This is a genomic window from Nesterenkonia halotolerans (assembly GCF_014874065.1).
Taxonomy (GTDB): Bacteria; Actinomycetota; Actinomycetes; order Actinomycetales; family Micrococcaceae; genus Nesterenkonia; species Nesterenkonia halotolerans.
In genome coordinates this window covers 511,426-568,700 of sequence record NZ_JADBEE010000001.1, presented here as the reverse complement: position 1 = coordinate 568,700, position 57,275 = coordinate 511,426, and the positions used below count along the sequence as shown (strand labels likewise).

The window sequence follows — 57,275 nt, the reverse complement described above, 5'->3', positions numbered from 1 at the left end:
GATACCCGAGAGCGACATCCGCCAGGCCGCCAGCGACCCCACTGCCTACGGGCTGCCCGAAGAGGCGACCTCGCTCGAGGGCTACCTCGCCTCGGGGCTGTACAACCCCGAGGTGGGTGCGGATCCCGAAGACATCCTGCAGCAGATGGTGGACGGCACCTTCGAGCGGCTCGAAGAGGCCGGTGTCACCGAGGAGGACGAGCAGTGGGAGACGATCATCATCGCCTCGCTGCTCACCGCGGAGGGCCTGCCCGGCGATTACGAGATGATCGCCGGAATCATCGAGAACCGTCTCGACCCCAGCAATGACGAGACCGGTGGCCTGCTGCAGATCGACGCCGCGGTGATCTACGGCCTCGGCACACAGAGCGTGCAGTTCACCGACGAAGAGCGTCAGGACGCCTCGAACCCGTACAACACCTACCAGAACGAGGGCCTTCCACCGGGGCCGATCGCCGCTCCCAGCGAAGAGACGATCGAGGCCGCCGGCAACCCCGAGCCGAGCGACAACTACTACTGGATCACGACGAACCTCGAGACCGGTGAGACGAAGTTCGCCGAGACCTACGAGCAGCACCGGGAGTACGTCCAGGAGTTCAACGCTTATTGCGAGGAGAACCCGGAGATCTGTGAGGGCGAGCCGGCCCAGGACAACCAGGGACCGTGATGCGGCAGGCTGCTGTGCTGGGCCACCCGATCTCTCACTCTCAGTCTCCGGCGCTCCATGCAGCCGCCTATGACCACCTCGGGCTGGACATCGAGTACCGCCGGATCGACGTGCCGCTGGATGCGGTGGACCGGTTCCTGCATACGGAGGGCGCCGCTCCTGGGTGGCTGGGCTGGTCGGTCACCATGCCGCTGAAGGGCGCCATGGCCGCCGCAGTGGAGGAGCGCTCCTCCCGGGTGCAGACCCTCGGTGTGCTCAACACTGTGGTCCACCGGCCAGGCGATGGGCACTCTCCGATGCTCTACGGAGAGAACACCGATGTCGACGGCATCCTGCATGCCCTCATCGAGGCCGGGCTGCAGCCCGGCCTCAGTCCAGACGCGCGGATCTTCGGCATCATCGGTGCAGGGGCCACCGCCACGGCAGCCCTTGCCGCCGCCGCTGAGCTCGGCTACACCGAAGTCCGCTGCTACGCCCGGTCGATTCCGCGTGCCGCGGAGCTGCATCCCGTGGCGGACGCTTTGGGACTCACGCTGAGCGTGGCGCCGCTCGAGACGCTCAACAAGGATCTCCAGCACGGCGGATCGCTGGACGCCCTGGTCAGCACGCTGCCGCCCCGAGCCGCCGATGAGATCGCGCAGACGCTTCCGGCGCTGACGCATCCGGTGCCGCTGCTCGACGTCGCCTATGACCCTTGGCCCTCCGCGCTGGCGGACGCCTGGGAGTCTGCAGGAGGCCGAGTGGTGAGCGGGCTGGTGATGCTTCTGCACCAGGCCGTCAGGCAGGTGGAACTCTTCACCGCAGCCACCGAGAACCCCGCCGCAGAGCTCTCCGAAGATTCCCATGACCAGCTCGTGGCGAAGATGAGACGCTCCATCGGTTTATGATGGACCCCATGTTGCGCTGGCTCACCTCTGGAGAATCTCACGGCAAATCCCTCGTCGGAATCCTTGAAGGACTTCCCGCCGGAGTGTCTCTGAGCACGGCAGCCGTGCAGGAGAAGCTGGCCCGCCGCCGTCTCGGATACGGCCGCGGCGCGCGGATGAAGTTCGAGCAGGATCAGGTCGCGCTGCTTGCAGGCGTACGCCACGGCGTCACCATAGGCGGTCCGCTGACCATCGAGGTCGGCAACACCGAATGGCCGAAGTGGGAGAAGGTCATGTCCGCGGACCCGGTGCCTGCGCAAGACCTCGAAGGTCTTGCCCGCAACGCCCCCCTCACGCGCCCCCGCCCCGGCCACGCAGATTACACCGGCATGCAGAAGTACGGCTTCGCCGAGGCTCGCCCGGTCCTGGAGCGTGCCTCCGCCCGCGAGACCGCCACCCGAGTGGCCCTGGGCGCCGCCGCACAGTCCTTCCTGAGTGAACTGGGCATCACCACGATCTCGCACACCACCGCGATCGGCCCCGTAGAGGTCCCCGCTGACGCTCCGCTGCCCCAGGCCGCTGACGCAGGCGCCCTCGACGCCGACCCGCTGCGCTGCTTCCACGCCGAGACCTCCGAACGCATGGTCGCCGAGGTCGACGACGCCCACCGTGCTGGAGAGACCCTTGGCGGCGTCGTCGAAGTCATCGTCGAAGGACTGCCTCCGGGGCTCGGCAGCTACGTCCACTGGGACCGCCGCCTCGATTCGCGCCTCGCCGGCGCGCTCATGGGCATCCAGGCGATCAAGGGCGTGGAGGTCGGCGACGGATTCGAGACCACACGACGTCGCGGCTCGGCGGCGCATGATGAGATCGCCCTGGACGAGTCGGGACAGATCGCACGCACCTCCAACCGCGCCGGCGGGATCGAGGGCGGAATGAGCATCGGCGGTCCGCTGCGCGTGCGCGCCGGGATGAAGCCCATCGCCACCGTTCCGCGCGCCCTGCGCACCGTGGACACCGCCACCGGAGAGGCCACCACGGCACACCATCAGCGCTCCGACGTCTGCGCCGTTCCCGCCGCTGGAGTGGTGGCAGAGGCGATGGTCGCCCTGGTCATCGCCGAGGCCGTGCTGGAGAAGTTCGGCGGCGACTCCGTGCTGGAGGTCCGCCGCAACCTCGAGGGCTACCTCGCGCACCTGCCCGAGCTCGGGGGAGACCCCACGGGTGCAGGTGCCGATGGGGACCCGCTGCAGGCCCCGGCGGCGATGCAGGACTGATGCGTTCCCCCGCAGCCGCCGAGAACCGAGGCGACGGCCGCAACATCGTGCTGATCGGCCCCATGGGGTCCGGAAAATCGACGGTCGGCGCCGCCCTGGCCCGCAGACTGCACCGCCCTCACGTGGACACCGATCAGTTCTTCGTCGCCAGGCACGGACCGATTCCGCCCTACTTCTCGCTGCATGGCGAGGAGAGCTTCCGGGCCGAGGAGGAGAAGATCGTCGCCGAGCTGCTGGATTCTCCGCGACCCTCGGTGATCAGCCTCGGCGGCGGCTCGGTGCTGAGTCCCAGCACCCGTGAGCTGCTGGCCGAACAGGTGGTCGTGCTGCTCGACCTCACTGTGGCCCAGGCCGCCCAGCGCCTCGGGGACGGCTCCACCCGCCCCATCCTCGGGGAGCATCCGGTGCAGAGCTGGATGCGCATCTACGCGGAGCGGGAGCAGATCTATCGGGACTGCGCTGATATCGTCATGAGTCCGGATGATGAGCACATCGATGTGCGAGTCGAGACCATCGTGCGGGCTTTGCACACCACTTTCAGGAGAGACCACAGCGCATGAGCCACCAGGCTGAGACCGAGGCTTCCGCCCAGCACCCTGAGCCCACCGTCATCACCGTGGGGGAGGGAAGAGGCGCCGGCGGGCAGGAGCTCGGCTATGACGTGGTCATCGGCAACGGACTGCTCTCCCGGCTCCCCGACCTCGTCGGCACCCAGGCCGAGCGCGTGCTGGTGATCCACCCGCGAGCCCTGCGCGCCACCGGCGACGTGGTGCGCGAGGACCTCGAGAAGGCCGGCTACCAGGCCCTGGTCGCGGAGATCCCCGACGCAGAAGAGGGCAAGCACATCCAGGTGGCCGCGTTCTGCTGGCAGGTCCTGGGCCAGAACGACTTCACCCGCTCCGATGCCGTGGTCTCGGTCGGCGGCGGTGCGGTGACCGATGTCGCCGGCTTCGTCGCCGCGACCTGGCTGCGCGGCATCCGCGTGGTGCACATGCCCACGACCCTGCTCGGCATGGTCGACGCCGCCGTCGGCGGGAAGACCGGGATCAACACCTCAGAGGGCAAGAACCTCGTCGGGTCCTTCCACCAGCCCGCCGGTGTGCTGGCCGACCTCGACACGCTGCTGACCCTTCCGCGCAACGAGCTGGTGGCCGGTCTTGCCGAAGTGGTCAAGTGCGGGTTCATCGCCGATGAACGCATCCTGGAGATCATCGAAGCCAGCCCGGAGCAGACGCAGAACCCCCACTCCTGGCAGATCCGCGAGCTCATCGAACGCGCGGTGGCCGTCAAGGCCAAGGTCGTGGGAGAGGACATGCTAGAGTCCGGTGTGCGCGAGTCGCTGAACTACGGCCACACCCTTGGTCACGCCATCGAACTCGCCGAGCGCTACCAGTGGCGCCACGGTGCCGCGATCTCCGTGGGCATGATCTTCGCCGCGGAGCTCTCCCGCAGCCTCGGCCGGCTCGACGACGCCACCGCGGACCGGCACCACTCGGTGCTGAACCTGCTGGGGCTTCCGACCACCTACCGCGATGACCGCTGGAGCCAGCTGCTGGAAGGCATCAAGCGCGACAAAAAGAACCGCGGTGACCAGCTGCGCTTCGTCCTGCTCAGCGGCCAGGGCCAGCCGGCCACCGTGGAGATCCCCGACGCCTCGATCCTGTTCGCGACCTATCAGGAGATCGGGCAGCCCGAGACCGGGACGATGCTCTCGCTCTGAGCCCGGCGCGCAAGCCTGTACAATCGATTGGCGCTGCGTGGAGCATTCCATGCCCGAAGACCCAGGAAAGGCAAACTGTGGCCAGCTCGAATGACATCAAGAACGGCTCCGTCCTCAAGCTTGAGGGACAGCTGTGGAACACGCTCGAGTTCCAGCACGTCAAGCCCGGCAAGGGCGGCGCCTTCGTGCGCACCAAGCTGAAGAACATCCGCACCGGCAAGGCCGTGGACAAGACCTTCAACGCCGGTGCCAAGGTCGAATTCGCCACAGTGGACCGATCCAACTACCAGTACCTGTACCAGGACGGCGATGACTTCGTCTTCATGGACCTGCGCGACTTCGACCAGATCACTGTGCCAGCCACCGTGGTCGGCGACGCCGCACACTTCCTGCTGGAGTCCCACGAGGTGACCATCGCCCTGCATGACGGGACCCCGCTCTACCTCGACCTGCCCCCGTCGGTGGTGCTCGAGATCACCTACACCGAACCAGGTCTGCAGGGGGATCGCTCCAACGCGGGCACCAAGGCCGCCACGCTGGAGACCGGTCATGAGATCCAGGTACCGCTGTTCGTCGACCAGGGCACTCGCGTGAAGGTCGACACCCGCACGTCCGAGTACCTCGGCCGAGTCACGGACTGAGAGGCCCCGTGGCAAAACGAAGCAAAGCACGCCGCCGCGCGCTCGAGATCCTCTTCGAGGCCGAGCAGCGCGACCTCGATCCGCTCGAGGTCCTCAGGGTCCGCCGCGAGCGCGCAGATCTGATCGTCAATGAATACGTCATCGAGCTCATCGACGGGGTGAAGTCCGAGCAGGAGAAGATCGACGAGATCCTGGCCACCTACGCCCGTGGATGGACGCTGGAGCGGATGCCGCGCGTGGACCTGATGGCGCTGCGCATCGGCGCCTGGGAGCTGCTCTGCAACAACGACATTCCCGACAATGTCGCGGTCTCCGAGGCGGTCGCGCTGGTCCATGACCTCTCCACCGATGATTCACCCAGCTTCGTCAACGGTCTGCTCGGTAGGATCCAGCAGCTCAAGCCGACGCTGGTCGAGGTCGATGACGTAGAGTAGGTCCGACCGTGAGCCGTCCCGCCTGAGTGCGGTGCGGCCGACAACTGAAGAATCCGACTTCCTTTAAGAATCGTCCAGTGAGGCGAGGAAGGAGTCCTACGGTGACACGTTCACCCGAGACCTCTCATGTGATGTCCGCCTCCGACATGGACCGGGCACTGACGCGCATAGCGCACGAGATCGTCGAATCCCATCGAGGGGTCGAGGGTCTCCTCCTGCTCGGCATCCCGCGCCGCGGCACCATCCTGGCTCGCCGTCTCGGCGAGCGTCTGGCCCGCATCGATCCTGACTTCGATCCCGAGCAGTCCATCGGCTCGCTGGACATCACGCTCTACCGGGACGACCTCAGGGCCCATGGCGCCCGGACGCCGGAACCCACCACGATCCCCGGAGCCGGCATCGACGGCGCCACCGTGGTGCTGGTCGACGACGTCCTCTACTCCGGGCGCACGGTCCGCGCGGCTCTGGATGCGCTGCAGGCGCTGGGCCGTCCCGCCGTCGTCCGACTCGCAGTCCTGGTGGACCGCGGACACCGCGAACTGCCGATCCGCTCCGACCACGTCGGCAAGAACCTCCCCACCTCCCGGGAGGAGCGCGTCTCGGTGCTCCTCGGCGAGGTCGACGGCGTCCGGCGCGAGGATGAGGCAGTCGTCATCCAGCGGCCCGCCGCGGGCGGTGAACGCTGATGCGCCACCTGCTCTCCACCGCCGATCTGAGCCGCACCGAGGCGCTGAGCATCCTGGACACCGCCGAGGAGATGGCCGCCGTCTCGACCCGCGAGGTCAAGAAGCTCCCCACACTGCGCGGACGCACCGTGGTGAACCTCTTCTTCGAGGACTCCACCCGCACCCGCATCTCCTTCGAAGCGGCCGCCAAGCGGCTCTCCGCTGATGTCATGAACTTCTCCGCCAAGGGCTCCTCCGTGTCCAAGGGTGAATCGCTCAAGGACACCGTGCAGACGCTCGAGGCCATCGGCGCCGACGCGATCGTCATGCGGCACTGGGCCTCCGGGGCCGCCGCGCAGCTGGCCGCCTCGGACTGGACCGACTGCGCCGTGATCAACGCCGGGGACGGCACGCATGAGCACCCGACCCAGGCGCTGCTGGACGCGCTGACCCTGCGTCGCGGCTGGACCGCCGCCCACGGGGAGGATCCGCGCGGGGCCGATCTCTCCGGCATGCGCGTGCTGATCGTCGGCGACATCCTGCACTCTCGGGTCGCGCGCTCGAACATCTGGCTGCTGCGCACCCTCGGGGCCGAGGTCGGACTCGTGGCCCCTGCCACCCTGCTGCCCGTCGGGGTCGAGAAGTGGCCGGTCAGCGTGTTCTACAGCCTGGATGAGGCGCTGGCCTCGGGACCCGCAGGAGGACCCGACGCGGTGATGATGCTGCGCGTCCAGGCTGAACGCATGGGCGGGGCGTATTTCCCCACCGCTGCCGAATACACCCGCCGCTGGGGCCTCACCGATGACCGGCTCGCCCGGCTGGAGAACCACCGCACCGCCGCCGGGGCGCAGCCGATGATCCTGCACCCAGGTCCGATGAACCGCGGAGTCGAGATCTCCGCCGCCGCTGCGGACTCCCCGATGAACCAGGTCCTCGACCAGGTCTCGCACGGTGTCTCGGTCCGCATGGCAGTGCTGCACCTGCTGCTCAGCAGCTCAGAGAGGAACACCGCATGACACTCGCCTCGACAGCTCCCACGCTGATCCTCGGCGCCCGTCCCTACGGGGAGGAGCCCACAGACATCCTGGTGGCCGAGGGCCGGATCCTCGCGATGGGGGAGCAGGCCCGCGTCCAGGCTCAGGACCTCGAGCAGGTCCACGAGCTCGACGCCGCCGGGCTCCTCGCGCTGCCCGGCATGGTGGACCTGCACACCCACCTGCGTGAACCCGGCCGCGAGGACGCCGAGACCGTGGAGACCGGCAGCCGCGCCGCCGCCAGGGGCGGGTTCACGGCCGTCCACGCCATGGCGAACTCCTCACCCGTGGCGGACACCGCCGGAGTCGTGGAACAGGTGCACCGGCTGGGCCGCGAATCGGGCTGGACCGAGGTCTACCCGGTGGGGGCCGTGACCGTCGGTCTCGCCGGGGAGAAGCTCGCCGAGCTCGGCGCCATGGCGGAATCCTCCGCGCAGGTGCGGATGTTCTCCGATGACGGGATGTGCGTGCACAACCCGGTGCTGATGCGCCGCGCCCTGGAGTACGTGAAGACCGTGGACGGCTTCATCGCCCAGCACGCCCAGGAGCCGCTGCTCACCGAGGGTGCGCAGATGAACGAGGGCGACGTCTCGGCCGTCCTGGGGCTGCCGGGATGGCCGGCGGTCGCCGAGGAGTCGATCATCGCCCGCGATGTGCTGCTGGCCCAGCATGTGGGCTCGAGGCTGCATATCTGCCACGTCTCCACCGCCGGCTCCGTGGAGATCATCCGCTGGGCCAAGGAACGCGGAATCGACGTCACCGCGGAGGTCACCCCGCACCACCTGCTGCTCACCGACGAGCTGGTCCGCGGCTACGACCCGGTGTACAAGGTCAACCCGCCGCTGCGCACCACCGCCGACGTCGAAGCCCTGCGCCACGGACTGGCCGATGGCACCATCGACGTCGTCGGCACCGACCACGCGCCGCACCCCACCCAGGCCAAGGAATGTGAATGGTCCGCCGCGGCCATGGGCATGACCGGACTGGAGACGGCGCTGCCGGTGATCATCAAGACCATGATCGCCACGGGGCTGATGGATTGGCGCCGATTCGCCGAGGTCACCTCTGAGGCACCCGCGCGGATTTACCGGCACTCCCAGCAGGGCCGCCCGCTGCAGCCCGGGGAGCCCGCGAACCTGATCCTGGTGGACGCCGAGTCCACGCAGACCGTGGACCCGACGGGCCACGCCAGCAAGGGGCGGAACTCGCCCTTCCGCGGGATGCAGCTGCCTGGATCCGTGCGCGCCACCTTCCTGCAGGGTCACCCGGTGGTGCTCGACGGCGAGCTGAACAGCCCGTCGAGGCAGTCCCCGACGCAGCGCGAGGTGACCTCATGAGCGCTGAGGCTTCACTGTCAGGCTTGCCGGAGCTCACCGCCTTCGCGGAGCTCACCCTCGGCACTAGGGCAGCAGACATGACCGGCACCTACCTGGGCTACCTCGGCATCACCGTGGCGATCATCGCCGTGCTGGTGCTGCTGATCTGGCTGGGCTGGCGCGGCCGAAAGCGCCGCCAGAAGGACCTCCCCGCCCCGGAGGAGGTGCCCGCCGCTCTGCTGGAGGCTGAGCCGCGCGCCGCCGCCGAGGGCATGGTCATCGGCACGGTCAGCGCCGGAGACTACCTCGACCGCGTGGCGGTCCACGGTCTCGGCGTGCGCACCAACGGTCGGCTCGAGGTCCACCCGGAAGGTGTCGCGATCTTCCGCGCCGGCGCCCCGAACTACCTCATCGGCGCCCAGTCCCTCGAGCATGTGCGCACCGACCGCGGCGTCGTCGGCAAGTTCGTCGAGCGCGACGGCGCATTCATCATCGGCTGGAAGCTCGGGGATCACTCCGTGGAGACCGCGTTCCGGGCCCGCCACGCCTCAGCCCACCAGGAGCTCCTCACCGAGCTCCAGTCATTCATCCGTCCCTCCGACGAGGAGTCAGCACGCTCATGACAGAACAGCCCTCCACCACCCCCGCGGCCCTGCTGGTGCTCGAAGACGGCACCGTCCATCGCGGCTCCGCCTATGGCGCCCAGGGCATGCGGCTGGGAGAAGCGGTCTTCGCCACCGGCATGACCGGCTACCAGGAGACCCTCACCGATCCCTCCTACGCCCGCCAGATCGTGGTCCAGACTGCTCCCCACATCGGCAACACCGGCATCAATGATGAAGACGCCGAGTCCCGCAAGATCTGGGTCGCCGGCTACGTGGTGCGCGACGCCGCGCGACGCCCCTCGAACTGGCGCTCCCGGCGCACGCTGGACACCGAGCTCGCCGACCAGGGCATCGTCGGGATCAAGGACGTGGACACCCGGGCGATCACCCGGCACCTGCGCAGCGCCGGCGCGATGAAGGCGGGCATCTTCTCCGCAGAGCAGGCCGAGCGTCCGCTGTCGGAGCTCATCGCCGAGGTCAAGGCGCAGCCCTCCATGGCCGGTGCGCGGCTCGCCGAGGAGGTCTCCACTGAGACTGCCTATGTCATCGAACCAGCCGATCACGGCTGGACCGGCGAGGTCGTCGCCACGGTGGCCGCCATCGACCTGGGCATCAAGACCATGACCCCGGTGCGCATGGCCGAGCGCGGCCTGCGCGTGCACGTGCTGCCCGCGGCCAGCAGCTTCGCCGAGATCGAGGCGGTCTCACCCGACGGGGTGTTCCTCTCCAACGGACCCGGAGACCCCGCCACCGCGGCCAACCAGATCGGACTGCTGCGCGAGGTGCTGGACAACCGCACCCCGTTCTTCGGGATCTGCTTCGGCAACCAGATCCTGGGCCGCGCACTCGGCTTCGAGACCTATAAGCTGCCCTTCGGCCACCGCGGGATCAACCAGCCCGTCATGGACCACGCCACGGGCAAGGTCGAGATCACCTCGCAGAACCACGGATTCGCCGTGGACGCACCCATCGGCGAGGTCGTCACCGCTCCGCAGGACCGCTTCGGGCGAGTCCAGGTGAGCCACTCCAGCCTCAACGACGGGGTGGTGGAGGGACTGCGCTGCCTCGACATACCCGCCTTCAGCGTCCAATACCACCCTGAAGCCGCAGCAGGCCCGCATGATTCGGCCTACCTCTTCGATCGCTTCGTCGAGCTCATGACGAGCGCCGACATCAAGACCGGCGGCGACACCGTCACCACCACCGACACTGAGACCATTACCGACACTGAGACCCGTGGAGGGAACCCACTCAATGCCTAAGCGTCAAGACCTCAAGTCCGTCATGGTCATCGGCTCGGGGCCGATCGTGATCGGACAGGCCGCTGAGTTCGACTACTCCGGCACCCAGGCCCTGCGAGTGCTCAAGGAGGAAGGCCTGCGGGTCATCCTGGTCAACTCCAACCCGGCCACCATCATGACCGACCCGGAGTTCGCCGACGCCACGTACGTGGAGCCGATCAGCCCGGATGTGGTCGCCAAGATCATCGAGAAGGAGCGCCCCGACGCTCTGCTGCCGACCCTCGGTGGCCAGACCGCGCTGAACACCGCGATCGCGCTGGACAAGGACGGGGTTCTGGAGCAGTACGGGGTGGAGCTCATCGGCGCGAACATCGCTGCCATCGAGCTCGGGGAGGACCGGCAGAAGTTCAAGGGCGTGGTCGAGCGCTCCGGCGCCGAGTCCGCCAAATCGGTGATCGTGCACTCCATGGAGGAGGCACTCGCCGCCGCAGATGAGCTCGGCTACCCGATGGTGGTGCGCCCCTCCTTCACCATGGGTGGGTTGGGATCCGGCATGGCCTACAACGAGAAGGACCTGCACCGGATCGCCGGTGCCGGGCTGCAGTACTCGCCGACCACCGAGGTGCTCCTGGAGGAGTCGATCCTCGGGTGGAAGGAATACGAGCTGGAGATGATGCGCGACTCCAACGACAACGTCGTGGTCGTCTGCTCCATCGAGAACGTCGATCCGGTGGGCGTGCACACCGGAGACTCCATCACCGTGGCACCCGCCATGACGCTGACCGACCGCGAATACCAGCGGCTGCGCGACATCTCCATCAACGTGATCCGTGAGGTCGGGGTGGCCACCGGCGGCTGCAACATCCAGTTCGCCATCGAGCCCGGGACCGGCCGCGTCGTCGTCATCGAGATGAACCCCCGTGTGTCACGCTCCTCGGCGCTGGCCTCCAAGGCCACCGGCTTCGCGATCGCGAAGATCGCGACCAAGCTCGCGCTGGGCTACACCCTGGACGAGATCCCCAACGACATCACGAAGAAGACCCCGGCCAGCTTCGAACCGGTGCTGGACTATGTCGTGGTGAAGGTGCCGCGCTTTGCCTTCGAGAAGTTCCCGGCGGCGGACCCCACGCTGACCACCACGATGAAGTCGGTGGGCGAGGCGATGGCCTTCGGCCGCAACTTCACCGAGGCCATGCAGAAGGCGCTGCGCTCCCTGGAGCAGCGCGGCAGCGAGTTTGATTTCACCGTGGCCGAACCGGCCGAGCTCGAGCAGCTGCTGGAGAAGATGGCGACGGCGACCACAGAACGTCTGCACCAGGTGCAGCGCGCACTGCTCTCCGGCGCCACGATCGAGCAGGTCTACGAGATCACCGGCATCGACCCGTGGTATCTCGACCAGCTGCAGCTGATCAATGAGACCGCCATGGCTGTGGCGCATGCCACCGAGCTCGATGTGCCCACGCTGAAGCTCGCCAAGCGCCATGGCTTCTCCGACGAACAGATCGGTGCGCTGCGGCACATGGACTCCGCCGTGGTCCGCGGGGTGCGTCATGCGCTGGGCATCCGTCCGGTCTACAAGACGGTGGACACCTGCGCCGCGGAGTTCGAGGCCTTCACCCCTTACCATTACTCCTCCTATGACCTCGAGGACGAGATCCTGCACCACGATCAGCCCTCGGTGATCATCTTGGGCTCCGGACCCAACCGGATCGGTCAGGGCATCGAGTTCGACTACTCCTGCGTCCACGCCACCATGGCGCTGCGCGAGGCCGGGTACGAGACGGTGATGGTCAACTGCAACCCCGAGACCGTCTCCACCGACTACGACGTCTCCACCCGGCTCTACTTCGAGCCGCTCACGCTTGAAGACGTGCTCGAGGTCATCGCAGCCGAGGAGCGCACCGGGGGAGTCGCCGGGGTGTTCGTCCAGCTCGGCGGGCAGACCCCGCTGAAGCTGGCGCAGCAGCTGGCCGACGCCGGTGTGCCGATCCTGGGCACCAGTCCTGCGGCCATCGACCTCGCCGAGGACCGCGGCGAATTCGATCAGGTGTTGCAGCGCGGAGGGCTCATCGCGCCGAAGAACGGCACTGCGGTGAGCTTCGAGGACGCCAAGCGGGTGGCCGACTCCATCGGGTACCCGGTGCTGGTGCGGCCCAGCTACGTCCTCGGCGGACGTGGCATGGAGATCGTCTACGACGAGCCCGGCCTGGAACGCTATATCGCCAACGCCACCGAGGTCACCCCCGAGCACCCGGTGCTGGTGGACCGCTTCCTGGAGGACGCCATCGAGGTCGATGTGGACGCCCTCTACGACGGAGACCAGCTCTACGTCGGCGGGATCATGGAGCACATCGAGGAGGCCGGGATCCACTCCGGGGACTCCGCCTGCGTGCTGCCGCCCATCACGCTGGGCCCCGACGTGCTCGAACGCGTGCGCGTCGCCACCCGGTTGATCGCCGAAGGTGTCGGGGTGCGGGGTCTGATCAACATCCAGTTCGCGCTGGCCTCCGACATCCTCTACGTCATCGAGGCCAACCCGCGCGCCTCGCGCACCGTGCCGTTCGTCTCCAAGGCCACCGGTGTGCAGATGGCCAAGGCCGCCGCACACATCGGCACCGGGGTCAGCATCGCGCAGCTGCGCGCAGGCTCCGGGCATCAGCTCTCCGGAGTCCTGCCGGCCTCGGGTGACGGCTCCGAGCTGCCCCCGGGTGCGCCCGTGGCGGTGAAGGAGGCCGTGCTGCCCTTCGCCCGCTTCCGCACCCCCGAGGGCCGCGTGGTCGACTCCCTGCTCGGCCCGGAGATGCGCTCCACCGGCGAAGTGATGGGCATCGACAAGCACTTCGACACCGCCTTCGCCAAGGCGCAGCAGGCGGCGAACAACCCGCTGCCCACCTCCGGCAACGTCTTCGTCTCGGTGGCCAACCGGGATAAGCGCGCCATCATCATGCCGGTCAAGCGGCTAGCGGATCTGGGCTTCTCCATCGTCTCCACCGGCGGCACCGCCGATGTGCTGCGCCGCAACGGAGTGGAGACCACCGTGGTGGCCAAGATCGCCGACGCGCAGAGCCAGGAGGAGACCATCCTGGAACGGGTGGAGAGCGGCGACATCACGCTGATCATCAACACCCCCTCCGGCGGGGACGCCCGCAGCGACGGCTACGAGATCCGCGCCGCGGCCACCTCGGTGGGCACCCCGGTGATCACCACCGTGGCCGAGTTCGGTGCGGCAGTCCAGGCCATCGAGGCATTGGGGCAGTTCAGCTGGTCCGTGGCCTCCCTGCAGGAGCACGCCGAACGTCTGCGACAGGCCAGCGCATGACCTCCGACGCGTTCTCGGGTCAGCAACGACGGGCCGAGCTTCCCTTCGGCGCCCGGCTCGGTGCTGCCATGCAGGCCCGCGGCCGGCTCTGTGTGGGACTCGATCCGCACCCGCAGATACTCAACGAGTGGGGGCTGACCCAGGACGCGGCGGGGCTGCGCGAGTTCTGCGCCCGGGTGCTGGAGGCCTGCGCGGACCGGGTGGGTGTGATCAAGCCGCAGGTCGCGTTCTTCGAACGCTTCGGGGTGGCTGGCCTGCAGGTGCTCAGCGAGGTCCAGGCCCAGGCCCGGGAGTCGGGGCTGCTGGTGATCGCTGACGCCAAGCGCGGAGACATCGGCTCCACCATGGCGGGTTATGCGGAGGCCTGGCTGAATCCGGCAGGAGATTTCGCCGCGGATGCGCTGACCGTGAGCCCCTATCTCGGTTTCGGCTCGCTGCAGCCGGCGCTGGACGCGGCCCAGGAGCACCGTGCAGGGCTCTTCGTGCTGGCACTGACCTCCAATCCTGAGGGACGCGAGGTCCAGCTGGCCACCGACGCGCAAGGCGTCACCGTGGCCGGTCATATCGCCACCGCCGCGGCCGCGGCGAATATTTCAGCCGCCGCCGCGGAGGACCTCGGCAGCATCGGCCTGGTGGTCGGGGCGACCACGGCGGAGCTCGCCGGCTCGCATGGGATCGACCTGAGCGCTGGAGCCATGCCGCTGCTGGCACCGGGCTACGGCGCTCAAGGGGCCTCGGCCGAGGATCTCCGCCGTGGTTTCGGCGCCTGCTATTCGCGCCAGGTCCTGGTCAATTCCTCCCGAGGAATCCTCGCCGCCGGACCGCGCCCGGAATCGCTGACCAGGGCCATTGATCAGGCGGTTGAGGATCTGGGCTGAAAAACTCCCCGGGCGTTCTCTATTGATGTTCGCCCTGCCAAGGGCTAGATTCTGCACCATAGAAGCCTGGAGCAGTCCGCAGCATTCGGTGCGGGCGTCCACGTACTTTGGGAGACTCACCGTGGCACTGCGCGAACTGACCAAAGAAGAGCGGGACACCGCCCGCCGCAAGGCACTGGCCGCCCGAGTCGAGCGCGCCGAGCTCAAACAGGAGTTCGGCAGCGGCGCCATCAGCTTCGACGAAGTGCTCCAGCGCGCCGGTGGTTCCGAGGCCGTCGCGCGGCTGAAGACCCTGGAGCTGCTGGAGTCCCTTCCAGGAGTCGGACGCGTCACCGCGACCAAGGTGCTTGAGGACCTTGGAATCTCGGTGAACCGTCGCCTGGGTGGACTCGGGGTCAAGCAGAGGCGTGCATTGAAGGACTATCTGGCAGAATTAGGGTGACCGTCCCAGCCCTAGGAGCAAGTGCATTGTCAGCAGTCCCCGGCAGTCCCGCCGTCACCGTTCTCGCCGGCCCGACTTCTGTCGGCAAATCGACGCTGAGCCGATTCATCCGCACCCATTACCCCGAGGTCCACTTCTCGGTCTCCGCAACCACGCGTCCGCCGCGCCCCAGCGAGGTGGACGGTGTCGATTATCACTTCATCGATGCTGACCGTTTCGACGAACTCGTCGAGCACGGAGACTTCCTGGAATGGGCGACGGTCCACGGCAAGCACCGCTATGGCACGCTGCGCACCACGGTGGACGCAGCCCTGGCCGCAGGCAAGCTCGTCCTGCTGGAGATCGACCTCCAAGGCGCCCGCCAGGTCCGCCAGACCATGCCGGAGGCGCAGTTCGTCTTCCTCGCGCCCCCATCCTGGGAGGATCTGGTGTCCCGACTCGTCGGTCGCGGCACCGAATCACAGGAGGAACAGCAGCGCAGGCTGGAAACAGCTAAGATAGAACTTGCTGCAGAGCAGGAATTCGATGTCTCGATCATCAACGACGAGCTCGACCGTGCCGCAGCCGAACTTGTAGCCCGCATGGGCTTCACCCATGCATCACCCCAATCTGAAGGACGACTCCCGAAGTGACTGAGCAGCAAGAAGGCATCATCTACCCGTCGATCGACTCCCTCCTGGAGAAGAGCGATTCCAAGTACGCCCTGGTCCTCTTCGCCGCGAAGCGTGCGCGCCAGATCAACGCGTACTATGCCCAGCTGCACGAGGGTCTCTTCGAGTACGTGGGACCGCTGGTGGACACCAAGCTCAACGAGAAGTCGATGTCCATCTCCCTGCGCGAGATCAACGAGAACCTCCTGGTCAACCACCCCGCGGTGAACCCCGCCTCCTGATCCGGGTCACCTCAGCCTCGGCGCGCCGACGCAATCGCGGCGCAGTCCTGGCGAGGTAATCTGAACCCATGCGCATCGTTCTGGGAGTCAGTGCCGGCATCGCCGCCTATAAGGCGGTGTTGCTGCTTCGCCTGCTGCGGGAGGACGGCCACCAGGTCGACGTCATCCCCACTCCTGCCTCCGAGCAGTTCATCGGCCGGGCCACATGGGAGGCCCTCAGCGGCCGGGAGGTCACCACCTCGGTCTTCTCCGGAATCGACCAGGTCCGCCATGTCCGCCTCGGACAGGAAGCAGACCTGGTCGTCGTCGTGCCCGCCACGGCTGATCTGCTGGCCCGCACGCGCGCCGGTATGGCCGATGATCTGCTCACCACCACGCTGCTGGCCACCGAGGCGCCGGTGCTTCTGGTGCCCGCGATGCACACCGAGATGTGGGGCAATGCGGCCACGGCAGAGAACGTGCAGACCCTGCGGTCTCGTGGCATCGAGGTCATGGAGCCCGCCGTCGGTCGTCTCACCGGCAAGGACACCGGGCCGGGCCGGCTCCCGGAGCCCGAGGACATCTACGCCCGGGTCAACGAGCTGCTCGCGATCGTTCAGGGCCCCTCTTACGCCTATGCGCCGCTGGCCGGCACGTTCTACGCACCCGACCCCGAGGCCCAGCCGGCGCTGCTGGGACGTAAGGTCGTCGTGACCGCGGGGGGCACCCGCGAGCCGCTGGACCCCGTGCGCTATCTGGGCAACCGATCCTCGGGCAAACAGGGCCTGGCTCTCGCCGAGACCGCCGCCGCAGCAGGCGCGCAGGTGCACCTGATCGCTGGCATCATGGACATCCCGGCGCCGAACCTGCCCCATATCGCGGTGGAGCACATCGAGACCGCCGCACAGCTTCATGCCGCCGTCGAGCGCGAGGCCGCAGACGCAGATGTCCTGCTGATGGCAGCGGCCGTCGCTGATTTTCGACCCGCCGCCTACGCGGCGCAGAAGATCAAGAAGACCGACGATGGCGAGAACCCCGTGATCACGCTCGAACGCAATCCCGACATCCTCGCTGAAACGGTGGCGCGGCGTGACTCCACCGGGACCGGCCCCGGGGTCATCGTGGGCTTCGCCGCGGAGACCGGAAGTGCGGACGCGGCACCCTTGGAGCTCGCGCAGGCCAAGCTGCTGCGCAAGGGCTGCGATCTGCTGGTGCTGAACCAGGTGGGGGAGAACCTGGTCTTCGGACGCGACGAGACCGAGATCCACATCCTCACCTCAGCGGCCCGCGCCGCTCAGGCGGGGGAGGGTTCGGCAGAGAATGCCTCCGATGTGCTCACTCTGCGCGGCACGAAGCACGAGGCCGCTGCGGCCATCATCCAGCGGGTCACCGCTTACGTCGTGTGAAGCTCGCGCTCGACGGCCGAACCTGCTCACGTAGGATTACTGAGTGACGAATTCCAGCGCCCCAGCAGCGGCCTCCTCTCTGCGCCTGTTCAGCTCCGAATCGGTGACCATCGGGCACCCGGACAAGATCTGTGACCAGATCTCCGACGCCATCCTCGACGCCCTCCTCGCCGAGGACGCGAACTCGCGGGTGGCTGTGGAGACGCTGACCACCACGGGACTGGTCCATGTCGCCGGCGAGGTCACCACCTCGGGCTACGTGGAGATCCCGCAGATCGTGCGCAACACTCTGCTGGACATCGGCTACGACTCCTCGGCCAACGGCTTCGACGGCGCCCGCTGCGGCGTCTCGATCTCCATCGGTCAGCAGTCCCCGGAGATCTTCGCCGGAGTGTTCAACTCCATGGAGGCCCGCGGAGGCGCCGATGACCGGCGCGACGCTCAGGGCGCCGGCGATCAGGGCATCATGTTCGGCTACGCCACCAATGAGACCCCCACGTACATGCCCAGCGCCATCTCGCTGGCGCACCAGCTCTCGGCTCAGCTGACCCAGGTCCGGCAGAGCGGCGAGCTCGCCTACCTGCGACCGGACGGCAAGACCCAGGTCACCATCGGCTACGACGGCGATCGGCCGGTGAGCCTGGACACCGTGGTGGTCTCCACGCAGCACACCTCGGACATCTCCCAGGAGCAGCTGCGCGGTGACATCAGCGAACAGGTCATCGCCCCGGTGCTGGCACACAGCGACCTGGACCTGGGGACCCTCTCGGAGATCATCAACCCCTCCGGGCCCTTCGTCGTCGGCGGGCCTGTGGGCGATGCCGGTCTGACCGGGCGCAAGATCATCGTGGACACCTATGGCGGATTCTCGCGCCACGGCGGCGGCGCCTTCTCCGGCAAGGATCCCTCCAAGGTGGATCGCTCGGCCGCCTACGCGATGCGCTGGGTGGCCAAGAACGTGGTCGCCGCTGGACTCGCGGACCGCGCCGAGATCCAGATCGCCTACGCGATCGGCCGTGCCCGGCCGGTGGGCATCTACGTGGAGACCTTCGGCACCGAGAAGGTCGATCCCGTGCAGATCTCCGCAGCCATCGACGCCGTGTTCGACCTGCGCCCGCTGGGCATCATCGAAGATCTCGACCTGCTGCGGCCGATCTACCGGGAGACCTCCAAGAACGGCCACTTTGGCCGCGAGGGGGACAACTTCCCCTGGGAGCGGCTCGACCGGGTCGAGGCGCTGAAGTCCTTCTTCAACGCCTGAATCGGGCTTCGGCCGATGGGCCGTGTTAAAGCGGGGGCTGCTCAGGCCGAGTAGAGCTCGGTGAGCATGCGACGCAGCTCGGCGATGGCGGGGGTGTGTTCACCCCGATGCCAGACAAGCCTGACCTCCACCGGCGGGGCGTCGGAGATCACCCGGTAGAGCACTCCTGCGCGCTGGTGCTGGTGTGCAGTGGCCTCCGCACTGACACCCACACCGGTTCCCGCAGTGATCGCGTCCAGCCAGGCGTCCACGCTGTCCACCTCGGCGGCGAAGGTCGGGCGCAGGTCCTCGGGCCAGAGGTCCGGTGTGGTGGTGCCCGCCTTGGTGTCCACGATGAGTCTCCGCCCGGAGAAGTCGGCCATCCTGACGCGACGCCGGCCCGCCCAGGAGTCCTCGGCCGGGAAACCGGTGACCCGGCGCTCCAAGCCGACCAGCGCTGAATCGAAGCGCCCCGTCGGGGCGGGTCTGCGAACGATGGCGGCGTCGACGAGTCCCTCCGCGAGCCCTGCGAAGGGACCGGAGCCACGCACCAGGGCGAGCTGGATCTCCGGCTGCTGCTCACTCCAGGTGCGTTGCAGCGCACGGGTGTGGCGCCCCACGGCGGCCCAGGAGTACCCCAGCCGGAGGGTCTGGTGGCCGCGCGCTGCCGTCTCCATCTGCTCGGCCTGAGCCAGAAGGTGACGGCCGCGCAGCACTGCCTGTTGTCCCTGGGTGGTCAGCACCGCCTCCCGGGAGAGCCGACGCACCAGAAGGACACCCCAGGCCTCTTCCAAGGATTTCAAGGTGCGGGAGACCTGTGCCTGGGAGATTCCCAGTGAGATGGCCGCGTCCGTCAGGCTCCCGGCCTCCGCGATGGCCACCAGTGTGCGGATGTGTCTGAGCTCCCATGCCATACCTTCAGCGTATACCGACCGCATCGTGTGTATTATGCGTATGGCAGCCGCACGCTGAGACTCGAGTCATGGACTCAGCAGCTTCGCCTTTGGAAGGCCGCCCCGGCAGGGGCCTGATGATGATCTCTGCCAGTGCGCTCAGCACCCAGTCAGGCGCCGCTGTCGGCTCCCTGGCGTTCAGCACCTTCACCCCGGTGGGCGTCGTCGCGGCCCGTCAGGTGGTGGCAAGCGTCGTGCTCTGCGCCATCGCCCGCCCGCGTTTCTGGAGGTTCACCGGTGCCCAGTGGTGGGCCGTGGCGCTGCTCGCGTTCTTCTTCGCCGGCATGAACACGGCGCTGTACTCCGCGGTGGATCGGATCGGGCTGGGCACCGCCGTCACGATCGAGTTCCTCGGACCGCTGGCGGTCGCACTGTTGTCCTCCCGCAGAGGCCGAGACCTCTTCTGTGCCCTGCTGGCGCTTGGGGGAGTCGTTCTGCTGACTCGCCCCGGGCCGACCAGCGACCTCCTCGGACTGGGCCTGGCAGCCGCAGCGGCGATGTGTTGGGCAGGTTATATCCTCACGAACCGACTGGTGGGCAAACGAGTCCCCGGGGTCCAGGGCACGGCGGTGGCCACGTTGCTGTCCTCGGCAGCGATGGTGCCGATTGCGGTGGCGATCCTCTGGAACACGACGATCCCGGCCGAGGCCTTCCTCTACGCTGCCGTGGCGGGGCTTCTGGCCACGGCGGTGCCCTACGCGCTGGATCTGATCGTGCTTAGACACATCACGCCCCTGATGTTCGGGCTCGGCATGTCGTTGAATCCGCTGTTCGCAGCAGTCGTCGGCGCGGTCTTCCTGCGGGAGGAGATCGACTCATTCGGCTGGCTGGGCATCGTTCTGGTGGTGCTCAGCAACGGGCTCACGCTCCTGGGGAAGGGGCAGCTGCGGCGCCGGGGCCGAATGATCGATCTGCAGGCCGATGGGAGCGCGGTCCGCTGAGCACTGCCCCCAGACCACCGCAACCGGACCGCTGAGCACTGAGTGGCCGTGACCACCGAACTTCGTCCCTCGGTCAGCAGATGGTTCAGGCGCCGGGCAGCGGACGAGCTGTGCCGCGCCAGCTGCGATAGGCCCAGATCGTCATCCCCACCACCACGATCCACGCCGCCCCGACCACGGCGCCATGCATCACCGACGGCTCGGCGATGAATGCACCGAGGGAGACCAGGGAGACCTGTCCCGGCACGGTGGCGATCACGCTGGCCACGACGAAGTCACGCTGGGTCACGCCGAAGGCGCCGCCGCCGTAGTTCACCGGCCAATAGGGCACTCCCGGTGTCAGTCGCAGCGCGAAGACCGCCTCGAAGCCCGCGTTCTGCAACCGGGTCTCCACGGTCTCTGCATGGGACCCGAGGAGCCTGCGCACCGCATGGGCACCCAGCGACCGTGCCAGGTGATAGGCGGCCCAACAGCCGATCAGGACGCCGATGACCGAGAGCAGACTTCCCTCCAGGACGCCGAAGATGAAGCCGCCGCTGATCGCCATGATCGTCACCGGAATAGGCGTCATCGCGACTACGGCATAGAGCAGCACGAACACGATCCAACCGGCCCAGCCGTAGGCCTCGATCCTGCTCTGCAGCGTATCCACCGAGGGCAGGCGCAGGTTGAACGCCGCATAGACCATCACCAGCAGCACGGCGACCAGCAGGGCATTGCGCAGGAACGATCCCCAGGCCGGTCGGAGGGACTTCTCACTCATCTGAGCAACTCTACGCACCAGCGGTGCGAGTGGTCGCTGCACCGGCGGTGCGAGTGGTCGCTGCACCGGCGGTGCGAGTGGTCGCTGCACCGGGCAGCGGGGCGCCCGCTGCACCGTGGGTGTCCGTGGCGCGGGATACGATTCCAGGGCAGTGGAAATCCCTGCAAGGAGGTGAGTCAGCGTGGCGCAGGAACCTGGTCCCCAGGCGCAGAGGCACTCGACTCAGCCTGCCCTGCTGGATTCGCTGGCTCCGGCACCTGCTCCCGCGCTGCCGGCCGGCGCCACCGATGATCTGCCCGTGGCAGAGGTGCTGCTGGAATCTGCGGTCCCGCACCTGGACCGCCCCTTCGACTACGTGGTGCCCATCGATCTGGCGGACAAGATCGTGCCTGGCTGCCGGGTCAAGCTGAAGTTCTCCGGACGGGAGATGACCGGCTATGTGATTCGACGCAAGCAGGAACCTGCCACCACGGCACGCCTCTCGCTGATCACCAAGCTGGTCACCGCCCTGCCGGTGCTCGCCGAGGACATCCTTGACCTGGCGCACCAGGTGGCCGAGCGCGGGGCAGGGGTCACTGCCGATGTGCTGCGTGCCGCCATCCCACCTCGCGCGGCGCGCGTGGAGAAGGACTATGCGGGCCTGACCGCACCCAGTCCGGTGCTCGAGAGCGAGAGTCCCGGCCCGCGCACCGCGGCGTTGGCCCTGAAGTCCTATGGCGAGCACTCCTGGACTCAACAGATTCTGCAGCGTGTGCGCGTCTGTCTGGAGGCCGAGGGGGACGCCGTCGTCGTCGTCCCGGATCAACGCGACGTGGAGTCGCTCATGGAGGTGCTCACCGCCGAGCTGGGAAGCGGCATGGCCGTGCAGCTCACGGCGGAGATGGGGCCATCCTCGCGCTACCGATCCTTCCTGCAGCTGCGATTCGGGCAGGCGCGGGTGGTGGTCGGCACCCGCTCCGCCATCTTCGCTCCGGTGGCGAGGCTGCGTCTGCTGGTGATCTTCGAGGACGCCGAGTCCACCCACGCCGAGCCGCGCGCCCCGTACCACCACGTCCGAGAGGTCGCGCTGCTGCGCACGGTGCAGACCGGCGCGGAACTCGTCATGCTCTCCACCTCACGCAGCCTGGAGGTGCAGCGGCTGGTGGAGCGCGGTTGGCTCACCGAGACTGCCCCCACTCGCGAGGAGCGTCGTGCCGCGGCACCCCGGATGATCGCCACCGCCGACTCCTACCAGCAGGAGCGCGAGCCCGCGTTCCGGCAGGCCCGTCTGCCGGCGGCGGCATATAAGGCCGCGCGGGAGGGACTGCAGCACGGCCCGGTGCTGGTGCAGGTCGCACGGAGCGGGTTCATCCCTGCCGTGCTGTGCGAACGCTGCCGCGCCCGCCAGCAGTGTCCCCAGTGTCACGGGCCGCTGAGCCTGCCCGCCCACCACGGCCAGTCCCTCACGCTGAAATGCCGCTGGTGCGGGCTGCACCATCGCAACCACCGGTGCGCCGAGTGCGGCTCGACGACCTTTCGCGCCGGAACCCGAGGCGCAGACCGCACCGCCCAGGAGCTCGGCCGTGCCTTCCCCAACACGCCGGTGGTCTCCTCGACTTCCGACCACCCCATCGATCAGGTGGGCGAGGAGCCGGCACTGGTGGTCTCCACCCCCGGAGTGGAGCCGGTCGCGCGGACGGGTTATGCGGCGGCGCTGCTGCTGGACGGGGACACCCAGCTCAGCCGCGAGGGCCTCGACGTGCCACGCCAGGTGCTCGCGCGCTGGTTCCGCGCATCGACCCTGGTGTGCAGGCATCAGGACGACGGCGGCACCGTGGTCATCACGGCCGACGCCGAGGAGCTGACCTCGGCCCTCATCCGCTGGGACCCGGTCTCCTACGCCCGACGCGAGCTCTACAACCGACTGGAGCTGGGCCTTCCGCCGGCCCAGCGCATGCTCAGCCTCACCGGGGACCCCGCCGAGGCGGAGGCCTTCCTGGCCCAGGTGCAGCTTCCCCAGGGGCGGAGCTGGATCGGTCCCTCGGTGCTGGAGGACGGACGCCACCGCTATCTGCTGTTCTTCGGCTACGCCGAGGCCAGCTCGGTGGTCACCGAGATCCGACGGATCCGGCGCACGCACAGCGCGGCCCCGCCGGGTGCGGCGCGGTCAGGACGGGGACTGCGGATCGCCATGGACGACGTGCTCAGCCTGCAGTTCTAGGCGAGCCGTCCATTCTCGTCTCGGGCGTCGGGCTGATCGAGGCTGAGCAGGAACCGGCGCAGTGCCCGGGCCGCCGGAGCTGGTCGCTCATAGTGGAGCAGATGTCCGGTGCCGCGCAGCACCTGGAGCTCTCCGTGTGGCAGCGCGTCGCGCAGGCTGCGCTGCCCGGCAGGCGTGCTCAGCTGGTCCTGGGTGCCCGGGGCGAGCAGCACCGGAAGCTGGAGATCGGAGGCGAACTCTGTCACCGTATGGCGGCTTGATGCCCAGTAGGCCTGCAGGAGCGTGGACGGATCGGAATAGCTGCTGAAGTATCGCCGGTGTTGGTCGCGGATATAGCGGATCAGCGCCGGATCTTGGGACACGATCATGGAGGCGTTCGTGACCGCAAGAGCGAGGGGGGAGTGCAGGATCAGCTGCGCTGCCCGGGCTGGGAGCGCTCGGGCCAGGCGGTAGTATGCGTCGACACCGGCGGCACCCGGCAGCAGGCGACCGGTGAAGATGTCGTTGCTGATCGGGGCGAAGAGTCCCAGTCCCGCCCAGCGCGGGGGCTTCCCGCCGCGGGCGCGGCGCGCCTCATGCGCGGCTACGATGATCGATCCGAAGGAGTGACCCACCACAACGTCCCGGGGCCCGAGGCTGAGCTCATCGGCGAGTGCCTCGACGAACACCGCGTAGGCGTCGAGGTCGTGTTTTCCCAGTTCGCCCTGTTCGCGCTTCAATGGGGCGGTCTCGCCGAACCCGGGCAGGTCCGGCACGAAGATCTCATACTCGGGCAGTGCATCGACGATCAGCGCCATGCCGTGATGGTCTCCGCGGAACCCGTGGATGAACAGCAGCCGCGGGGTCGCGGGCTGCGCCTGCGAGTCGGCTCGGGGTGCGGGGGAGTAGTGCCAGACCGCAGCCGAAGTGCTCAGCCGGGCGCCGTCGTCGTCGGCCGAGGCGAAGCTCAGCGGAATCTGGCGGCGGGTTCCTGTTCGAGCCGGATGCTCGGTCCACGGGCGGATCACTGCGTCAGCCTACCTTTCGAACTCCATTAGACTGGCGGGGTTCAAGACTCGACCCATCGACCACGAGGTGCCCCCCAGGTGAGCAACGCGAGTGAAACCGCTGCAGCAGAGACCGCTGTGACTCAGCCCGCTACCCATTCCGCTGGCGCGGAAGGTGGGGAGAAGAAGCTGTACTCCTTCCAGGAGATGGAGGCCCGCTGGCTGCCCCTCTGGGAGGAACAGGGCACCTTCGTGGTGGATCCTGCCGATACCCGCGAGAAGAAGTACGTGCTGGACATGTTCCCGTACCCCTCCGGTGATCTGCACATGGGCCACGCCGAAGCCTTCGCGATCGGTGACATCCCCGCCCGCTATGCCCGGCTGCGCGGTTACAACGTGCTGCACCCGATCGGTTGGGACTCCTTCGGTCTTCCCGCGGAGAACGCCGCGATCAAGAACGACGCGCATCCGGCCGACTGGACCTACGCGAACATCGAGACCCAGGCGGCCTCCTTCAAGCGCTACGGCATCAGCGCCGACTGGACCCGCCGGCTGCACACCTCGGATGAGTCCTACTACCGCTGGACCCAGTGGCTGTTCCTGCAGTTCTACAACAAGGGCCTGGCGTATAAGAAGGACTCCCCGGTCAACTGGTGCCCCAAGGATCAGACCGTGCTCGCGAACGAGCAGGTCGTCGATGGCGCCTGTGAACGCTGCGGTACCGCGGTGATCAAGAAGTCGCTGAACCAGTGGTATTTCAAGATCACCGACTACGCCGACCGCCTGCTCGAGGACATGGAGCAGCTCAAGGGTCACTGGCCCGACCGGGTGCTCTCCATGCAGCGCAACTGGATCGGCCGGTCCACCGGCGCCTCCGTGCGCTATGAGATCAAGCCTGCCGACGGCGGCGCGGATCACGCCCCGGTGGAGGTCTTCACCACCCGTCCCGACACGCTCTACGGCGTCACCTTCATGGTGGTGGCCGCCGACGCCGATCTGGCCATGGATCTGGTCACCGAGGGTCAGCGGGCCGAGCTGGAGTCCTACCGGGCGGCGCTGGGCAGCGTCTCCGACATCGAACGCCAGTCGGCGGAACGGGAGCGCACCGGAGTGTTCCTCGGCCGATACGCGATCCACCCGATCACCGGCGAGGAGCTGCCGCTCTGGGCCTCGGACTATGTGCTCGCCGATTACGGCACCGGCGCGGTCATGGGCGTGCCCGCCCACGATCAGCGTGACCTGGAGTTCGCCCGCACCATGGGGCTGAACATCCGCGTGGTCGTGGACACCGGGGATGAGGACCCGGAAGAGACCGGCGCCGCGACCGCCGGTGAAGGCACGGCAGTGAACTCCCCGGCCTGGGAGGGTCTCGGCAAGGACGCCGCGATCGCCAGGGCCATCGAGGTGCTGGCCGAGAACAGCGTCGGCGAGTCGAAGGTGAACTACCGTCTGCGCGACTGGCTGCTCTCCCGCCAGCGCTTCTGGGGTGCACCGATCCCGATCATCCACTGTGAGGCCTGCGGCGAGGTCCCCGTGCCCGAGGACCAGCTCCCGGTCAGGCTGCCCACCGGCATGCGCGGCGAACAGCTGGCTCCCAAGGGCAAGTCTCCGCTGGCCGGGGCGAGTGACTGGGTCAACGTGGACTGCCCGTCCTGCGGCGGGGCGGCCACCCGGGACACCGACACCATGGACACCTTCGTGGATTCCTCCTGGTACTACCTGCGCTATATCGACCCCAACAACACCGATGAGATCTTCCCCAGCGAGGAGATCAACAAGTGGCTGCCGGTGGACCAGTATGTGGGCGGCGTGGAACACGCCATACTGCACCTGCTCTACTCGCGATTCTTCACCAAGGTGCTCTTCGATCTGGGCCTGGTGAACTTCACCGAGCCGTTCAAGGCGCTGCTGAACCAGGGCCAGGTGCTCAACGGCGGCAAGGCCATGTCCAAGTCCCTGGGCAATGGCGTGAACCTCGGTGAGCAGCTCGACGCCTATGGGGTGGACGCCGTGCGGCTGACCATGGTGTTCGCCGGCCCACCCGAGGACGACGTGGACTGGGCAGATGTCTCACCCGCCGGTTCAGCGAAGTTCCTGGCGCGCGCCTGGCGAGTGGCCCAGGACGTCAGCTCGGCCAAGAGCGCAGATCCGGCCACCGGTGCTGCCGGCCTGCGCGCGGTCACCCACCGGACCATCCAGGACGCCGCGTACCTGGTGGAGGACAAGAAGTTCAACGTGGTGATCGCGCGCGTCATGGAGCTGGTCAACGCTGCACGCAAGGAGATCGACTCCGGCGCCGGCGCAGCCAATCCGGCAGTCCGCGAAGCCGCCGAGGTCACTGCGCAGATCCTCTCCCTGGTGGCGCCCTATACCGCTGAGGACATGTGGGCGATGCTCGGTCACGAGCCCTCAGTGGCGAACTCCTCCTGGCCGGTGGTGGACGAGTCCCTGCTCGTGCAGGACACCGTCACCGCGGTGATCCAGGTCAAGGGCAAGCTGCGCGACAAGATCGAGGTCCCGGCGGACATCACCGAAGAGGAGCTCCAGACCCAGGCGCTGGCGCTGCCGAAGATCCAGCGCTACATCACCGAAGGCGGGGGAGTGCGCAAGGTGATCGTGCGCGCCCCGAAGCTGGTGAACGTCGTGACGGGCTGAGCCGCCGATGACCGCCCGGCCGCCGGAACGCTGCCAGCAGAGCCTGGCCCGATGGCGCAGCGCCGTCGAGGCGGACCTGCTGCGCCGCCGAGCGGCGATGCCCGGGCGCAAGCCGAACCTGCGTCGCAAGAAGGGTCGGATCGCGGTGGTCACCGATTCCTCCTGCTCGCTTCCGGTGGATCGCCACACCCAGGAGGTGCTGCTCGGGCAGATGGGCGCCAATATCGTCGCCGTTCCCATCCCGGTCATGATCGGCGGGCAGATGTACCCGGAGACCAGCGCCGAACTTGACCGGGACCTGCCCCTGGCCCTGGCTCAGGGCGCGGAGGTGCGCACCTCCCGACCCTCACCGGGCCGGTTGTTGGAGTCCTACCAGAAGCTCAAGGACCAGGGCTATGCCGGGGTGGTCTCGATCCATCTCTCGGGCGAGCTCTCCGGGACCGTGGACGCGGCACGTCTTGCCGCCGGTCAGCTGGACTTCCCGGTGACCGTTCTGGACTCCGCGCAGGCAGGGCTCGCGCTGGGGCACAGCGTCATCGACGCCGCGATGACCGCCCAGCTCGGGGGAACCCTCTCAGCGGTCGCGGAGTCCGCGACCCGCACCGCCCGGGCCTCGGAGTCCCTCTTTGTGCTGCCTCAGCTGGACCAGCTGCGCCGCGGCGGGCGGATCAATGCGATGGCGACCCTCATCGGCGGCCTGCTCTGGGTCAAGCCGCTCCTGCAGCTGGTCGACGGTGAGATCCACCCCGTGGAGCGGCCCCGCACCATGGTGCGCGCTCTGGAACGCCTTCAGGTGCGAGTCACCGAGAAGGCCCACTCGATGCAGGCCCCCCGACTCGCCGTCCACGGCTTCGGCAATGATCTGCAGGCGCTGCAGCTCGCCGAGGCGCTGCAGCCGCTCTCCGCGACTCCCATCCCCGTGGTTGACCTTCCACCCGCTCTGGCCGCACATCTCGGTCTCGGAGCGCTTGCCGTCTCGCTGAGCCCCACGCCCTGATCCTGCCGGCGCGGTTCTGTTCCGGCGCCTGAGTGCTGGGCGAGTTTTCCCCAGCGCACTGCCCACGACGACGACGGGCGCAGCCGCACACAGGAACGAGGTCTGCGTCCGCGCTGAATCCGCCGCGCTCTAGCCTGACCGTATGGAGGCCTGGCCGGAGGACGAGCTGTCACGTCGGGAGCGGCTGCGCGCACAGCGCGAGGCTGCCCACGCCGCGCCCGCCCGGATCGGCCTGAAGCTAACTGCAGTCGTCGTCATCGTCATCGCGCTGCTCGCCTGGCTGGTGGTCTCCTGGTTCACGAGCGCGCGATCGGCCTCCGCGCCGTTGCCGGAACCGCCCGCGCTGGTCACGGGCGGGCCAGAGGCGGGCACGCCCGAGGCGGGTGCGGCACCCGAGAGTGTCGCCTCTGGCAATGCTCCAGAGGGTGACCCAGAGTCTGTCCCCGGGTCAGGAAGCGGTGCGACGCACGGTGACTCGCAGGGCCCGGCAGGTCCGAACGCTGCAGGTCCCAACGTTTCTGCTCCCAACGCTGCAGCGCCCGGCACCGAGGGTGCGGGGGAGTCGGTGGTTCACGTCAGCGGTGCCGTGAAGGATCCCGGTGTGGTGGAGCTGCCCCCTGGTTCCCGGGTGCATGAGGCGATCGAGGCGGCCGGAGGCATGACCAAGGAGGCGGATCCGGGAGGTCTGAACCTTGCGGCACCGGTCCAGGACGGCACGTTGATCTGGGTCCCCACACCCGAGGAGCTCGAGAGCGGAGCCGGGCCACCGGGACAGGCGCAGAATCCTGTGCCCGGCGCCGGTCAGGAGCCCGGGCAGTCTGGCCCCTCCGCCGAAGGGTCGGCGCAGCTCATCAACCTCAACACCGCCGATGCCCAGACTCTGGATGAGCTGCCAGGTATCGGACCCGCGCTGTCCGAGCGGATCATCGCCCACCGGGAGACCAACGGCCCGTTCGGTTCCCTGGAGGAGCTGGCTGCAGTCAGCGGCATCGGCCCGGTCATCCTGGCCGATGTGGAAGGACTGGTCACCTGGTGAAGGATCGCCGGCCCCTGGACCTGCGACTGCTCCCGACGGCGCTGGCAGCCTGGGCAGCAGGGCTGGCGTCGGTTCATCTCGCGTGGGAACAGGCACTCCAACTGGGCTGGACGTTGGTCGTGGCCGGAGCGCTGCTGACCGCTACGGCGTGGCTGCTGAACCGGCTGGCCACCCACGTCGTCCCGCTGCACGTTCTCTTGTGCTGCGTGGTGGCCGGCCTGGTCGCGCTGACTGCAGGTGCACAGGGTCGTGAGCTGAGCGACCGAGGGTGGGAAGAAGCAGTCCAGTCAAAGGCACCGGTGACCGTGACCGCCAGAATCATGGGACAGCCGAGAATCCTTGTGGGGACGGGATTCGAGGGTGAGGACCAGGTCCTGGCTCAGGCGGTGGTGGAACAGGCACAGTGGCCGGGAGAGTCAGTCCCCATCCCGGTGGACGCTCCGGTGGTGATCATCGCGTCTGTCGTCGAAGACGAGGAGCCCTTCACCGCAGGGCACCGCTACCAGGGTCTGGTGCGGCTCACACCGACGGACCCGGGTGAACGCGCGAGCGCCCTGGCGTTCCCCTTCGGAGAGGACTTGGCACGGATTCCAGCCGATGACCGTACTGAGACCGCTGACATCTTCAACCGGCTGCGGGAAGGCACCACCGAGGCATCAGCCCACGCGGTCGGAGACGCGCCGGCCCTGCTGCCTGGTCTCATCCTCGGAGATCGATCCCGGCAGGACGCCGATCTCAGCGAAGCGATGCGCGAAGCTGGCCTGAGCCATCTGACCGCGGTCAGCGGGGCCAACTGTGCGCTGGTGATGGGATCGCTGATGGGTCTGGTGCGACTCGTGCGGCTTCCACGCTGGTCCACCGTGCCGGTCGCGCTCCTCGGACTGGTGCTCTTCGTGCTCCTGGTCCACCCCGAGCCGAGCGTGATCCGAGCCGGGGTGATGGGCAGCATCTCGGCACTGGCCCTCTTCGCGGGGCGCGGACGGTCCGCGTTCTCGCTGCTGTGCCTGTGCGTGGTCGGACTGCTGATCGTTGATCCGTTCTACGCCGTTGAACCTGCCTTTCAGCTTTCTGCAGCGGCCACCGCCGGGATCGTCGTCGTCGGGACCCGTATCAAGGAGAGGCTTGAACGGTTCATGCCCGCATGGCTCGCCGCTCCGCTAGCGCTGGCCTTCTCCGCTCAGCTGTTCGTGGCCCCAGTGCTGCTTCCGCTCTCCGGTGGAGTGAACACCTACGCGGTGCCGGCGAATCTGCTTGCCGCGCCCTTCGTCCCGTTCGTCACGGTCCCTGGAACCTTCGCCGCGATCATCTCCACGGTGTTGCCGTGGGCCGCCATCGGCATCCTCTGGTGCTCCGGGCTTGCCGCAGCCTGTCTGGGGCTCATCGGCCGCGCTGTTGCCTCGCTTCCCCAGGCCTTGGCCCCCTGGCCCCAAGAAGGACTCGGGGTGGCGCTGACCGTCCTCTACCTCAGCGCGGCGCTGATCTTGGCGATCGGCCTGGTCGGCCGATTCCGGCGCTGGCACGCACCGGTGCTCGCCGCCGCGGCAGGGGGCCTGCTGGCGGTGGTGCTGCCCGCCGCTGTCCTGGTGCCGCCTGCACTGCCTGCGGCATGGCGGGTGGCGCTGTGCGATGTCGGCCAGGGGGACATGCTGGTGGTGCGCACCCAGGAATCGGCGGGGATCGTGGTCGATGCCGGGGAGGACCCGACGCTGGCAGAGGCGTGTCTCGCCCGCTTGCAGATCCACACCGTGGAGGCGCTGCTGGTGACGCACGAGCATCGAGACCACTATGGCGGCGTGGAGGGGGTAATCGCCAAGGATGAACCCGGCATGGTGCTCTACTCGGCCAGCGAAGGGTGGGACCTCGATGCCGAGGTCGGAGCAGTTGCGGCTCTTCCGCAGAGCGTGACGGTGCATCGCGCCCGGCCGGGGGACACCCTGGCCTATACGGAGCAGCTGACGGTCCGGTTGCGAGTCTGGTCCGCCGATGCGCACCACGCGGAAGCCAATGACAACTCCTTGGTGGCCTTCTTCGAGGTCAGCGATCCTGAGCTGCCTGCTGGCGTGGTGGGATCCGCGCAGGACCCGCTCACGCTGCTCACCCTCGGGGATATGGAGGAAGAGGCCGCGGCGGCCATGATCCGAGGCGAAGGTCTGCCCGAGGAGGTCCACCTGCTGAAGGTCGCCCACCACGGTGCGGCCAACGGCGGGACCGAGCTGCTCCAGGCCACTCACCCCGAGGTGGCGTTGATCGGGGTGGGGGAGGACAACACCTATGGCCATCCTGGACCGTCGATCCTGCGCACTCTGGAGGAGGACCTGGGCGCCGCCGTGTACCGCACGGACATCCACGGCACTGTGGTGATCGGTGCGGCCCGTGATGGTCTGGAGGTCTCAGCGCTGCCGTGAAGCGTGCCGACGCAGCGTCGAGCCGCTCGGCGAACGCCCACACTGTGAGCGTTCGCCGACTGAAGCGCCGTCGGGACGCCCTACTGGCAGGTGGTGACGTCCTCGGCCGTGGTCACCCAGTCGGGCAGATCGCTGCGGAACGCATCGGCGATTCGCTGATCTGAGGTGATGGACCAGCGAACGATTCCGTCAGCCTCCGGCTCGTGCTTGTCCCAGTTGAACCAGTTGATGAGCCGGATGTTGGGAAACTCCGAACGCGTGTTCTCTGAAAAGACCTGCTGCCACCACGCGCGCCTGATCTCCAGCGCATAGTCGGAATTGGCCTCCTCGGTCACGAACGCAGCAGTCTCCGGAATGGCCAGCGGCTTGTCGCGGTCCTCGGAATAGATCGCGTAGAAGTCAGGAAGACCGCTCTCGTCCCCTCCAATCCCGTCATAGGTTCCACGCAGCTGTGCCGCGAACTTCTCGGTCTCGGGCAGATTATTGCCACCCCAGGGATAGGTGCTGCCCCAGTGGTACAGCGTCATTCCGACCCAGTCGACGGCGTCGTCCCCCGGGTAATAAGGCTGGTAGGGGTCATCGGCTTCGGTGAGCTCGCCATCCTTGTCGGTGTCCAACGCATCAAAATCTGCGGTGCCAGCCTAGGGCGCGTACTGCCCACCCGTGAAGGGGTATCCACCGCCGTAGTTCGGAGCCCACATCATCTGTGTCGCCGGCGTCTGCTCATGGACCGCGGCGGCCACGGCCCGGAAAGTGTCCACGAAGGCCTGCGGCTGCTGACCCCAGGGGTACCAGAATCCGTTCATCTCGTGGGCGAAGCGGAGCAGGACCGGAACCTGCTTTCCATTGACCTCTGCGAGCAGGTCGGTGAGTTCCTGGATGGATTCATCGGTCACGGCGTCGAGGCCGTCATGGGGTTCCAAAGTCAGCACCAGCACGCCACCCAGGCCGTTGACCTGATCCGCTGCGGCCAACACGTTCTGCGCCTCCTCGGAGGTGAACGGCAGTCCGATGAACTGCACAGCCGCGCCTGGTTCGACCCCCGTGGTGGTGGCGAACTCCTGCAGCGTCTGGACTCCCCAGTCGGGATTCACCCCGAAGGTCGTCCGATCTGCGGGCAGAGCCCGATCCGGGGGCGCCACCGCGCATTGAGCCGACGCCTCGTCCTCCGAGTCCCCTCCCTGGGCGGGTCATCCGGCACACCCGACCGCCAGAGCACCCACGGTGGCCGTGGTCAGTGCGGGATGAAGGAAGCTGAATCGGCGTCGCAAGCGGTCTGTCTCCCTAGGGTCTGGTGACGCGGCAGGTGACACCATTCATAACATGACTCAGGGGGGCGCCAGCATGAGCTGGCACCCCCCTGAGTGGTACGTCGTGATGCGGACTGAATCAGCCGGCGACGGGCAGCTTCAGCTGATCGCCGACGAAGATCAGGTTGGGATCCTCGACGAGATCGCCGTTGGCGCTCCACAGCTCGTTCCAGTCGACGCCCAGTGCGGCGGCGATGCTGGTGAGGGAGTCACCGGACTGCACGATGTAGGTCTCGCCCGAGACCTGCACGTCGGAGCTGGGCTGCTCGACGCTCTGCGGGGCAGGAGCTGACTGGACCTCAGTCTGCGGAGCCTGCTGCTGGGGTGCTGGCTCAGGAGCAGGGGCTGGCTCGGGTGCTGGCTCAGGCGCGGGAGCCTGCTGTGCCGGGGCCGGCTCGGGTGCAGGCTCAGGTGCTGGCTCGGGGGAGCCGCCGCCACCCGGGTTGCCGGAGAGGCCGAGCTGCGCGGAGCAGGAAGGCCATGCGCCCCAGCCCTGGGCTTCCCAGAGCTGGTGAGCGCGGCTGATCTGCTCAGACTTGCTGGCCTGGCTGGGGAGACCGGAGCCGCCCACTGCCTGCCAGGACTGCTGGGAGAACTGCAGGCCACCGTAGTAGCCGTTGCCGGTGTTGATGGACCAGTTGCCACCGGACTCGCACTGTGCGAGCTGATCCCACTGGGAAGCTGCGCTTGCTGCGGGAGCCTGAGCGATGACGCCTGCGCCGGCCAGAGTGGCCACGGCAAGTCCGCCGCCGAGTGCCTTCTTGAAAGTCTGCTTGGTCTGCATGAGGTTCAGTCCCGAAGTCCCTGCACTCGTGACCCTCCCGGGCCGTCCTCGTGTCACCGTCCGCCTTCATAACGTGTGGCGGTCAATTTTCACCCGAGTCGGTATGGACGGTGGTGGGGCGCCGACTCCGGTGCTTCCGTGAATGTCGCTGGACGGGCCTGGGAACGGAGGCCCAGTAATCACAGCGGCATCACAGAAGATGTCCGTGTACTAGTAAAAGGTCTCGATTTGATTGCGTCAACCGGGGTTATGGGTGGTGGGGGTACCCGAAAACCCTGAAATCACAGGGAAGCAGGCCCGTTATCTACCCGTTATCAACGTTTCTGTGAAAAACATGTGAGTGCCGGATCACACGATGCCGTGCGCTGATCGCCGCTGCTCGGCGCCTTCCACGATGTGGGAATTTCGCTGTATCCCACCCCAAGTGCTCCCGTCTGGTGCAAGAATCACCTCATGGACAGTGTGGATCGGGCAATCATTGCCGCGTTGCGCGAAGACGGACGCATCTCCAACGCCGCTCTGGCGCAAAAGGTGGGCCTGACCGCCGGACCCTGCCTGCGCAGAGTCCAACGACTCGAAGCAGACGGCGTCATTCTCGGCTATACCGCCGACATCAATCCGGAGGCGCTGGGACAGTCCTTCGAGGTGGGACTGGACATCGAGCTCAAGTGGGGGGACCGCGAGACCGTCGAGCGCTTCGAGAACACCATGGCCAGCTACGAGGAGGTCCTTGAGCTGCTCCGACTCTTCGGCTCGCCCGACTACTTCGTGCGCGTGGCTGTGGCAGATCTGCACGCCTACGAGAGATTTCTCACCAAGAAGGTGCTGACCATCCCTGGAGTGCAGGGCACGGACTCCGCATTCCCGATGAAGATCATCAAGAGTCAGCGGCCGCATCTGAACACCGGAAAGTCCTTCGACGAGTGAGTAGGGCATGAGCCGCGCCCCGTGGTCCTCTGCGCGGCACCCCTCGCAGCTGATGCTGTTGGTCTCGGTGCTCATCGTGGCCGCGAATCTGCGTCCCGCCATCACTGCGGTGGGACCCTTGATCGAGCGGATCGGTGACGATACGGGCCTGGGCCCCGCCGCGCTCGGACTTCTGGGTGCGATTCCCGCGATGGGGTTCGGCGTCGTCGCGCTGTTCGTCGCGGCCGCCGGCCGCCGCTGGGGATTGGAACGCACCATCTTCTTCGCCCTGCTGTTCCTGGCGGCGGGAACCCTGCTGCGGTCCCTGCCGCTCGGGGGCTTCTCCCTCTTCGCCGGGACCATCCTCCTCAGTGCCGCGATCGGAGTGGGCAACGTGCTGGTCCCCGCCGTGGTCAAGCGTGACTTCCCCGGCCGGGTGCCTGCCGTGACCGGGCTGTACACGGCCGTGCTCGTCGGGTGCGCGGCCGTCGCCTCCGGCACCGCTGTGCCGGTGGCTGCCGCCCACGGCTGGGAGCTGACGCTCGGGGCCTCCGCGCTCCTCGCCCTTGTCTCTGCCGGAGTGTGGAGCACTCGGCTCCGGAGTGCGCGCCGCGATGCCGCTTCTGCGGCCGGAACCCCGCTGCTGACTCCCGAGCCTCCGGGCGGATCGATGTGGCGCTCCGCCGTGGCCTGGCAGGTCACGGGGTACTTCGCCCTGCAGTCGGGAATCTTCTACCTGATGCTCACCTGGTTCCCAGCGATCCAGACCTCCCATGGGTTCTCCGAAGCCAGTGCGGGGTTGTGGCTGGGCGCCTATCAGGCGGTCGGGATTGCAGCGAGCCTGGTCGTCGGGGCCGTGATGCAGCGCGCAGCGGATCAGCGGCTGACCCTGCTGGCGCTGGCGGGGATCATGCTGATCGGCGTGCTGGGCATGCTGCTGATCCCGTCCGCCATGCCTGCCTGGGCGGTGATCGCGGGCTTCGCCTCCGGGGGCAACCTCTTGGTGGGGCTGACCTTGATCAGCATGCGCGCCCGCACCTCCGCTGAGGCCAGCAGGCTCTCCGGAATGGCTCAGGGGGTCGGCTACCTGTTGGCCGCGGTGGGGCCGTTGCTCGCAGGGACGCTCTTCGAAGTGACTGAATCCTGGTCCCCGGTGCTCTGGATCACCGTGGCCGCTATTCTCGCGATGGCGGTGGTCGGCTCGTTCGCCGGGCGCAGGGTCGACGTGCTCTGAGGCTCTCGCCCCGAACTGAGACGCTGAGCCTCAGGGCCCTCCCGCCGGACCGAGCGCTGTCACTCACCCCTGGCGGGCCACGGCCGCCGCCGGCGTGAGGTCCAGCCGCCGCAGCGTCTGGGCATTCAGCGCGACCACCACCGTGGAGGCTGACATCAGCAGCGCCCCGATGCTCATCGGCAGCACGAACCCGATCGGGGCGAGCACACCTGCCGCCAGGGGAACAGAGATGAGGTTGTAGCCCGCAGCCCACCACAGGTTCTGCTTCATCTTCCGGTAGGTGGCACGCGAGAGCTCCATCACCGAGAGTACTGAACGCGGGTCGGAGGAGGCCAGGATGACGCCGGCGGAGCCGATGGCGACGTCGGTGCCGGCTCCGATGGCGATGCCGACGTCGGCCTGGGCGAGCGCGGGGGCATCGTTGACGCCGTCGCCGACCATCGCGACCGTGCGACCCTCGCCCTGGAGCTCCGCCACCTTGGCCGACTTGTCCTCGGGCCTCACGCCCGCGAAGACCCGGTCGATGTCGAGCTCTGCGGCGACGGTGTCGGCGACGGCCTGCGCGTCACCGGTGATCATGACCACCTGGACGCCTCTGGCGTGCAGCGCCTCCACGGCGTCCCGGGATTCGGAGCGGACCTCGTCGGCCAGTCGCAGCGCGCCGATGACGTCGCCGTCGGCGAGCACGTGCAGGATGATCGCGCCCTGGTCCCGCCAGCTCTGGGCCACTTCGAGCTCGTTGACCTCACGCTGCGTCAGGAGATGCGGGCCTCCCACCTCGATGACAGCACCGTCCACCTCTGCCCGGACCCCGACCGCGGGGGAGGAGGAGAAGTCCCGGGCCGAGGCTATGTGGAGACCCCGGGCTTGCGCGGCGCCGAGGATTGCTCGGGCCAGCGGGTGTTCGCTGTCGGACTCGGCGGCTGCCGCGAGGGCGAGCACGTCATCTTCGCCGCGCTCACCCTGAGGTGTGACGGCGGTGACCGTCGGCTCTCCCTTGGTCAGAGTTCCGGTCTTGTCGAAGAGTACGGTGTCCACCGTGCGCATCGACTCCAGAGCGAGGCGATCCTTGACCAGCACTCCGCCGCGGGCAGCGCGTTCGGTGGCGATGGACACGACCAGCGGGATGGCGAGACCCAAGGCGTGGGGGCAGGCGATGACCAGGACGGTGATCGTGCGCACCACCGCGCTGTCCGGAAGGCCGACCAGGGGCCAGACGATCGCGGTGATGATCGCGGCACCGAGCGCGAACCAGAACAGCCATGCGGCTGCCTTGTCCGCCAGGCGCTGAGCCCGTGAAGAAGAGCCCTGGGCGTCGCTGACAAGCTTCTGAATGCCCGCCAACGAGGTGTCATCACCGGTGGCGGTGATCTCCACGCGCAGCCCGGAGTCCGTGGCCACGGTGCCGGCGACCACCGGATCCCCGGTCTCGCGCCGCACCGGCTGCGATTCACCGGTGACCATCGATTCGTCCATGCTCGCCGAACCGTCGGTGATCCGCCCGTCAGCGGGGACTGCAGCCCCCGGGCGGACGACGACGACGTCGCCCACCTCCAGTTCGGCGGGGGAGACGGTGACGATGTCCTCGCCGTCGACCTTCTCGGCCTCGTCCGGGAGCAGGGCCGCGAGGGAGTCCAGGGCAGAGTTGGTCTGGGCGAGCGAGCGCATCTCGATCCAGTGGCCCAGCAGCATGATGACCACCAGGAGCGCCAGCTCCCACCAGAAGTTCAGCTCATGGTCCAGGAGTCTCAGCGTGGCACCCCAGGAGGCGATGAACGCGACGGTCAGCGCCAGGGCGATGAGCAGCATCATGCCCGGTTTGCGTGCGCGTGCCTCGCCCAGGCCCGCACTGAGGAAGGGCCAACCGCCCCAGAAGTAGACGACCGTTCCGAGTGCGGGGGAGACCCACCAGACCCAGGCTGCCTCGGGGAGGCTGTAGCCGATGAGGTCGGCGAACATGTCGTTGAAACCGACGACGGGTACAGCCAGCACAAGCATGATCCAGAACAGCCGGCGGAACTGAGCTACGTGGTCGCCATGACCGCCATGGCCGCCGTGGCCACTGTGACCGCCATGACCACTGTGGTGTTCGTGACCGCCGTGCTGCTCGTGGTCACGGTGCCGTTCGTGGGCGCTGTTGTCCGAGGGGGCATCGTCCTGTGCCGCCGTGTGAGAGGTCATGTTCTATCTATATACCCCATGGGGGTATAACTCAAGGGCAGCGCCACAGCGGTGTGGGGCAAGGCGGTCAGGAGGGCTCTGGGGTGAACAACTCTTCGATGGCGCATTCGAAGACGGCGGCCAGCCTGAAAGCCACCGGCAGAGAAGGGTCATAGCGGCCCTTCTCGATCGAGATGATGGTCTGGCGCGACACGCCGAGTTCATCGGCCAGCCGCTGTTGGGACCACCCCAGCCCCTGCCGACGCTGCGCAAGCGAGTTCTGCATCAGGCTTCGGATCTCTTCAGCCACTGGTGGCGCACCGCGAAATCGAGCATGGCAAACAGCACCAGGCCGGAGACGGCCCAGGTGAGGGGACCGTCGATCCACGCCACGGCGAAGCCGGCTGCTCCAAGACCGCCCACCAGGAGCACGTCTCCGAAGGCGCCGCTTGCGGCCTTGTCGTACCAGCCCGATTCGATGGAGTCATCGGGCTTCTCTAACGCACCAGCGAGCGTTGACCGATCCACGAGCAGGGCCCAGCCCAGCGCCGCGGAGGCAGGAAGGCTCATCATGGTCATCAGGGCGAAGGCGAGGATCGGGCGCTCGACGTCGCCGAGCGCCACGAAGAGTGCCCCCGCCCCGGTGGAGATCGCAGCGCCGATGGCCAGCGAGATGCTGATCAAAACGCCGGAACTGCCGCCAAAGCGTGCGCGTCCCCAGCGACTCCGTTTCATCGTGCCGCTTTCCATGTCGCCTCCTTGTCCACGGAGCAGATGCTCCGTCTGCTGCCTATGCAATGTCAATGAAGCTTTACATCCGGGTGTGTGCATGTCAAGGTCACTTGACTAGCGTTGGCGCGACCAGGTCAGTCGGGGCTGCACAGTCGTCGGGGGAGTTTCTTCCCCTGCGGCTGGTCAGTAGTCTCAGATGATGAGTACACAGCCTTGGTCCGCAGCGGATATGCCCTCGATGCGGGGCCGAACGGCAGTCGTCACCGGCGCCACCAGCGGAGTAGGGCTGGCGACGGCGAGTGCCCTGGCCCAGGCAGGAGCCCACGTGGTGCTCGCGGTGCGCAACACGCGGCGTGGTCAGGACGCGGCGCGGGCCATGAACGGCAGCACCGAGGTGCGAGAGCTCGACCTCGCCGATCTGGCCTCCGTGAGAGCCTTCGCGCAGTCCTGGACTGGCGCGATCGATGTCCTGGTGAACAACGCCGGAGTCGCCGGTGGTCGCGGCACCCGCACCAAGGACGGCTTCGACATGCAGTTCGGCACCAATCACCTGGGTCACTTCGCGCTGACCAATCTGATCTTGCCGCACATCTCAGATCGCGTGGTCACGCTCTCCTCCGGAGCGCACAAGGCAGGGGACATCCATTTCGACGACCTGGACCTGAGTCGGCGCAGGTACTCCCTCCCGCAGGCCTATGGGCAGTCCAAACTGGCGAATCTGCTGTTCACGCTGGAACTGCAGCATCGATTGGAGGAGGTCGACTCTCCCGTGCTCTCGCTGGCGGCGCATCCCGGCTACGCCGCCACCAGCCTCGGCACCCAGGGGCGGAGCAAGCTTCTGGTCTCCGCCGTGAATCTGGCGGGCCGCCTCTTCGCTCAGACGAGTGGGCAAGGGGCGCTGCCGTCACTTTACGCCGCGACGCAGGATCTCCCCGGGGCGAGCTATATCGGACCCGACGGGCGCGGGGAGCTTCAGGGCCACCCCACGATGGTCGGACGCTCGGACAAGGCGGCGGACCCCGAGCTGGCCCGGCGACTGTGGGAGGCCTCCGAGGAGCTCACCGGCATCGGATTCGGCCTCGAGCAGCGGTAGTTCAGCCGTGGCTGGCTGAGGTGTCAACCCGGACGCCCACGCCGTCCCCGCTGCACGAATCGCCCGTTGTGTCTCGCCATTGACTCGATCCCTCCTGTATTGGTGGGATGGAGCAATGGACGTCTTGTTCGGCTCACTGCTGCAGCTCGCTGGTGCAGTGACGTTGCTCTGGTCTGTCCACGTGAACAGCGCTTCGAAGCCGGACCGCCGCATTCCCCTTCTTCTAGGCAACCCGACCCGTGGTTCCCGGAAGGCTTATAGTCTCCAGGTGCTCGGCAACCTGTTCAATTTCGCCGGGATGTACATCTGGATCCAAATCATGGGAGCCCCCGGTGTCTTGATGCTCCTCGTGCCTCTCCTGCCCTGGCTCCTGGCGGGCATGCTGCACAACCGAAGAATCGCTCGGGCGTCGGTTCCCAGCGTGACCCCCGTCTCGCCGGAGCGGTTCCGCTAGTCGGAATCCCACACCTGGCCATAGGGTAGTGCCCCGTGAGCACTCAGACCCCTGCCTCCCAGTCCTCGACGCCGACGCCCCACGGGCGCTTCGACCGGTATTTCCACATCACCGAGCGCGGCTCGAGCATCGGGCGTGAGGTGCGCGGCGGGCTGGCGACGTTCTTCGCGATGTCCTACATCATCGTGCTCAACCCGCTGATCATCGGCGCCTCCGCCGACTCCACCGGCAATTTCCTGGGCGGCGGTTCGGAGCCGAACCTGCCCGCCGTCGCCGCTGCCACCTCGCTGATCTCAGGTCTGATGACCATCCTGATGGGTGTGATCGGTAAATTCCCGATGGCGGTCTCCTCCTCGCTGGGACTTTCGGCCTTCATCACCTACGGCATCGTGGTGCTGCCGGGGATGACCTGGGCCGACGCCATGGGCCTCGTGGTCATCGAAGGCTTCATCCTGCTGATCCTGGTGCTCACCGGATTCCGCTCGGCGATCTTCAACGCGGTTCCCGGGGCGCTGAAGACCGCCATCAGCGTGGGCATCGGTCTGTTCATCGCGTTGATCGGAATGGTCAACGCCGGTTTCATCCAGAACAACGGCGGCACCGGACTGGAGCTCGGCGTCGGCGGCTCGCTCTATGGGTGGCCCATTCTGATCTTCCTCATCGCGATGTTCGCTCTCTTCGCCATGTGGGCCGCCAAGATCCGCGGCGCGATCCTGTACTCAATCGTGGGGGCCACCGTCCTGGCCATCACCCTGGAATCGGTGTTCAACATCGGGCCACAGATCGCCGAGGATGGCACCGAGAACCCCTACGGCTGGGGCCTGACCGTGCCCACGCTGAACCAGGACTGGCTGACCATGCCGGACCTGAGTCTGCTGGGGGACTTCAACCTGCTGGGCTCCTGGCAGAGCATCGGCGTGGTCGCGGCCACGCTGGCGATCTTCACGCTGCTGCTGGCCAACTTCTTCGACCTGCTGGGCACCATGGTCGGCGTCTCCAACGCCGGGGGAATCAAAGACGCCGACGGCGACATCCCGCATTCCCGCCGCATCATGGTCGCTGACGCGGTCGGCACCATCGGTGGCGGCGTGGGCTCCACCTCAGTGAACTCCGGATTAATCGAGTCCACGGTCGGTGTGGGCGACGGCGCACGGACTGGTCTGGCGAACGTGGTCACCGGTGTGCTTTTCCTCGCCACGATCGTGCTGGCCCCGCTGGCAGCAGTGATCCCGACGGAGGCGGCCTCGGCCACCTTGGTGCTGGTCGGCTTCCTGATGATGCAACAGATCGTGCGCATCGACTGGACCGAGGTGGAGATGGCGATCCCGGCCTTCATGACCATCGTGGTCATGCCCTTCTCCTACTCGATCACCAACGGCATCGGCGCGGGATTCATCAGCTATGTGGCCATCAAGGTCTTCCGCGGTAAATGGGGAGAGGTGCACCCGCTGATGTATGTCACCGCGGTCCTGTTCGTGCTCTACTTCGTGTCCGGTCCCATCCAGAGCGCGCTCGGCGTCGGCTGAGCTCCACAAGACGCGGAACAGCGGATCGGGCCGCGGAGCCAGCTCGAACGCGTAGGTGCTGCGGCGGAATCAGCGCTCGGTTCTCGAGGCGTCGAGGCGTCGGCGAACTTCAGTGACGACGTTCTCTGGGTCCGCGACGCTCAGGACATAGGCCTTGCGTGCGTCCTGGACCTCGATCGTGGCCCCACCCACAAGAAGGCCAACTCTGCCGCTGGGAAGAACCCGGTAGCCCGCGCCTTCGAGGACGCCTGTCTCCCGCCCTTCCTCCACTGCAGTGATCTCGGCCCAGCGGAAGCTCGTTCGGAAGACCTTCATACAGCTGGCGTGCAATCCGTCGTTGTCGGCGGTGATCTTCACGCGCAGGAAGGCGACTGCCAAACCGATAAGGAGATTCAGCACCAAGACGGTGATTCCGAGACCTGGGGGAGCGAAGAGAAATGCAGGCAGGGCACTGAGTCCCAGGATCACGAAGAGGGGAACGGAGACACGTCGATTCAATCCGACGTCGGATACCAGTTGACTCGAAGAATTGCTCATTGAGTTCAGCGTATCAATCGCGATACTGCCTTTCCCCGTAGTGTCACGCCCCCGAACCGAGCGGGTACTTTCTGACTCATCAACGCTGTTTAAAGGACAACTCAGATGAGAAATCCTTTGTGGAACTCGGTGCTGGCGTGCTCACCGTTGGTGTGCTGGACGTGCGCGCGATGCTCTCCGTGCGAGGAAGTGGCGGGACATTCTCAGCGGGGGCCTCGTGGCCACTCTGACCTATCTTGTGACAGTTTATGTCGCTTCGCGGACGTCGAGATCCTCCACGAGAACCACTTCTACCATCTGAGCCAACTTTGACCACCTCACTGCGTTGTGGAAGACGAAGCATCAACTGCTTCGTCCCCCAGATCAACTTCTACAGGGGAACGGTCCCGCAGAAGGTATAGCTGCTCATAGTTATTTCTGAAGTCGTAATCGACGAAGGTATAGGCGATGGCCAGGGTCATTCCAGCTAAAAATATGCCTCTGATAGGCAACTTTTGGCTGGTCGAGAGGCGTGATGGAGAGCGTGGCGATGACTCCGGTTCAACGTAGCGATGACCGATCAAATGTCCGAACCCTTGGTGGTGATCAGCGACGGAAAGCGTCTGATTGGTAGTCCACAGGCTTGCTCTAAGCCTCTTGTGCAGCAGTGACGCGGCGGTTGTGCAGCGCGATGATCGCCATCGCTGGAGTCGCCATGACCGTGATGATGATTAGGGGAGTTGCCCACCGGGGGCCTAGGTCTGCGCCGAGGTAGATGGACCCAGCAACCAATAGTCCAGCCCCGAGCGCGCGAAAGAGGACGGAGCGGCCAGGATTGTCCTTGGGGCTTCTCCAGAACGGGATTTGAACGTCGGGATTCGCGCGGGAGGTGATGACCAGTGACGCGATCCAGAGGCCAGCGCCTGCGACGACGAGGCAAGAACTGATGATCAAGGACATGGTTTCAGGTAATCAGCTCATGGCGAGGGAATCAATGGAGTCATCGACTGTGGACACGGTGGTGCAGTCATGTCTGCAGGTGAAGCGTCGCGAAGATCATCGGTTTTCGAGACATGCCCGAGTTCTCTCGCGCGGCGTCATCCGTGTGGATCTGGGGCCGAGGGGTGTCCGCGGTCGCGAGACTCGCGCATAGCAACGTCACCCAGGAACGCCACTCGGCTGAACATCAGGCACTCCGCGCACAGAAAGACGGAGTCCCAGATCGGCCAGCGTGAAGGGAGACGCTGTCTCAGCCGATCCGGGACTCCCGAATCACTCGCACCTTGATGAGGTACTCCCAAATTTAGGGCGACTCCTTAGACAGACGCTGGCAGGATGCTGAGAAGTACCTGAAGAGGGTCAAGTACGGGAACCGGAGAGCTGAGGGGACTGCGCGCACTTCTCCCGTGAGGGTCTGCATGGATCATCGGTGGCTCTTCCTGCGCATGCTTGGGAAGAAAGACCCCGCCCTCTGGCGGGATCCCGTTCCTCATCTCATCGACACGCCCGTGTCCAGAACCTCATGCTTCACAACACCTAGGAACTCAGGGCCGCATCCAGTGCTGCGGTCACTTGGTGATACGTCGCCATGAGTGCAGAGATGTCGGTGGGATCGATGAATGCTGGCGGCAGAGCCGTCACGCTGATCGTCACAGCTGTGCCGTCGTCGCGGACCGCGTTGCGGGTCTGATAGCCGGGGAAGTCTCCGCCGTGACCCCAGGCTGCCCCGCCACTGCTCAGCGGGTAGAACTGCAGCCCCAGCCCATACCGTGTGCCTGCCCAGAACGTCTCATCGGCAGGGAGTGTCGTTGTCATCTGCTCCAGGGCGGCAGTGCTGGTGAGCTCACCAGTAATCAGCGCCTGCATGAAGATGTTCAGCTCCGCCGGGGTCGAGACGATCTGGCCTGAGCCCCAGGACGATGACGGGTCGGTCTCGGTCCAATCCTTGAGCCCTTCGTGACCGGCGTTGACGTGGTATCCGCGCAGGTGTGGCTGGGAGATGACCCGTTCCCCTCCACCAGGCATGAACGTCTGCTTCAATTCCAGGGGCTTGATGATCCGGTGAGTGACTTCTTGTTCAAGGGAGCTCCCTGTCACAGCCTCGATGAGCATTCCCAGCACGAGGTAGTTGGTATTGCTATACGCCCACTGCTCACCCGGGGCGGATGCCACCGGCGACGTCAGCGCCAAAGCCAGAAGGTCCTGGGGTGGAGTGCGCCTGAAGAACGCGGCGTCATCGGCCAGGAGAGACTGCACGTAGTCCGGCAGCCCTGAGGTGTGCTGGAGCAGCTGGCGCACAGTGATCGACGGGCTCAAACCCTGGTGCTGGCTCACCAGCTGGGGCAGTGGCGCGTCGATGGTCCCATCGAGGTCAACTTTGCCTGCGTCGACGAGCTGCATCACCACCGCGGCGGTGAACATCTTCGTGGCGCTGCCCATGCGGACCAACTGGTCAGGCTCTGCGGCCTGCTCGGTAGAGAGGTCCGCGGTACCGGCGGCCCGAGACTGATGATCTCCGGTAGGGGAGGTTCGTGTTCCCAGCGCCGCAGGGAAGCCGGCTTTCACCAGCTCGTCCAAGCTGCCCTGGAGAGCATTTCTGGTCGGGTCCTTCACTGCTGTTTGGTGTTGCGGGGGGCTCTGTGCCTGGTTCGCATCGTCAGGATGTGAGGGCGGGTGGTGAGAGTCGGTGACGTGAGAGATGACATCTCCTCGGTGGTTGTGGGTCTGAGGGTTCTCGGAACGTCGCCAAAACCATCGCTTCTGTCGCCCTATTCCGGGTTCACGAGATTTGTGATGAAGCGAACTAGTCTCGCAGTGGGGAGTGGCGGACGAAGCCGCAGCGCGCCGATCGCTTGGCGTTGGTGACGGAGTTTGTGGGACTTGTCCCCGTGACTCGACCCGAAGTTCTGGGAGAGTGGTGTCTGGTCATATCGAGGACGGGAGTCGGTTCTCCATGTGCCAGACCGGTGGCGCGCTCAGGGGTTCGGTGGAGGACGTGACGGTGAAGCCATGGCGTTCATAGAGCCGCACGTTGCGCGGATCAGAGGTCTCTAGCTCGACTCGTTGTGCACCGTGTGTGGCAGCTGCGCTGAGTCCGAAAAACAAGAGGGCCGTCGCGAGGCCCTGGCCTTGGCTTTCCGGGCGTACCCCGAGGGTCTCAAGACGCCACGCTCCAGGTGAGCCCTCGGTCTGGGTCAGGCGATCAATCCGGTCTCCGTGGAGCGCGAGGATCTGCTCGAGCACCTCCGGAGCAGGTGTTGGCGGGTCCGGTGGCAGAAGCGCGAGCACGCCCTCAATAGCGCCTGTGACCACGACGATCCCGTGCTGCTCAGCCTGGGTCAGGTGCAGGTGTTGTAGCCGGTGCAGGCGCAGCTCATATTCCTGTGTGGGAATGACGTGCCGGGTCCAGGGGTAGTCCTTAAAGGCTGCGGTGAGCGTGTGGGCCGCAGCCTCGAGATCTTCAGTTCCCGCGAGCCGCGCCCGCGAAGCAGAGCCGGCACCTGACCTCTCTGGGGCTGATGGACCATCTTTCGTCCTGGCGTTGATAATCCGCGCCTCAAGATCTGAGGGTACGGGTTCCTCAGACCGTTTGATGTCTGCAGCGTCAAGCCGTGTCATGGTGGACTGGAGCTCTTCGAGTTCGGCAGATATCGACGGGTCGGTGACCGCGACCTGGATGAACTCCTGCTTCTGGGCATCGCTCAGGTGGCCTGTGAGTGCTGCGGCCCTCAGTTCTTCTCGCCGCCGAGACTCTTCCTTCATCGTGTGCCACGACCTCCAAATGTTATTGCTCATGCTCTTGACCCGGAATGCAGCCGTCTACGTAGCGTCGCGACACTCATCCCCATTGAGGGCACAGAGTTCTTGATAACTCCCATCATCGGCCTGAGGGACAGAGCGGCCTGACTAAGCGCAAAATGCTACCTCACGAGGGACTCGAGGAGAACGAGCCGGGGTCTGTCGGCTCAGAATTCAGAGAAGGTCCGCCGACCTGATGCGGTAGCCAGCGCGGCTTAGCTCTCTGCGGGCCTGAAAGGAAACAGTCAGGCCGAGAAGCTAAGGACCAGACTGACCTCTCATTCCAGCTTTGGAGCAATCTCATAAACCATGGGGTTTCTGCGGCACCGCGATGGGGCCCTATGACAATCGGCACCGTGGGTTCCAGTGCCAAAGTGACACGGCTTCGGTGCTGTGAAATGGCGCCCCGTGCCTGGTGTGCAGAGTGTGGTTCTTGGGTAGCCAGTTGTTATAGTTAAAATATAACAACTATGATTATCCCATGTTGTTCCGCGTGGACCCCAGTTCAAGCCAGCCGCTCTTCGAACAGCTCGCGGCTCAGGTTCGCATGGCGGTGCTTTCCGGAGACCTTCCCGATGGTGAGCGTCTTCCCGCTGCTCGGGAGGTCGGAGAAGCGCTGCAGGTCAATCAGCACACCGTGCTCCATGCCTACCAATCACTAAGAGATGAAGGCCTGATCGAGCTGCGCCGAGGCCGCGGAGCAGTGGTCACCGCCAGCTCATCGGAGCGTTACCAGGGCTTGGCGCAATCTCTTGAAGCAGTGCGAGCCGAAGCCCGCCGCCTGGGTTTGCCGCTCTCAGCAGTGGCCAGAATGATCGACCAACCTGCAGAGGGAGCCACATGAGTGCACCAGCGATGACAGACGAGAAGCGAGCCGTCCCATACCTGGGACGCCGAATCATCTGGGGCGTCTTGGTCCCTGCCCTCGTCACCGGGGCAGCGTTCATCCAGGCGTTTCGATGGTTACCTCGTCTTCCTGAGGAGGTGGCGCTCCAGTGGGGAGAGAAAGTCACCCGACGCGGACCCGTCGATGAGTTGTTGTGGGTCAACGGGGCTATAGCGGTGTTGAGCTTGGTGCTACTAGCCGTCTTCGCTGTCGGCGCTGGTAGAACGGCGATGGTCCGCCGCTTGGTTCTTGGTCTTGCTGTTGGGCAGTCAGTCTTCTTCGCAGGTCTTTTGCTCGCTCCCTTGGCAGTGCAGCTCGACACTGAGCCTGGCACGGTTCCAGAAGGGTTCGAGACGAACCTATTGATTGCCGGAGCTCTGGGTATCGCAGTAGGCGCTATTGCTGCCTTGACTGCTGGAAGTGATGCCAGGCTCCCAGCGAGAGGTCCAGTCGCAGGAGACAAGGCCGCACTTGCAGAGGGTGAACGCGCCGTATGGATCAAGCGCGTCTTTCCTACCCCGATGTTCCTGATGGTCGGCGTCCTCGTGGGAGGAGCCACCCTGGGAATTCTGGGCTGGGCTTCTTGGGTCAGTGACTCATGGTTCGGATTCGCAGCGGGTGTGGTCGTGCTTATGCTGGTCTCGAGCGCGATGGTCTGGCGAGTCAGAGTTGATTCTCGAGGCCTGACCGCTAGGGCCGTGCTTGGGTGGCCACGGCTGCATGTCCCAGCAGACGAGGTGCAGGGAGTGGAGTCGCGAGTAGTGCAAAGCCCCCTGAGAGAGTTCGGTGGATGGGGAATCCGCACGTCACTCTCTGAGCCCAGCGGGACTGTCGGTGTGATCATCCGCGGCGGGGAAGCTATCGACATTTCTCGAAGCGGACAGCGCCGCGTGGGCATCGCCGTCAAAGACTCCACAGCCGGCGCCTCGCTCCTCAGCGCTTTAGCTCAACGCAGCCGGGCCTCTTTCGAGAGCGAGCAATAAGCGGCTCCTCTCCCACATTGTTGGTTATGGAAAACTCTCCGGCCTCAGCCGTATATCCCGATATCGCGATCGCGCTTCTGCCCCAGAAGGTGTCCCACTATCGCTTTCCAAGGGGTCTCTGCGTTTCTGAACATTGATACTCTCGGCCCATGGAACGGTGCTCGATAATTGTGTCTGTACAGACGGCTGCCGCCTTGGCCGGCGAAGTCGCTGACAGAGTGCGAAGTGCTCCACCTCTGAATAACCGCTGGTTGCGGCCACAGTTGTCGAGACACAGCAGTCTCAGGGAGGGCCTATGAGAGACGCCTCGGTCACTCGGAAGCTGGCGACACTCGTTGCCGCACTTTCTCTGTTTGCGGCCCTGGCTCAGCTGCCAGGCGGCGTCAACAATTGGTGGAGCTTCGGACTCTTCGTGGGCTGTGCCGTGGTGTGGAGCGTCCTGGCGATCGTCAATCCCCAACGAAGGACACCCCATGGGCAAGACGGGTAAGGACCTACTCGTTGGTGCCGGCCTGGGGATGGTTCTCGTCGTGGTGATCGAGATGGCGCGCTACTTCCTCCCGGGGGATCGCTCACTGGCCGGTATGGCTTGGACAACTCTGTGGGGCGTCTCGTTTGCAGCTTTCATGTGGAGCGTGAGCCGTTCTGATGAACCCAACACGGTCCGGGGCCCGAAAGATCGTTCACTGGCTGAACGTCGAGCAGACCCACGACCTGAACAACCCCGCAACCCCGGCTCCTAGGCGATGACGGGCCACTGATTGTGGTGTTGCAGGTTTGCAGTGGGGGCTCAAGCCGTCCTGATGGTTCGAAACACTCGGCCCATGGCTGCGACGGGCTCAAAGTTGGGCGTCGCATAAAGCTGTAGGTTTATAAGACATCTATGGGTACGGGTCGATTGACGGTTTGCATTTCGACAGCGAGGTCGGAGCGACTCAACGGACGAAAGTGGAATCCAGGACTACCCGTCGGTGGTGTGGAGATACGATTTACCTAACGACCGACTAAAAAATGAGTCAATACCAGCGGATGACGTGGGAGTTTAACGGTGGACACCTGGATCGATCAGTTTCTGGCAGCTTTCCCGGACCGCACGGACGTGGCAGATGCAGATTCGACTGCGTTCGACTTCTCGATCGACAGAATAAACATGGCCGGGGGTGAATCGGTCCCAATACAACGAGCCGGCGTCACGGCTATCGTAGGCTCGAACAACGCAGGCAAATCGACGCTTCTTCGCGAAATCTCGGAGTTGATCTCCCATCGTCGAGGATCAGCCGAACGACCCCGAGTAGCTGTCGAGTCCCTAAACGTGACTCGACGAGGAACCACTGCGGATGCAATTTCTTGGCTTGGACAGAACGCGAGTTTCGTTGTTCAGGACCATCAATCCGGGTTTCATCGAGCAGAGACGGGGATACTGGATCCGGCCACCATTCAGTACAACTGGACGCACTCTTCCGCAGGTCTTGGTGGACTCGCGGGATCCGTCGTGTTCTACGGTGACGCTCAGCGGAGATTTAATATCGGGGGTGCCGCCGAGATGCGTGACTCCCATACGGACCCGCCCGAGCATCCCATCCACTACTTACAGGACTCGAAAGAACTTCTCGAGAACGTCAGTGCAATCTCCCAACAGATATTTGGCAAGCCACTGACGTTGGACACTCTGGGTCGAACCATACGCCTACGCGTCGGCGAGACAGAGATGGAACCACCTAGGATTGACGATATCTCGGCAGAGTATCGAGAGCGCGTAGCAGCCTTGCATCCCCTGGATGCCCAAGGCGATGGTATGCGCAGTCTCATGGGACAGCTGCTGCCAATAATTACTGCAGCGTACAAGATTGTCATAATTGATGAACCAGAAGCGTTCTTGCACCCGCCGCAAGCTCATGCTCTCGGAGCCGAGCTGGGACGTATCGCCGTAAGTACTGGTCTACAAATAATTGTCGCCACTCACGACCGAAGTTTTTTAACCGGTTTGCTCGACTCTGGTGTAGATGTTTCAGTAGTTCGGTTGACCCGCGGTGATGGGCCCGCGCGGGGTAGCCGACTCGACTCGAATCAGCTTAGAGATCTTTGGGCGGATCCAGTGTTGAAGTACACGAATGTACTGGATGGCTTGTTCCACCGATTAGTAGTCGTCGCAGAAGCTGAGGGCGACTGCGCGTACCTCGCGGCTGCAGTGGAGACTGGTGAGCCCAGGGAAGACAGCGTTCCGCGCAACGAAATTTTGTTTGTTCCAACGGGGGGCAAGGATGGGATGGCCAAGGTCGCAGCGGCGCTAACAGCGGTAAACGTTCCAGTTGTCGTTGCACCGGACCTGGATATGCTGGCGGATGTATCAAAGCTTAAGGCTCTCGTTGAATCATTAGGTGCCGAATGGACTACTGAGATGTCTGACGCGTGGCGTCTGGCGACGGTGAACCTCAACACTAGCCGAGAGCCCGCGACTGTTAACGATGTTCTTGTGTCAATAGAATCTGCTTTGCATGAGAGTCGCGGAGAGAAGTTCAGTGCTGAGCACAAAAAGACTATAAGTGCGCTTTCACGCACTAAAGATTCGCCATGGTCTGCCGTAAAAGAGCATGGAATGTCTGCTTTTAAAGGTGAATCATACACGGCGGCGCAAAAATTGCTCGCTCTTTTGGATGAGGCTGGAGTGGTGCTTGTCCGCGAAGGGGAGCTCGAAGGACTTGCGCCAGAGGTCACCGCAAGGAAAGGGCTGCCTTGGCTTCAAGCTGCTTTGACGGATGGACAGCAGAGTAACCAAGTTACACAAGCACACGTGAAAAGAATTCTCAAATCCGGAGTGTTTAAAATTAGAAGTATTGTGAATAGAGCTGCATAGTAATAAATGTGAAATCTACTAAAAAAGCATGGCACGAGTCCAATATTAAATTGTAAATACGTTACTGGACTGCAATCCTTCGTCGCTAGTTCTTTCGAATGCCTCGCAACCTTTTCCTAAAGGTTTACCCGTCTGGTAGTGCGCGCTGGAGCTCTCGGTAGATCGTGGCGCGGGAGACATCGAAGAGCTCCGCCAGCTCGGACTGAGTGTGAGTTCCAGCTGCATGGGTGGCGAGTAGGTGCTTGCGCTTCGAAGGCGAGAGCTTGGGCTGCTTCCCACGTAGCCGACCCTTGGACTTTGCGATCGCCATCCCTTCTCGTGTGCGCGCCCGAATCAGATCGGCCTCGAACTCCGCCACCATGCCGAGGACGTTGTAGAGCAGTCGGCCCACCGCATCATTTGGATCGTAGAGACTGGCCCCGATGCTTAGCGTCACCCCTTTGGCGGTGAGCTCGTCAGCGATGTTCCGCGCATCCGGCAGCGACCGGGCGAGTCGGTCGAGCTTGGTCACCACCAGTGTGTCCCCAGAGCGGACGGCGGCGAGCGCTTCACGGAGCCCGGGGCGGGTTCGGTTGGTGCCGGTGAGTCCGTGGTCGACGTAGACCTGATCGGGGTCCACGCCGGTCCACGCCGAGTCCGATGAGTCCTTCGCGTTGGGCGGTGAGGTCTTGCCCTGTGGTCGAAACCCGGGCGTATCCGATCTTCAGTCCAGTCATGATCCCAAGTGTTGCAGATAAGGGGCGTTCACCGTGCTTTTAATCGGGCGGGGTATACGTGCATCCGGAGCCCAGTATCTATATGGGGTGGATTCGGTGTGGGGGAGTGCCCGGTGAGCGACCGGCTTACGGGCACTCATGTTCCGCTTAAGCAGGTGACGACCGATACGAGATCATCCTTCAGAACTAGGTTCTGGTTCGAATAGTTCCGTGACGCCTTCCGTAATGGTGGCTAGAGTCACGAACATGGATATGGAGACGAATGGCCAGGCATACAACGGACGTGCTCCTAGCGTGAAAGTGCAGAACGGAGCGACGTACACGGTGACCAAAAGACCCCGTCCGAGGCCTGGTCAGGGTTCCTTCTACTGGCTCGGCGATAACGGCCAGGAAATCGAACTCACCGAGCAGGAAACAGCCGAGTTGTTCTAACGCGGACGGGTCGCCTTGCGGGCGCCCCTGCTTCAGGTGATGCTTCGGTGCACGCTCAGAGATCGGCTTACGCCCGGTAGCGACTACCAGACGGGCCCACCGCGTTTCCTCCAGAGGCCCCGCCGAGGAATCTCAGCGCATCCGGCCCCATGCAGAGTGTGAACTAATTAGCTGCTGGGCTGCCCACGACAGGTGAGCTCCAGGGCCTCCCTTGGACTGAGAGCCCCGCTTCTTCGCCGTCGGATCCAGACATGTGCCTCCGATGACCAGCACTACGCCCCGAAATTGAGACGGTCCTGAGCGTTGGTCCTAGCCGTCGTGACTGGCACCGATGATGTCGCCCGACTCAGCCCTGCTGCTGGCGTATCGACATAGACCGACTCCGCTTTCTCAACCGCATAAGTCTCGTGCCAAATCCCTACTGCCCCCGGGTCTTGTCGGGCGCGGCGATTAAACGCAGCCCAGGCCGGCCGGTGGGAGGACTCCGGATCAGCGGCATACCGATACAGGGCCTCGGTCGATGACCAGTACTGGATCACCAGCGGCCCACCGCGGCCAATCGTCATCCGGTAACCGAGTAGCCCTGAGTCTGGATCACGTGAGAGCTCCTCCAACATCTTCGGCATTGCCGCGAAGACTGGGGCCCACCGGTTGAACTTCCACGGCTTATTAATGGTCATCCCGATCATGAACACCACAACAGGCCCTTCGTGCCGGTGTGTGTGCCGCCCTCTGATGATCTTGGGCATGACGCCTCCGAAATAATTGACCTGAACTCGTCCTCGACGCCTAGTCAAACACTCCCAGTACGAAATCGAACTAGCGGCTCTCCCAAACAAGCCGGTTTCGCAACATTCCCCGCAGATGCGATTCCAGCACAAGGCGTTACTCAGGACGCCCGCTAGACCATCCCTTAGCGTGCATCGACTTTGTGATTCGCGGCGACATGTGGAGGTCCAGTGGCCTCGCTGGGAGTCACCTCGATACAGGCGGACCAAGGCATCTCCGGTCATTGGGTGCGCCATCATCGCTGCGAAGTGCTCGAGGTCCATACCGGTAAACCACGCGCGGGACTCCACGAGTAGAGGCCCACACGATCATGAGCAAGGAATCGTGCGGACCTCGATTTTTCTCGTGTTAGAGGTATCCGGCTTCTTCCATCTCTTCTTCAGTCATAGCCCGATCGGGATCTATCAGTCCGACCATGACAGCGTCGTCATCGAGGATCCGGATGGGCCCCTCAAACTGAATTTCGCCGTAGATGTCGTATTCGCAACCGAGTTCAACGGCAAGGTCGAACTGCTCGTCGTCAGGAACTTCAGCGACTTCTTCGTAGTAGGGGCAGTCCGCCGGAGGTGCCGGGGGATTCGTCGGCTCTCTAGGAAGCGTTTCGTCTGCCCCCTCGGGGGGTGACGCTAACTCCGCTGGCAGAGAAGCGGTGCTGTCTTCGGCCTCAGGTGACGGAGTTCCGCAGGACGTCAAGAGGAGGGCGCAGCCCACGACTGGAAAGATCATGAATTTCTTGTGCGACATGTCGCCTTCCGAAAGTTGCTGTAGACAAACTTCGTTGAATTTTTAGAGTACAAGATTGTAAAACAAGTGACTATAGGACGCCGTCAAGTGCCCAAATCCTCAGCTTGGCACCCGTCCAGCCCGCGCGACCAGCGTTGACGCGACGAAACCACCCACCCCAGGGCGTCACTTGCGGGTGGAGACAGACCGACTGCTCGCGACGCCACGCACAATTACGGGCTGGGGGAGTGGCCGGGAAAGGCACTGAGGTCTACGTGAGGGAGAGTGGCCGGGCAGTGCTGGGCTTCTGAGTCGCTCGGGTCGAGAGCTTCTCGCAACTGTTGTTTCGCCCGTTGGTAGTGTCCCCGCGCAGTCGAGGCGGGAAGGCCCAGGATCTGGCCGGCGTCGGTGACGCTGAAGCCTTCCCAGTGCACGAGTTTCACCAGCTCGCTGAGCTGGGGGTCGAGTCGTTGCACGGCGTCGCGGACTTCAACGAGGTCGTCAGCTGCCTGGGAAGCGTCCTCTGGCCGCAGCATCATCTTCAGCTTGCTGGCCAACCGGTGTCGACGGCGCTGCCCCCGCTCTGAGTTCATCAGCACGTTCCGCGCGATGCCGAACAACCACATCCGGGAAACTTCGGCGCCCTGAGGGTCGTCCTCTTCGCGTTGCCACGCGACCAGCATCGTCTCGGCCACCAGATCTGCCGCGGTGTCGGGGGCGGTGCGGCGTTCGAAGTAGTGCAGTAGATCGAGTGAGTTGGCGCGGACGGATGCTTCCACAGGGGAATCGTGTGAGTTTCTCAACCTCCCATCCCCCCTCGCTCGGTTTCGTGGGCATCCATGTCGTTCGACTCTTCTAACCAGCTGCCCTCGAAATCGGCCCCGGGGCAGGAGTGTCCCACGGTGTAACCACCCACACGGATGTCCTCCATGGCATCTTCATGATCAATATGAATTCCGAAAGAAAGCTCGAGATCTACGGCATGGAAATACGCGGCGTCTTCGCTTCTATCTAGCGCACCAGGGAAATTACTCTGCACCTCAAGTGTTTCCTGAAACCTCTCGGTTTTCACCAGCTCATCAACTCGGGATTGAGCATCTGACGTGATCTCTCGGGCGAAGGCGTCTTGTTCGGCCGTCATCGAGTAGTCGCCTGTGTTCTCGACCCCGGGAGGGCCCATGCTGAGCATCCGGACTTCTACGTCGCATTCGGCACCGCTGGGGAGTTCGAAGCTGTAGCTCGCGTGAGGTTCTGTTCCCATGTCCGCCCAGTAGCTGCGCAACTCGGTTACCGCGACCGCCGCGGTGGTGCCACCTACAAGTAGGAAGGCGGCAAGACCACAGGCGGCACCGCGTGAGAGCCGGAATCGACTGTGCTGGGGAGCCTTCCCGGCCTTCTTGCGGGTTTCTGTAGAGACCCGATCCAGTTCTTCCTGAATTTCAAGGGTGGCAGGGGTTCCTGCCGGCGCGGAGTAATTCAAGCGGGTGTCTAGAGGATCATCGCCGCCTGGGGGCTGGTCATGGTCACGAGGTGAGCCAGTCATCTCACGGTCCTTCCACTGGGGATGAATACCTTGTCACCTAGTACATGTCCGGCCGAGCCCAAAACGTCCGCCGCATTTGTATTTTTTTGATCTCCGACTCGAAGCCCTAGGCACGGTCACCGGGAATCCCCGGAATTTAAGTGTGGCCAGTCTGGGGGGTCAGGCCAATGTGACTTGACGCTGTGACTTAGAAATCTGGGCTGCTCGGAGGGCCGGGAGTGCCGGGTGAGCGATCGCTTCCGGTGCCCGATAGTCGGGTGTCTTTCGGACACTTACATTCCAGTTGTGCACTCGATGCCCGCTGAGGGATCGTCTAGCGTGCTGAGAGAGTCTCCTCCTGATCGATGCGACGGAGTCTCTGCGTCTCAGCGCCGCCCTGCTGTACACAGACGACACAGGGAACGAAAGTCGCCAATCGGGCCTCCAAGCTTGTGTAGCCGATGCGTCAGGCAGACATGGTCTTTGCTGCCAGATAATCTCAGCTCAGATGCGCTGCACTCAGCACCGCCGAGAAGAATCGACATGCGATGAGACAGCGACACCTCTGGGCACTCATTCCCGCGGCCCTGGCGATCTTCAACATGGGCGTCCAATTGACGATTACATTCTTCGACGATCGTGGAGGGGGGCAGTACGGAACGTCCTATGAGGTCAGATGGCTATTCGACCTAGGGATCTACCTCACTTATCTCGCCGGACTCACCCTCGTCGACCTATGTCGCAAGCGACGGGTGCTCATGGGTTTGGGGGCCACGGTCGCCTTCGGTATCACCTCAGCAAGCTGGCTCGCCGGCGATACCATAGGGGGTGGCCTCCTGGGCTTAATGGGGTCCTTCGCCACCACGGTACTTGGCATTCTCCTGGTAGTTCTCGTGGTCAAGCGGCACGGACGCGACGCCTCACTCTGAGACTGGGGAGTCGTGGGTCGCCCTCGCCGCCCGAAATAACCGAGAAGTACGACGATGTGTCCCCGCAGCTCTGACGGGACGAAGGATCGGCCAAGAGGGCCGCAAGACACCGAAGAGTTGGAGGTATCACGCTGGATACTTCAGATCGGACAGTAAGTGCCGCCGGGCCCTATGAGCTGATGCTAGGCCAGATTCGCACGCGGGATTTCTTCACTCCTCGTGAGCTACTCATAAGAGAAAAGCCCGAGACCGTTCGCGCTACGGTCCATCGGCTTCACGTCTTCTTCGAACCCGGCGAGATCCGGCAATTTTCAGAAGACGGCAGGTTCGACGCTTCCTACAATGTGTTCTCGGGTGAATGGTCATTCCGAGAGGCAGAGCACGAGACACATGAGGTCCGCGAAGATTTCCCGCACCAGCCCCTATCTCTGTGGATGGGCACTCCTCAATTTCTCCCTATATGGGGAGGCCCGCACTCTCTTTGGCGTACCCACGAGTTTGAGAGTCTGGGAGAGGGCATCTATTGAGCGTCATATTCCGAGGTGAGTTCCGGTCTCAATGCCGGACACGCTGACATCGACACAGCAGCCAACTGCGTGACCACGATGCGTCTCCATTCAACGACTTACACTCTCTTGGACCCGAGATAAGCCCGTCCCGCGACGGCCCACGGTGAATGCGCTCGACGTAGAGGGTTTCGTATCTGCCCGTCTAGGGTCGGTCCTACGGGCGCTTGTATTCCAGTTTCAGGATCGATTTTCAGGATCGATGCCCGCAGAGGGATCGGTTTCCGAGCGCTGAGGCTCTAGGTGATGCAGGCCCTTTTGGGATCCATCACTTCCGAAGAAAGAACTGAAACTTGGCGTGCCGTTCGAGCTCATCTCTATTTGGTTGGCTTTTTCTGGGGAAGTCCGTCCAGAGCCCTTCGCAAGGGTGTGTTCGCAGAACAGAGGTGTAGTCCCCTGCGAGAGTTGTCGACCAAGTCTTTGACGTTCCAGGTCGTGACGGGGACGCGTTCCTGAGCAGGTACTGAGGTTCTACCGATGTACGCGAATACGGCGGTGGTGAGGACTAGGACAGATAACAGCGACAGCATCATGTTCCTTCGAGTAGGCGATCAGCGAAGCGCTGGTGGATGTAGAAACTGGTACGAATACGTGTGGGCCCGGTGTTTCTCGGTAGGGACCTGCCTCCAAGCCCAGATCGTCAGAGTGAGAGGGGTAGGATCAGGCTCCCCTTGAGTCGATGGTCTGCGGGGAATCGTTGTGCCATGATCTGCAAGCCCATCGGGTTTCGCAGAGGGGCTACATCGTTGTGCAGGGTGTGCCACGCAGCATTGAGGCCCCTTGTTTCAAGGCCTCGACTTTCCA

Annotated in this window: 52 protein-coding genes and 1 pseudogene (2 of these 53 only partly in view); 35 read left to right on the top strand and 18 right to left on the bottom strand. The window is 65.2% G+C overall.

Annotated elements, in window-relative coordinates; genetic code table 11:
* From H4W26_RS13950 to metK, 19 genes are all read left to right on the top strand, one after another.
* A protein-coding gene (locus tag H4W26_RS13950; protein ID WP_192590613.1) for an endolytic transglycosylase MltG crosses the window boundary here: on the top strand, nt 1-667 show its end. It extends 1,088 nt beyond the left edge of the window; the window shows 667 of its 1,755 coding nt (coding positions 1,089-1,755); its start codon lies beyond the left edge, outside the window; it ends in the stop codon at nt 665-667.
* Nucleotides 667-1,554 (top strand): shikimate dehydrogenase family protein, encoded by an 888-nt coding sequence (locus H4W26_RS02615; protein WP_225939567.1) that lies wholly within the window; start codon nt 667-669, stop codon nt 1,552-1,554. Before H4W26_RS13950 ends, H4W26_RS02615 begins: the two co-directional genes overlap by 1 nt.
* 8 nt (nt 1,555-1,562) lie before the next feature.
* Nucleotides 1,563-2,810: a chorismate synthase gene (gene aroC / locus H4W26_RS02610; protein WP_192590611.1), complete on the top strand. Its 1,248-nt coding sequence runs from the start codon at nt 1,563-1,565 to the stop codon at nt 2,808-2,810.
* Nucleotides 2,810-3,370 carry a shikimate kinase gene (locus H4W26_RS02605; protein WP_192590610.1) on the top strand — a complete coding sequence of 187 codons (561 nt, stop codon included), beginning with the start codon at nt 2,810-2,812 and terminating at the stop codon, nt 3,368-3,370. The genes aroC and H4W26_RS02605 overlap by 1 nt, the downstream gene beginning before the upstream one ends.
* Nucleotides 3,367-4,530 carry a 3-dehydroquinate synthase gene (aroB, locus tag H4W26_RS02600; protein ID WP_192590609.1) on the top strand — a complete coding sequence of 388 codons (1,164 nt, stop codon included), beginning with the start codon at nt 3,367-3,369 and terminating at the stop codon, nt 4,528-4,530. The genes H4W26_RS02605 and aroB overlap by 4 nt, the downstream gene beginning before the upstream one ends.
* Before the next feature lie 77 nt (nt 4,531-4,607).
* Nucleotides 4,608-5,171 carry an elongation factor P gene (gene efp, locus H4W26_RS02595; protein WP_192590608.1) on the top strand — a complete coding sequence of 188 codons (564 nt, stop codon included), beginning with the start codon at nt 4,608-4,610 and terminating at the stop codon, nt 5,169-5,171.
* A gap of 8 nt (nt 5,172-5,179) precedes the next feature.
* Nucleotides 5,180-5,605 carry a transcription antitermination factor NusB gene (gene nusB, locus H4W26_RS02590; RefSeq protein WP_192590607.1) on the top strand — a complete coding sequence of 142 codons (426 nt, stop codon included), beginning with the start codon at nt 5,180-5,182 and terminating at the stop codon, nt 5,603-5,605.
* A gap of 101 nt (nt 5,606-5,706) precedes the next feature.
* On the top strand, nt 5,707-6,291 hold the full coding sequence (gene pyrR, locus H4W26_RS02585; protein WP_192590606.1) for a bifunctional pyr operon transcriptional regulator/uracil phosphoribosyltransferase PyrR: 585 nt from the start codon (nt 5,707-5,709) through the stop codon (nt 6,289-6,291).
* Nucleotides 6,291-7,286: an aspartate carbamoyltransferase catalytic subunit gene (locus H4W26_RS02580; RefSeq protein WP_192590605.1), complete on the top strand. Its 996-nt coding sequence runs from the start codon at nt 6,291-6,293 to the stop codon at nt 7,284-7,286. The genes pyrR and H4W26_RS02580 overlap by 1 nt, the downstream gene beginning before the upstream one ends.
* Nucleotides 7,283-8,641: a dihydroorotase gene (locus H4W26_RS02575; protein WP_192590604.1), complete on the top strand. Its 1,359-nt coding sequence runs from the start codon at nt 7,283-7,285 to the stop codon at nt 8,639-8,641. The genes H4W26_RS02580 and H4W26_RS02575 overlap by 4 nt, the downstream gene beginning before the upstream one ends.
* Nucleotides 8,638-9,243 carry a PH-like domain-containing protein gene (locus H4W26_RS02570; protein WP_225939566.1) on the top strand — a complete coding sequence of 202 codons (606 nt, stop codon included), beginning with the start codon at nt 8,638-8,640 and terminating at the stop codon, nt 9,241-9,243. The genes H4W26_RS02575 and H4W26_RS02570 overlap by 4 nt, the downstream gene beginning before the upstream one ends.
* Nucleotides 9,240-10,487, top strand: a complete 1,248-nt coding sequence (gene carA / locus H4W26_RS02565) for a glutamine-hydrolyzing carbamoyl-phosphate synthase small subunit (protein WP_192590603.1) — start codon at nt 9,240-9,242, stop codon at nt 10,485-10,487. The genes H4W26_RS02570 and carA overlap by 4 nt, the downstream gene beginning before the upstream one ends.
* Nucleotides 10,480-13,785 (top strand): carbamoyl-phosphate synthase large subunit, encoded by a 3,306-nt coding sequence (gene carB / locus H4W26_RS02560; RefSeq protein ID WP_192590602.1) that lies wholly within the window; start codon nt 10,480-10,482, stop codon nt 13,783-13,785. Before carA ends, carB begins: the two co-directional genes overlap by 8 nt.
* Nucleotides 13,782-14,663: an orotidine-5'-phosphate decarboxylase gene (gene pyrF / locus H4W26_RS02555; RefSeq protein ID WP_192590601.1), complete on the top strand. Its 882-nt coding sequence runs from the start codon at nt 13,782-13,784 to the stop codon at nt 14,661-14,663. The genes carB and pyrF overlap by 4 nt, the downstream gene beginning before the upstream one ends.
* A gap of 121 nt (nt 14,664-14,784) precedes the next feature.
* A complete protein-coding gene (mihF, locus tag H4W26_RS02550; RefSeq protein WP_192590600.1) occupies nt 14,785-15,105 on the top strand; it encodes an integration host factor, actinobacterial type in 321 nt (106 codons plus the stop codon).
* A gap of 26 nt (nt 15,106-15,131) precedes the next feature.
* The gene (gene gmk, locus H4W26_RS02545) at nt 15,132-15,737 is read left to right on the top strand and encodes a guanylate kinase (RefSeq protein WP_192590599.1); all 606 of its coding nucleotides are present in this window, start codon (nt 15,132-15,134) and stop codon (nt 15,735-15,737) included.
* The gene (rpoZ, locus tag H4W26_RS02540; RefSeq protein WP_318779745.1) at nt 15,734-15,997 is read left to right on the top strand and encodes a DNA-directed RNA polymerase subunit omega; all 264 of its coding nucleotides are present in this window, start codon (nt 15,734-15,736) and stop codon (nt 15,995-15,997) included. The genes gmk and rpoZ overlap by 4 nt, the downstream gene beginning before the upstream one ends.
* A 68-nt stretch (nt 15,998-16,065) precedes the next feature.
* Nucleotides 16,066-17,382: a bifunctional phosphopantothenoylcysteine decarboxylase/phosphopantothenate synthase gene (locus H4W26_RS02535; protein ID WP_192590598.1), complete on the top strand. Its 1,317-nt coding sequence runs from the start codon at nt 16,066-16,068 to the stop codon at nt 17,380-17,382.
* A 43-nt stretch (nt 17,383-17,425) separates the two neighbouring features.
* A complete protein-coding gene (metK, locus tag H4W26_RS02530) occupies nt 17,426-18,643 on the top strand; it encodes a methionine adenosyltransferase (RefSeq protein WP_192590597.1) in 1,218 nt (405 codons plus the stop codon).
* Between the two features lie 41 nt (nt 18,644-18,684).
* On the opposite strand, the gene H4W26_RS02525 is transcribed toward metK, so the two are convergent.
* Entirely contained in the window at nt 18,685-19,536 is an 852-nt protein-coding gene (locus H4W26_RS02525) for a LysR family transcriptional regulator (RefSeq protein WP_192590596.1), read from the bottom strand.
* Between the two features lie 68 nt (nt 19,537-19,604).
* Between H4W26_RS02525 and H4W26_RS02520 the strand changes: the two genes are divergently transcribed.
* Nucleotides 19,605-20,516, top strand: coding sequence for an EamA family transporter (locus H4W26_RS02520; protein WP_225939565.1), 912 nt, complete (start codon nt 19,605-19,607; stop codon nt 20,514-20,516).
* 85 nt (nt 20,517-20,601) lie between these two features.
* On the opposite strand, the gene H4W26_RS02515 is transcribed toward H4W26_RS02520, so the two are convergent.
* Nucleotides 20,602-21,279, bottom strand: coding sequence for a TVP38/TMEM64 family protein (locus H4W26_RS02515; RefSeq protein WP_225939564.1), 678 nt, complete (start codon nt 21,277-21,279; stop codon nt 20,602-20,604).
* A 181-nt stretch (nt 21,280-21,460) separates the two neighbouring features.
* On the opposite strand from H4W26_RS02515, the gene H4W26_RS02510 reads away from it, so the two are divergent.
* Nucleotides 21,461-23,479 carry a primosomal protein N' family DNA-binding protein gene (locus H4W26_RS02510; protein WP_192590595.1) on the top strand — a complete coding sequence of 673 codons (2,019 nt, stop codon included), beginning with the start codon at nt 21,461-21,463 and terminating at the stop codon, nt 23,477-23,479.
* Here the strand turns inward: H4W26_RS02510 and H4W26_RS02505 are convergent.
* On the bottom strand, nt 23,476-24,486 hold the full coding sequence (locus tag H4W26_RS02505; RefSeq protein WP_192590594.1) for an alpha/beta fold hydrolase: 1,011 nt from the start codon (nt 24,484-24,486) through the stop codon (nt 23,476-23,478). The two genes, H4W26_RS02510 and H4W26_RS02505, sit on opposite strands and share 4 nt — an antisense overlap.
* Nucleotides 24,487-24,603: 117 nt before the next feature.
* Between H4W26_RS02505 and leuS the strand changes: the two genes are divergently transcribed.
* The 4 genes from leuS (at nt 24,604) to H4W26_RS02485 (ending at nt 31,558) form a co-directional block, all read left to right on the top strand.
* Complete coding sequence (gene leuS, locus H4W26_RS02500; RefSeq protein WP_318779744.1) at nt 24,604-27,120, top strand: leucine--tRNA ligase; 2,517 nt, start codon at nt 24,604-24,606, stop codon at nt 27,118-27,120.
* Nucleotides 27,121-27,127: 7 nt separating this feature from the next.
* Nucleotides 27,128-28,117, top strand: coding sequence for a DegV family protein (locus tag H4W26_RS02495; protein WP_192590593.1), 990 nt, complete (start codon nt 27,128-27,130; stop codon nt 28,115-28,117).
* Between the two features lie 142 nt (nt 28,118-28,259).
* Complete coding sequence (locus tag H4W26_RS02490; protein ID WP_192590592.1) at nt 28,260-29,153, top strand: ComEA family DNA-binding protein; 894 nt, start codon at nt 28,260-28,262, stop codon at nt 29,151-29,153.
* Complete coding sequence (locus H4W26_RS02485; RefSeq protein ID WP_192590591.1) at nt 29,150-31,558, top strand: ComEC/Rec2 family competence protein; 2,409 nt, start codon at nt 29,150-29,152, stop codon at nt 31,556-31,558. Before H4W26_RS02490 ends, H4W26_RS02485 begins: the two co-directional genes overlap by 4 nt.
* A gap of 80 nt (nt 31,559-31,638) precedes the next feature.
* Here H4W26_RS02485 and H4W26_RS02480 read toward each other — a convergent pair whose 3' ends face one another.
* From H4W26_RS02480 to H4W26_RS02470, 3 genes are all read right to left on the bottom strand, one after another.
* Entirely contained in the window at nt 31,639-32,175 is a 537-nt protein-coding gene (locus H4W26_RS02480) for a glycoside hydrolase family 26 protein (protein WP_192590590.1), read from the bottom strand.
* A gap of 24 nt (nt 32,176-32,199) precedes the next feature.
* Entirely contained in the window at nt 32,200-32,700 is a 501-nt protein-coding gene (locus tag H4W26_RS13945) for a glycosyl hydrolase (RefSeq protein WP_192590589.1), read from the bottom strand.
* Between the two features lie 247 nt (nt 32,701-32,947).
* Nucleotides 32,948-33,652 carry a LysM peptidoglycan-binding domain-containing protein gene (locus H4W26_RS02470; RefSeq protein WP_192590588.1) on the bottom strand — a complete coding sequence of 235 codons (705 nt, stop codon included), beginning with the start codon at nt 33,650-33,652 and terminating at the stop codon, nt 32,948-32,950.
* A gap of 453 nt (nt 33,653-34,105) precedes the next feature.
* Between H4W26_RS02470 and H4W26_RS02465 the strand changes: the two genes are divergently transcribed.
* Nucleotides 34,106-34,579 carry an Lrp/AsnC family transcriptional regulator gene (locus tag H4W26_RS02465; protein ID WP_192590587.1) on the top strand — a complete coding sequence of 158 codons (474 nt, stop codon included), beginning with the start codon at nt 34,106-34,108 and terminating at the stop codon, nt 34,577-34,579.
* A gap of 7 nt (nt 34,580-34,586) precedes the next feature.
* Complete coding sequence (locus tag H4W26_RS02460; RefSeq protein ID WP_192590586.1) at nt 34,587-35,792, top strand: CynX/NimT family MFS transporter; 1,206 nt, start codon at nt 34,587-34,589, stop codon at nt 35,790-35,792.
* 63 nt (nt 35,793-35,855) lie between these two features.
* On the opposite strand, the gene H4W26_RS02455 is transcribed toward H4W26_RS02460, so the two are convergent.
* The 3 genes from H4W26_RS02455 to H4W26_RS02445 form a co-directional block, all read right to left on the bottom strand.
* The gene (locus tag H4W26_RS02455; RefSeq protein WP_192590585.1) at nt 35,856-37,973 is read right to left on the bottom strand and encodes a heavy metal translocating P-type ATPase; all 2,118 of its coding nucleotides are present in this window, start codon (nt 37,971-37,973) and stop codon (nt 35,856-35,858) included.
* A 67-nt stretch (nt 37,974-38,040) separates the two neighbouring features.
* Nucleotides 38,041-38,238: a helix-turn-helix transcriptional regulator gene (locus tag H4W26_RS02450; RefSeq protein ID WP_192590584.1), complete on the bottom strand. Its 198-nt coding sequence runs from the start codon at nt 38,236-38,238 to the stop codon at nt 38,041-38,043.
* Entirely contained in the window at nt 38,238-38,702 is a 465-nt protein-coding gene (locus H4W26_RS02445; RefSeq protein WP_192590583.1) for a hypothetical protein, read from the bottom strand. The genes H4W26_RS02450 and H4W26_RS02445 overlap by 1 nt, the downstream gene beginning before the upstream one ends.
* A 181-nt stretch (nt 38,703-38,883) precedes the next feature.
* Between H4W26_RS02445 and H4W26_RS02440 the strand changes: the two genes are divergently transcribed.
* The 3 genes from H4W26_RS02440 to H4W26_RS02430 all read left to right on the top strand — a co-directional run bounded on the left by H4W26_RS02440 (nt 38,884) and on the right by H4W26_RS02430 (nt 41,757).
* On the top strand, nt 38,884-39,777 hold the full coding sequence (locus tag H4W26_RS02440) for an oxidoreductase (RefSeq protein ID WP_225939563.1): 894 nt from the start codon (nt 38,884-38,886) through the stop codon (nt 39,775-39,777).
* A gap of 115 nt (nt 39,778-39,892) precedes the next feature.
* Nucleotides 39,893-40,231, top strand: coding sequence for a hypothetical protein (locus H4W26_RS02435; protein ID WP_192590581.1), 339 nt, complete (start codon nt 39,893-39,895; stop codon nt 40,229-40,231).
* 35 nt (nt 40,232-40,266) lie between these two features.
* On the top strand, nt 40,267-41,757 hold the full coding sequence (locus H4W26_RS02430) for an NCS2 family permease (protein WP_192590580.1): 1,491 nt from the start codon (nt 40,267-40,269) through the stop codon (nt 41,755-41,757).
* Between the two features lie 69 nt (nt 41,758-41,826).
* Here the strand turns inward: H4W26_RS02430 and H4W26_RS02425 are convergent, their stop codons facing one another.
* The 3 genes from H4W26_RS02425 to H4W26_RS02415 all read right to left on the bottom strand — a co-directional run bounded on the left by H4W26_RS02425 (nt 41,827) and on the right by H4W26_RS02415 (nt 46,068).
* The gene (locus tag H4W26_RS02425; protein ID WP_192590579.1) at nt 41,827-42,294 is read right to left on the bottom strand and encodes a hypothetical protein; all 468 of its coding nucleotides are present in this window, start codon (nt 42,292-42,294) and stop codon (nt 41,827-41,829) included.
* A 1,515-nt stretch (nt 42,295-43,809) separates the two neighbouring features.
* Nucleotides 43,810-44,850, bottom strand: coding sequence for a serine hydrolase domain-containing protein (locus H4W26_RS02420; protein WP_192590578.1), 1,041 nt, complete (start codon nt 44,848-44,850; stop codon nt 43,810-43,812).
* Nucleotides 44,851-45,198: 348 nt separating this feature from the next.
* Nucleotides 45,199-46,068: a GNAT family N-acetyltransferase gene (locus tag H4W26_RS02415; RefSeq protein WP_225939562.1), complete on the bottom strand. Its 870-nt coding sequence runs from the start codon at nt 46,066-46,068 to the stop codon at nt 45,199-45,201.
* Nucleotides 46,069-46,552: 484 nt separating this feature from the next.
* Between H4W26_RS02415 and H4W26_RS02410 the strand changes: the two genes are divergently transcribed.
* The 3 genes from H4W26_RS02410 (at nt 46,553) to H4W26_RS14165 (ending at nt 50,794) form a co-directional block, all read left to right on the top strand.
* Nucleotides 46,553-46,915 (top strand): GntR family transcriptional regulator, encoded by a 363-nt coding sequence (locus tag H4W26_RS02410; RefSeq protein WP_192590577.1) that lies wholly within the window; start codon nt 46,553-46,555, stop codon nt 46,913-46,915.
* Between the two features lie 11 nt (nt 46,916-46,926).
* On the top strand, nt 46,927-47,940 hold the full coding sequence (locus tag H4W26_RS02405; RefSeq protein WP_192590576.1) for a hypothetical protein: 1,014 nt from the start codon (nt 46,927-46,929) through the stop codon (nt 47,938-47,940).
* Between the two features lie 1,048 nt (nt 47,941-48,988).
* On the top strand, nt 48,989-50,794 hold the full coding sequence (locus H4W26_RS14165) for an ATP-dependent nuclease (protein ID WP_192590575.1): 1,806 nt from the start codon (nt 48,989-48,991) through the stop codon (nt 50,792-50,794).
* Between the two features lie 124 nt (nt 50,795-50,918).
* Here the strand turns inward: H4W26_RS14165 and H4W26_RS02395 are convergent.
* Nucleotides 50,919-51,510 (bottom strand): annotated as a pseudogene (locus tag H4W26_RS02395) (recombinase family protein).
* Between the two features lie 246 nt (nt 51,511-51,756).
* Between H4W26_RS02395 and H4W26_RS02390 the strand changes: the two are divergent.
* Complete coding sequence (locus H4W26_RS02390) at nt 51,757-51,942, top strand: hypothetical protein (RefSeq protein ID WP_192590574.1); 186 nt, start codon at nt 51,757-51,759, stop codon at nt 51,940-51,942.
* A gap of 272 nt (nt 51,943-52,214) precedes the next feature.
* Here the strand turns inward: H4W26_RS02390 and H4W26_RS02385 are convergent, their stop codons facing one another.
* The 4 genes from H4W26_RS02385 to H4W26_RS02370 form a co-directional block, all read right to left on the bottom strand.
* On the bottom strand, nt 52,215-52,631 hold the full coding sequence (locus H4W26_RS02385; RefSeq protein ID WP_225939752.1) for a DUF4188 domain-containing protein: 417 nt from the start codon (nt 52,629-52,631) through the stop codon (nt 52,215-52,217).
* 448 nt (nt 52,632-53,079) lie between these two features.
* Nucleotides 53,080-53,475 (bottom strand): hypothetical protein, encoded by a 396-nt coding sequence (locus H4W26_RS02380; protein ID WP_192590572.1) that lies wholly within the window; start codon nt 53,473-53,475, stop codon nt 53,080-53,082.
* Nucleotides 53,476-53,687: 212 nt separating this feature from the next.
* On the bottom strand, nt 53,688-54,233 hold the full coding sequence (locus H4W26_RS02375; RefSeq protein ID WP_318779743.1) for an RNA polymerase sigma factor: 546 nt from the start codon (nt 54,231-54,233) through the stop codon (nt 53,688-53,690).
* 20 nt (nt 54,234-54,253) lie between these two features.
* Nucleotides 54,254-54,997, bottom strand: a complete 744-nt coding sequence (locus H4W26_RS02370; protein WP_192590570.1) for a hypothetical protein — start codon at nt 54,995-54,997, stop codon at nt 54,254-54,256.
* 527 nt (nt 54,998-55,524) lie between these two features.
* On the opposite strand from H4W26_RS02370, the gene H4W26_RS02365 reads away from it, so the two are divergent.
* On the top strand, nt 55,525-55,905 hold the full coding sequence (locus H4W26_RS02365) for a G protein-coupled receptor family protein (protein ID WP_192590569.1): 381 nt from the start codon (nt 55,525-55,527) through the stop codon (nt 55,903-55,905).
* 1,351 nt (nt 55,906-57,256) lie between these two features.
* Here H4W26_RS02365 and H4W26_RS02360 read toward each other — a convergent pair.
* Nucleotides 57,257-57,275 carry the final stretch of a DMT family transporter gene (locus H4W26_RS02360; protein ID WP_192590568.1) on the bottom strand. Its footprint extends 908 nt past the window's final position, so the window shows 19 of its 927 coding nt (coding positions 909-927); the start codon falls outside the window, past its right edge; it ends in the stop codon at nt 57,257-57,259.

What these genes read in the sequence shown, in the direction of transcription:
- H4W26_RS02615 (WP_225939567.1), top strand. Translation starts at nt 667, where the DNA reads ATGCGGCAGGCTGCTGTGCTGGGCCACCCGATCTCTCACTCTCAGTCT.
- aroC (WP_192590611.1), top strand. Translation starts at nt 1,563, where the DNA reads ATGTTGCGCTGGCTCACCTCTGGAGAATCTCACGGCAAATCCCTCGTC.
- H4W26_RS02605 (WP_192590610.1), top strand. Translation starts at nt 2,810, where the DNA reads ATGCGTTCCCCCGCAGCCGCCGAGAACCGAGGCGACGGCCGCAACATC.
- aroB (WP_192590609.1), top strand. Translation starts at nt 3,367, where the DNA reads ATGAGCCACCAGGCTGAGACCGAGGCTTCCGCCCAGCACCCTGAGCCC.
- H4W26_RS02580 (WP_192590605.1), top strand. Translation starts at nt 6,291, where the DNA reads ATGCGCCACCTGCTCTCCACCGCCGATCTGAGCCGCACCGAGGCGCTG.
- H4W26_RS02575 (WP_192590604.1), top strand. Translation starts at nt 7,283, where the DNA reads ATGACACTCGCCTCGACAGCTCCCACGCTGATCCTCGGCGCCCGTCCC.
- H4W26_RS02570 (WP_225939566.1), top strand. Translation starts at nt 8,638, where the DNA reads ATGAGCGCTGAGGCTTCACTGTCAGGCTTGCCGGAGCTCACCGCCTTC.
- carA (WP_192590603.1), top strand. Translation starts at nt 9,240, where the DNA reads ATGACAGAACAGCCCTCCACCACCCCCGCGGCCCTGCTGGTGCTCGAA.
- carB (WP_192590602.1), top strand. Translation starts at nt 10,480, where the DNA reads ATGCCTAAGCGTCAAGACCTCAAGTCCGTCATGGTCATCGGCTCGGGG.
- pyrF (WP_192590601.1), top strand. Translation starts at nt 13,782, where the DNA reads ATGACCTCCGACGCGTTCTCGGGTCAGCAACGACGGGCCGAGCTTCCC.
- H4W26_RS02535 (WP_192590598.1), top strand. Translation starts at nt 16,066, where the DNA reads ATGCGCATCGTTCTGGGAGTCAGTGCCGGCATCGCCGCCTATAAGGCG.
- H4W26_RS02525 (WP_192590596.1), bottom strand. Translation starts at nt 19,536, where the DNA reads ATGGCATGGGAGCTCAGACACATCCGCACACTGGTGGCCATCGCGGAG.
- H4W26_RS02520 (WP_225939565.1), top strand. Translation starts at nt 19,605, where the DNA reads ATGGACTCAGCAGCTTCGCCTTTGGAAGGCCGCCCCGGCAGGGGCCTG.
- H4W26_RS02515 (WP_225939564.1), bottom strand. Translation starts at nt 21,279, where the DNA reads ATGAGTGAGAAGTCCCTCCGACCGGCCTGGGGATCGTTCCTGCGCAAT.
- H4W26_RS02495 (WP_192590593.1), top strand. Translation starts at nt 27,128, where the DNA reads ATGACCGCCCGGCCGCCGGAACGCTGCCAGCAGAGCCTGGCCCGATGG.
- H4W26_RS02490 (WP_192590592.1), top strand. Translation starts at nt 28,260, where the DNA reads ATGGAGGCCTGGCCGGAGGACGAGCTGTCACGTCGGGAGCGGCTGCGC.
- H4W26_RS02470 (WP_192590588.1), bottom strand. Translation starts at nt 33,652, where the DNA reads ATGCAGACCAAGCAGACTTTCAAGAAGGCACTCGGCGGCGGACTTGCC.
- H4W26_RS02465 (WP_192590587.1), top strand. Translation starts at nt 34,106, where the DNA reads ATGGACAGTGTGGATCGGGCAATCATTGCCGCGTTGCGCGAAGACGGA.
- H4W26_RS02460 (WP_192590586.1), top strand. Translation starts at nt 34,587, where the DNA reads ATGAGCCGCGCCCCGTGGTCCTCTGCGCGGCACCCCTCGCAGCTGATG.
- H4W26_RS02455 (WP_192590585.1), bottom strand. Translation starts at nt 37,973, where the DNA reads ATGACCTCTCACACGGCGGCACAGGACGATGCCCCCTCGGACAACAGC.
- H4W26_RS02450 (WP_192590584.1), bottom strand. Translation starts at nt 38,238, where the DNA reads ATGCAGAACTCGCTTGCGCAGCGTCGGCAGGGGCTGGGGTGGTCCCAA.
- H4W26_RS02445 (WP_192590583.1), bottom strand. Translation starts at nt 38,702, where the DNA reads ATGGAAAGCGGCACGATGAAACGGAGTCGCTGGGGACGCGCACGCTTT.
- H4W26_RS02440 (WP_225939563.1), top strand. Translation starts at nt 38,884, where the DNA reads ATGAGTACACAGCCTTGGTCCGCAGCGGATATGCCCTCGATGCGGGGC.
- H4W26_RS02435 (WP_192590581.1), top strand. Translation starts at nt 39,893, where the DNA reads ATGGACGTCTTGTTCGGCTCACTGCTGCAGCTCGCTGGTGCAGTGACG.
- H4W26_RS02425 (WP_192590579.1), bottom strand. Translation starts at nt 42,294, where the DNA reads ATGAGCAATTCTTCGAGTCAACTGGTATCCGACGTCGGATTGAATCGA.
- H4W26_RS02415 (WP_225939562.1), bottom strand. Translation starts at nt 46,068, where the DNA reads ATGAGCAATAACATTTGGAGGTCGTGGCACACGATGAAGGAAGAGTCT.
- H4W26_RS02410 (WP_192590577.1), top strand. Translation starts at nt 46,553, where the DNA reads ATGTTGTTCCGCGTGGACCCCAGTTCAAGCCAGCCGCTCTTCGAACAG.
- H4W26_RS02405 (WP_192590576.1), top strand. Translation starts at nt 46,927, where the DNA reads ATGACAGACGAGAAGCGAGCCGTCCCATACCTGGGACGCCGAATCATC.
- H4W26_RS02390 (WP_192590574.1), top strand. Translation starts at nt 51,757, where the DNA reads ATGGATATGGAGACGAATGGCCAGGCATACAACGGACGTGCTCCTAGC.
- H4W26_RS02385 (WP_225939752.1), bottom strand. Translation starts at nt 52,631, where the DNA reads ATGATCGGGATGACCATTAATAAGCCGTGGAAGTTCAACCGGTGGGCC.
- H4W26_RS02380 (WP_192590572.1), bottom strand. Translation starts at nt 53,475, where the DNA reads ATGTCGCACAAGAAATTCATGATCTTTCCAGTCGTGGGCTGCGCCCTC.
- H4W26_RS02370 (WP_192590570.1), bottom strand. Translation starts at nt 54,997, where the DNA reads ATGACTGGCTCACCTCGTGACCATGACCAGCCCCCAGGCGGCGATGAT.
- H4W26_RS02365 (WP_192590569.1), top strand. Translation starts at nt 55,525, where the DNA reads ATGAGACAGCGACACCTCTGGGCACTCATTCCCGCGGCCCTGGCGATC.